We start from the raw sequence: 57,671 nt of genomic DNA, 5'->3' as shown, positions 1-57,671 counted from the left end.
GGCAGCAAGCGAAAGGCCCGGCGCAGCCAGAAGTTGCGGGTCTGCTGCCAGTATTCCTGGCGTGTGCTGCAACCGTGCAGCGCCGGAATCAAACTGCGCGCAATGACAAAACCGGAGATCGCGAAAAACAGATCGACGCCCCACCACGGTTGCGCCCAGGCGTGAATTTTCTCCAGCGTCGGCACGCTGTCGGTGAACAAACTGCCTTGCAGGTGATGGAACAACACGCCCAACACAGCGATGCCGCGCAGCAATTCGATGTCCATGATCCGCTTGCCGCTCATGCCCCGGCCCTCGGTACGGCCGCGGATGCTGGCGCAGCCTCCAGCGGTTTGCGCGCGATGATCACCTGACTTTTCGGCATGAATTGATCGAGCATCTGTTTGATCGCCAAGCCGTTGGGCTGCGCCAGCAAGTCTTGCCAGGTTTTCGCCCAACTCTCCATCAGCGGCGGATACGGCGCCTGAATCCGGTCGCGCACCGCGCCGCTCAAGTCACGCCCGGCCGCGCGTTCGCTGGCCCAGAAGAAGATCATGCCCATGACCCAGAAAAACCCGCTGGCCTGGCGATGCTCGATCACCAGCCCGGCGTCTTCGACCAGCGCGGCAAAGCGTTGCGCGCTGAAAATCTGTACGTGATTGGGCGACTGAAAATAGCTGGCCGGGGCGATGCCCTGCTGCAACTGTTCGCCCAGCGGCGCCGGCACGCTCAGCAGGTACAGCGCCCCCGGGCGGCCCATGCGCACCAGTTCGGCCATGAACGGCTCGGGTTCAGCGATGTGCTCGAGCACTTCCATGCACACCACTTTGCTCGCGCAGCCGTCGGCCAGCGGCAGTGGCAGGCTGTTGCTGACCAAACCGAGATTCTGTCGGGTCGATTGCGCATCGACTTGCCGCGCCAGTTCGCGAACCTTGTTGTGTTCGCTGTCGGTAAAAATCACCGAAGCGCCTTGTCGCACCGCAAACAACGTCGCCACGCCTTCGCCGCAACCGACATCCAGCAACGTGTCGTCAGCGCTGATCGCGAAACCCTTGAGCAACTCGCCGGTATCGTTGAGAAACCAGCCATCAAGAATCGCATCATGCAAACCGACATCGCGCGGCGAAACGCTGGCCACTGGCATGGGCGTTGGCATAGGCGTTGGCATAGGCGCAGGCAGTGGCGGCGCGGGCCACAGGCGTGCGAGCAGGCGCCGGATCATGCGTTCGAGGCTTCCAGGCGTTGCTCGAAAAACGCTCGCAGGCGCTGTTCGGTGCTGGCCTGACTGCAAAAGCGCTGCAGGCTGCTGACCGCGTGCGCCGACATTCGCGCATAACGCTCGACATCACTTTTCGCCACGTCATAACTGGCGCGATAGGCGCTGCACAGCGAATCCCAATCCGTCACATAACGCAGCGTGCGAAACGCCGCGCGCGGGTCGTGCGGCCACGCCGTGAGTTCATCAGTGGAATTGACGATAAACGCGTTGTCGCTGTCAACGTAATCGGCCATCGCAGTGTTCAGTGGCGCAATCGCCGGTTTGCCGCAGGACATGAACTCCATCAGCGGCAGGCACTGCCCTTCGCCGTAAGAACTGTTGACCACGTAGCTGGTGGCCTGCACCAGCGCTTCGTAATCGAGGTCGGCGAGGTAACCGTGGATCAACACGATCCGGCACTGATATGTCTGGTTTTTGTAGACGTGATGGAGCATGTCGTTGAGCGCGTTGGCGATGTCATGGTGAGTGAGTTTGAGCACCAGCGTCGCGTCGGGAGTGTCGCGGAACGTGGTGCAAAACGCGCTGATCATGTCCTGCCAGTTTTTGCGCCCGTCGTATGGGTTGAACACCGAGGTGTAGACCACGCCTTGCAACTGCAACTGGCAATCCTGCGGCGGGCCGTCGAACGTCAGCGGCGTGCCTTCGCGCAAGGCGGGCGGGCCATAAGGGCGCAGGTCGGTGGTGCGGCTGTCGATCAACAAGCCGCGCAAATTGAGGCTGACCGGCGCCACCACCGGTTGCTTGCTCAACAGTTCGCCGCGCGCGGCAAACCGATCCCAGACCGGCGCTGGAATCGCACAGATCGGGTACTCGGCGCCCATCACTTCGCGCACTGCGTTGACCGTGAACGTCGAATGCGTAATCGCCCGGCCGCACGCTTGCAGGACCACGCGCCAATCGTGACGCGGCTCGCCCTGCCAGCTCTCGGTAGGAATGGTGCTGAACTCCCAGGCGAACACCGGAATGGTCGGGCAGGCGTAATGAATCGGCGTGCGATGCGGCGGCGAGAACGAGAGGAAAATGCACGGCTCGCCACGGCTCAAACAGTCGAAATACAAGCGATCGACCAGTTCGTCCGGGTCGCTGACTTCCAGCACTTGGCCGATGCGCTCGAGCACCGGGCGAAATTCCTTGAGCACGAAGTAATAGCTGTATTCCGGGCGCCCGAGGTTTTGCTGGATGTTGCTCTTGTTGGTTTCCGAATGAATGATGATCAGCATGCGGTCGTCCCCACAGCGGCGGCCAGCGGCGTGCTTTGATCGCCCGGCGGCAGCGCCAGAAATTGCGCGAGGCGCTGCTGCACCGGGGCAAAACTGCAGTAATCGCGCATGCGTTGGTTGGCGGCGCTGGCCATGGCTTGATAGTCCTCTGGACGTTTTTTCGCCATGGCGTAGCTCTGCTCATACGCGGTTTTCAGCGAGCCCCAGTCCGGGCGATGGCGCAAGGTGCGATAGAGAATGCGCGCGTCCTCCGGCCAGATTGTCGGCTCGTGGCTGGACTTGACGATGAACCCGACGCGCTCGTCGATGTAATCCGCCATCGCCGTATGGTTCGGCGCGATCACCGGGCGCGCGCACGACATGAATTCCATCAGCGGCAAACACAGACCTTCGCAGCGCGAGGCGTTGACGTAGAAACTCGCCGCGCCGTACAGCCGGGCGAACTCGTCGTCCTGCAAGTAACCGTGGAGGATCACCACGCGGCAACTGAACGGCGACAGCTGCGAGAGCAAGGTGATCAGCTCGACGTAATAGGTCGAGAGATCGTTCTGCGTCATCTTCAGCACCAGCGTCGCGTCTGCGGCGTCGCGCAGGCCCCAGCAGAACGCGGTGATCAGGTGATGCCAGTTCTTGCGCCCGTCATCGGGGTTGAACACGCTGACATAGACCACGCCGCTGACGTCGATTTCGACGTGTTGGCTGGTGTCGGGCAGGTTGGCTTGCGGGTGTTCGGCGAGTTCGAGGGTTTCGCTTAGCGTGGTGGGCACTTGCAGGGGTTCGGGCGCAGGCGCTGGTGCGGGCGGCGCGGATCGTAACCGCGCCAGATGGGGGCGGACGGCCTCGGGCACCAGGTCGCGAGCCGCTTCGCGGTACCACAGCAGCGCGTTGTGCTTGAGCGCGCGATAGATTTCGCGCAGGTAATGTTTGCTGATGAATGCACGGCGGCGCAGGGTCAGTGGCGGTGGCGGTGGCGGCGCTTCGGGTTCTGGCGCGGGCGCTTCGAGATTGAGGCCACGGATTTCCAGTTCCTGCTCATTGAAGATCGGCGCGATCAAGCCATCGGCGGACAAGCCCATCGGCCGGCTGTCGAGGATGCAGCCCTTGATCTGCAACGTGGTGCCGGGGTTGATCGGCGTGCTCGGATACTGCTCACGCACCTCGGCGAAGCGTTCCCACAGCGGCGTCGGCAGCACCAGCACCGGGAAGTCCTGGCCCAGCGTGCGGCGGATCGCCTGCGCGGTGTGGCTGGACAAAGTGATCACCCGGCCATGCCGCGCCAACGTCTGGCTCCAGTCATGGCGCGGGTCGTTGTCCCAGTGTTCGGCGGGGATCGAGTCAAACTCCCAGGCAACCACGCAGACCATCGGGCATTGCAGATTATTCGGGGTTTTGTGCGGCGGCGTGAAGCACAGGAACAAGCTGTCTTCGCCGGCAGCGAGGTGTTGCTGGTAAAGCGCATCAACCTCGGCAACGGCGGACACCACGTGCACCCGCCCAAGGCTTTCGAGCACCGGGCGATAGGCCTTGAGCACGAAGTAATAACTGTATTCGGGACGCCCGAGACTCTGGCTGATGGAGCTGTCGTTGACGTCCGAGTAAAGAATGAAGTTCATGGCATCCCACGATGAAACCACCGTCCCGGCAGCCCCACTCTATGACGGCGAAGCGGCGGATCGAGGCGGCGTTTGCCGCGGCTCGTCGATCGTCTTCTTGCCCGTCTACGTTCTTGTTTTAATGGTCAGTTTCGCGGGGTCGAAAAAGCCCCCGGCCGAACCCTGGGTAATCGTGACGAGGGGCATTCTAAACACATCCGTTGCGGATTCGTGAACCGCCCAGCGAGAATAAATCAGGCTACGCTGACGAGAACTGACCAGTCACGGTTGGACCTGTTGAAATTGCCGAGCAATTGGCACAGATTGGCTACCAAACAACTACAACAAAACATTTCGCCTGTCTTTCGACCCATGAATCAACGCGGTCCTTAGGACATCCCCATAAAGCCTGTGGGAAATGGACGAAATGTATGACCAAGGGGCTGCTGTTTGAAAAAGCGTCTGTTCGTTACGGGTCTGACGGGATTCGTAGGACAACACCTCCAATCGCGATTGAGCGCTGAAGGCTCGCCGTGGCACTTGTTGCCCGTGCCGTCCCGCTACGACCTCGGCCAACCGGACAGCCTCGAAGGCCTGTGGCCGCAAATGCCCGACGCGGTCATTCACCTCGCTGGCCAGACCTTCGTCCCCGAAGCGTTTCGCGACCCGGCGCGCACCTTCAATATCAACCTGCTCGGCACTTTGAATTTGCTCCAGGCGCTGAAGACGCGTGGCTTCAAAGGCACGTTCCTGTACGTCAGCTCCGGCGACGTCTACGGCCAGGTCAGCGAAGCGCAGTTGCCGATCACCGAACACCAGCCGCCCTGCCCGCGCAATCCTTACGCCGTGAGCAAACTCTCGGCCGAATTCCTCAGCCTGCAATGGGGCTTGAGCGAAGGTTGGCCGGTGCTGGTCGCGCGCCCGTTCAACCACATCGGCACCGGGCAGAAGGACAGCTTCGTCATCGCCAGCGCCGCGCGGCAAATCAGTCGAATCAAACAAGGCCTGCAAGCGCCACAACTGGAGGTCGGCGACATTGATGTCAGCCGCGACTTCCTTGATGTCGGCGATGTGGTCTCGGCCTACCTCGCGTTGCTGGAAAAAGGCACGCCGGGCCAGGTGTACAACATTTGCTCGGGGCGCGAGCAAACGATCCGCAGTTTGATTGAACAGTTGGGGGACCTCGCTCAGGTCGACATGCAATTGATTCAGGATCCGGCGCGCCTTCGCCGCGCGGATCAGCGTCGCGTTTGCGGCAGCCATGCCAGGCTGGCCGAAACCACAGGATGGACGCCTGAAATCACCACACAACAATCCCTGCGGGCGATCCTGTCCGACTGGGAGAAGCGAGTGAAAGAACAATGACAAAAAGTGCACTGATCACAGGTATCACCGGCCAGGACGGCGCTTATCTGGCCAAACTGTTGCTCGACAAGGGCTACAAGGTCCACGGCCTAGTGGCCCGGCGCAGCAGCGATTCGCGCTGGCGCCTGCGCGAGATGGGGGTCGAGGGCGACATCGTCTACCTGGACGGCGACATGGCCGATGCCTGCTCGGTGCAGCGCGCGGTGATCAAGTCGGCGCCGGACGAGGTCTACAACCTGGCGGCGCAAAGCTTCGTCGCCGCCTCGTGGGATCAACCGGTGATCACCGGCATCGTCGATGGCCTCGGCGTCACGCACGTGCTCGAAGCGATCCGCCAGTTCAGCCCGCACACGCGTTTTTATCAGGCCTCGACCAGCGAAATGTTCGGTTTGATCCAGGCTGAGCAGCAGGACGAAAACACCCCGTTCTACCCGCGCAGCCCTTATGGCGTGGCCAAGCTCTACGGGCATTGGATCACCGTCAACTACCGCGAAAGCTTCAACCTGCACGCCAGCAGCGGCATCCTGTTCAACCACGAATCACCGCTGCGCGGCATCGAATTCGTCACCCGCAAAGTCACCGACGCCGCCGCGCGGATCAAGCACGGCAAACAGGACGAACTGCGCCTGGGCAACATCGACACCAAACGCGATTGGGGGTTTGCCGGCGACTACGTCGAAGCCATGTGGCTAATGCTGCAACAGGACAAGGCTGACGACTACGTGGTCGCCACCGGCGTGACCACCACCGTGCGCGAAATGTGCCGGATCGCCTTCGATCACATCGGCCTGAACTACCGCGACTACGTGAAAATCGACCCGGCGTTCTTCCGCCCGGCCGAGGTCGACGTGCTGCTCGGCAACCCGGCCAAGGCCCAGCGTGTACTGGGCTGGAAGCCGAAAACAGACTTGGATACCTTGATCCGCACGATGATGGATGCGGACATGAAACGCGTCGCCAAGGAGTAGGCCATGCTGATTCCTGTGATCCTCTCCGGCGGTGCCGGGACCCGTTTGTGGCCGGTGTCCCGCGAAGGGCATCCGAAGCCGTTCATGACCCTGCCCGACGGCCAGTCGCTGCTGGGCAAAACCTATCGGCGCGCGGCGGGGCTGCTCGACGGTTGGGGCGATATCGTCACGGTGACCAATCGCGAGTATTACTTCCAGAGCAAGGATCACTACCACGACGCGCAAATGGCCCGGCATCGCGGGCATTTCCTGCTTGAGCCGACGGGCCGCAACACCGCCCCGGCCATCGCCGCAGCGGCGCTGTCGCTGCAAGCGTTGCATGGCGACGAAGCGATCATGGTGGTGATGCCGGCCGATCATTTGATCGTCAATGTCGAAGCGCTGCAAAGCGCCGTCGAGCACGCGGTGACGCTGGCCCGCGCCGGTTATCTGGTGACGTTCGGGGTCAAACCGACCGCGCCGGAAACCGGCTTCGGCTACATCCAGACCGGTGCGCCGCTGGATGATCGCGGCGCTGCCAAGGTTCAGCGGTTTGTCGAAAAACCGGACCTGCAAACCGCCACGCATTACCTGGAAAGCGGCCACTTCCTGTGGAATTCGGGGATGTTCTGTTTCTCGGTGGCAACCCTGCTCGCCGAGTTGCAAGTGCACGCGCCCGAACTGCTGGAACAGACCCGCGCCTGCATGGCAGACAGTGCGCCGGTAGAAACCGGTGGCTGCCTGCAACAGGAGTTGTCGCCGACGCTGTTTGCCGAAATCACTGACATTTCCATCGACTACGCGTTGATGGAACGCTCGGACAAAGTAGTCGTCGTGCCGGCCGGTTTCGACTGGAGCGATATCGGTTCGTGGAGCGCGCTGGCCGCACTGATCGCGCCGGATGCGCAGAACAATCGCGCCAGCGGCGACGCGGTGTTCGTCGACAGCCACAACAACTTCGTCCAGAGCGAAGGCCGGCTGGTCGCCGCCGTCGGCGTGGAAAACCTGATCATCGTCGACACCGCCGACGCCGTGCTGGTGGCCCACGCCGACCGCGCGCAGGATGTGCGTCGCGTGGCCAAACAACTCAAGGCTGACAAACACGAAGCCTACCGTTTGCACCGCACCGTCAGCCGACCGTGGGGCACTTACACCGTGCTCGAAGAAGGCCCGCGTTTCAAAATCAAACGCATCGTGGTCAAGCCGGGCGGCAAGTTGTCGCTGCAAATGCACCACCACCGCAACGAACACTGGGTGGTCGTCGAAGGCATGGCCAAGGTCACCAACAACGGCACCGGCACGCACCTGGTGGCGAAGAATGAATCGACGTTCATCGCCGCCGGGCACAAGCATCGACTGGAAAACCCCGGCGTCATCGACCTGGTGATCATCGAAGTGCAAAGCGGCGAATACCTGGGAGAGGACGACATCGTCCGCTTCGAAGACCAATACGGCAGGACGGTTTGAATGCTGCTTAATCTGTACCGCTCGCTGCGCAATTACCGTGGATTCGTCTTCGGCAGCGTCAAGCGAGAGTTTCAGGCGCGTTATCGCAATTCGCTGTTCGGGGCCTTGTGGACCGTGCTCAACCCGCTGTCGATGATCGTCGTGTACACGGTGATTTTTTCCCAGATCATGCGCGCGCGCCTGCCCGGCGTGGACGATGGCCTGGCCTACAGCGTGTACTTGTGCGCCGGCCTGCTGACCTGGGGCCTGTTCGCGGAAATCACCACGCGCAGCCAGAGCATGTTTCTCGAAAACGCCAACCTGCTGAAGAAAATCAGCTTCCCGCGCATCTGTTTGCCGGTGATCGCGCTGCTGAATGCGGGCATCAATTTCGCGATCATTCTCGGGCTGTTCTTCGGTTTCCTGCTGATCAGCGGACGGTTGCCGGGCATGGCGTTGCTGGCACTGATCCCGTTGCTGCTGCTGCAAATAATCTTTGCCGCCGGGCTGGGGATGATCCTCGGCATCCTCAATGTGTTCTTTCGCGACGTCGGGCAATTGTTCGGCATCTGCCTGCAATTCTGGTTCTGGCTGACGCCGATCGTTTACCCGATCTCGATCCTGCCACCGGGCATCCAGCAGGTGATCAGCCTCAACCCGATGACCGCGCTGATGACCAGTTATCAGAACGTCTTCCTCTACAACCAATGGCCGGACTGGCGGTCGTTGATCCCGTTGCTGGTGATCGGCGTGCTGTTCTGCGTCATGGCGCTGCGGCTGTTCCGCCAGCGCGTCGGTGAAATGGTGGACGAACTCTGATGGGACATATTCGCGTCAGTGGCCTGGGCAAGGCCTACAAACAATACCCGAACCGCTGGAGCCGCCTGCTCGAATGGCTGGTGCCGTTTTCCGGCACTCATCACCATTTGCACTGGGTGCTGCAAGGCGTCGATTTCGAGATTCAGCCCGGTGAAGCCGTGGGCATTGTCGGGGTCAACGGTGCCGGCAAAAGCACGCTGCTGAAGATGATCACCGGCACCACGCAACCGACTTGCGGGCAGATTCAACTGCAGGGTCGAGTAGCGGCGTTGCTCGAATTGGGCATGGGTTTTCACCCGGATTTCACCGGGCGGCAAAACGTGTTCATGGCCGGCCAATTGCTCGGCATGCAGGTCGAAGAAATCGAAGAACTGATGGCGGAAATCGAGAGCTTTGCGGAAATCGGCGATGCCATCGATCAGCCGGTGCGCACCTATTCCAGCGGCATGCAAATGCGCCTGGCGTTCAGCGTCGCCACCGCGCGCCGTCCGGACATTCTGATCGTCGACGAAGCGCTGTCGGTCGGCGATGCGTATTTCCAGCACAAAAGCTTCGACCGCATCCGCAACTTCCGCAAGGCCGGCACCACGCTGCTGATCGTCTCGCATGATCGCTCGGCGATTCAGTCGATCTGCGACACCGCGATCCTGCTCGAAGGCGGGCGCATGGCGATGCGCGGCAAACCCGAAGAAGTCATGGATTACTACAACGCGATGCTCGCCCAGCGCGAAGGCCAGACCGTGCGCCAGGAGATGCTCGCCAACGGTCAGGTGCAAACCATTTCCGGCACCGGTGAAGCGGGGATTCTCAGCGTGCGCTTGCTCGACGCGCAGGGCCGCTCGGTCGAAGTCGCCGAAGTCGGCCAGCCAATGGTCCTGGAAGTGCAAGCCGAGGTTCGTGAAGACATCGAACGGCTGATCCTCGGGTTCATGATCAAGGACCGTTTGGGCCAGGCGATTTACGGCATCAACACGCATCGCCTCGACAAAGCCATCACCGACCTGACTGCTGGCGAGCGCGTGACCTTCCGGTTTGCTTTCGACATGCGCCTGGGCAAAGGCAATTATTCGATTGCCCTGAGCCTGTCGCGTCTCGACTCGCATCTGGATCGCAACTTCGAATGGCGCGACTACGGCCTGGTGTTTCACGTGATCAATAATCGCCAGGAAGACTTCGTCGGTTGCTCGTGGCTGGAGGCGCAAACCACCATTACCCGCTCCACTGAAAATGCGCTGCTGACAGCTGACCCGGAGGTGACGCGATGACTCGATTGTTGGTGGAATGCACTTACGTTTTCGAACACCCGAATGCCAACTCGGGGATTCAGCGAGTGGTGCGTAATGTCATCCAGCAGCTGCCGGCGAAGGACGCCCAACGCGAATGCATTCCGGTGGTGATGATCGATGGCGCGCTGTTCGAGGTGAAAAGCCTGGCGCCGTTGAAGACGCCGAAAATCAACCTGACCAGTCTGCGGGTCAAGCTCGAACAGTGGGCCAATCTGTTCTGGTTGCGCCACCGCACGCTGGAACGGCGGCGCCCGTTCCGCGAGTCGAAGTTCGCCCGCCGCGTGCTCTACGTGATGTGCCGACTCGCGGCGTTTGCCTGTCTGAGCCTGCCGATACGTGTGCTCGATCGGCTGCTCAAGGGCAAACCGGTGCCCGAGCGCTGCGTGCCGTTGCAGCATCGCGCCGGCGATCAACTGGTGCTGCTCGACTCGTCGTGGCACGCCAACTTCTTCCCGTTGGCCGAGCAGTTGAAGCGCGACGGCGTCGGCATTGTCTCGGTGATTTACGATTTGATCCCGCTGACCCATCCGCAGTTTTGCGACGCCGGGCTGGTCAAGGTGTTCAACGAGTGGTTCGACTGGATCGCCCGTACCGCCGACGGTTATGTGGCGATTTCGACGACGATTCGCGATCAGGTCCGCGATGAAATGCTGCGCCGCGTCGGCCCGCAACAGGTGCAGCAGCGCTGGTTCGACTACTTTCACCTGGGCTCCGAACTGGACTTGAGCGATGCGCGCGCGGAAGTCGATCGCGGCTTGTTGCAGATGTTCAAGACACCGGAGCCGGTGTTCCTGATGGTCAGCACCATCGAGCCACGGAAAAACCACGCTTACCTGCTCGACGCCTTCGAACGCGCGTGGGCCGCCGGCTCGACGGCGCGCTTGTGCATCGCCGGGAAGATTGGCTGGAAGTGCGACGCGCTGGTCGAGCGCATCCGCGAGCATCCCGAGCTGAACCGCCGCTTGTTCATGTTCAACACACTGTCCGACCGCAGCCTGGAGCACGCTTACTCGCACGCCACGGCGCTGGTGTTTCCGTCCTACGTCGAGGGCTTCGGTTTGCCGCTGGTGGAAGCCATGCAGCGCGGTTTGCCGGCAATGGGCAGCGACATTCCGGTGTTCCGCGAAATCGGCGGCGACTACATGGCGTATTTCGATCTGGCCGAGCCGCAGAGCCTGACCGATCTGGTCACCGACATGGAGCGCAGCGGCGTGTTCCCGGCGGCGCTGGGCCTGGCGCAATGGCGTTGGCTGAGCTGGCGTGAAGCGAGCGCGCAATTGGTCGAGCGCATCGAGCGCAACCTCAACAGGCCGCTGTCCGAGTCCGAGTCCGAGTCCCAGCCCGAACCCGAGCCCGAGTTCGAAACTGAACAGCAGCGTCAGCAACCCGAGAGCCAGCATGCGAATTGCCCTTAACGCGCGGATCCTGCAAGCGCCGCGCACTGGCATCGGCCATTACGTCGCCGAGCTGGTGGGCGCCCTCGCCGCCGAGCCGGACGTCGAACTTTCGTTGTTCCACGGCTGGGGCTGGAGCACGTCATTGCCCGAGGCAGCGCTGCCCGGTTATTCGCGGCTGACGCCGTTGCTGCGGCAGATTCCCGGGGCCTATCAGGCGCGGCGCTGGTTGACGCAGAAACGCTTCGATCAGGGCCGCTCGCAGTCGATCGACCTCTATCACGAACCGAGTCTGTGGCCGCTGTCGTTCGACGGCCCGACCGTTATCACCCTGCACGACCTCACGCATCTGCATTACCCGCAAACGCAACCGGCGGCGCGCTTGCGTGAAATCGAGCGGCGGCTGGCTGATGGCGTCGAGCAAGCGCGGCTGATTCTGACCGACTCGCAGTTTATTGCCGACGAAGCGCGCGAGTATTTCGCCCTGCCGGCCGAGCGTTTCATCGTCGCGCCGCTGGGCGTGGCGGCGCGTTTCCATCCGCGCGAGGCCGCCGAGATCGATCCGGTGCTCAAGGCACACGGCGTCGAGGCGCGCGAGTATTTCCTTTGCGTCGGCACGCTGGAGCCGCGCAAAAACCTTAATTTGGCCCTGCGCGCCCACGCCTTGCTGCCGGAAGCACAGCGCCAGCGTTTCCCTTTATTGATCGTCGGCATGGCGGGCTGGCAACGCGAGCACTTCAGCGAAGAACTGCGCCAGGCGTTGGCCGCCGGCCATGTGTGTTTGCTCGGCTACTTGCCGGACGAGCAGGTCGCGCAATTGCTGGCCGGCGCGCGTGCGCTGGTTTTTCCGTCGATTTACGAAGGCTTCGGCCTGCCGGTGCTGGAAGCCATGGCCAGCGGCACGCCGGTGGTGCTGGTGGGCCATTCGGCGATGCCGGAGGTCGCCGGCGAGGCCGGCAATTACATTGATGCGGATGATCCGCACGGCTTGCGCGAGGCGATGAGCCGGTTGATCGACGATAAAACGCACTGGCAGGCCTGCCGTGAAGCAGGGTTGCAGCAAGCGAAAGCATTTTCCTGGGAGCGTTGCGCGCAGATCACCGCCCGCGCTTACCGCCAGGCTTTGGGAGGTTAGATGCGCGTTCTGCATTTTTACAAAACGTCGATGCCCGATACGGTTGGCGGGATCGAACAGGTGATTTTTCAACTGTGCGAAAGCTGCGCTCAGCAAGGCATCGAAGGTCAGGTGTTGTCCCTGAGCAGCGACCCGACACCGCCCGTGGTGCAAGTCGGCCACCATGAAGTGCATCGGGCCAAACTCGATCTGCAATTCGCTTCCACTGGTTTCTCGCTGAGCGTTTTCAAGAAATTTCGCGAATTGGCCGCCGAGGCTGACGTAGTCAACTATCACTTCCCCTGGCCGTTCATGGACGTGGTGCACTTCGCCAGCGGCACGCGCAAACCCAGCGTGGTGACGTATCACTCGGACATCATTCGCCAGAAAACCTTGCTCAAACTTTATCGGCCGCTGATGAACCGTTTTCTCGCCAGCGCCGACCGCATCGTCGCTGCTTCACCCAACTATCTGCACACCAGCGACGTGCTGCAAAAGTTCCAGGACAAGACCCGGGTCATCACCTATGGCCTCGACAAGTCAGGTTATCCACAGCCCGACACCGCACGCATGGCAGATTGGCGGCAGAAGCTTGGGGATAAGTTTTTTCTGTTCGTTGGGGTGATGCGCTACTACAAAGGCCTGCACATTTTGCTCGACGCCTTGAAAGAGGTGGATTACCCGGTGGTGATCGTCGGCGCCGGCCCGCTGGAAATCGAACTGCACGCCCAGGCCCAGGCGCTGGGTCTGCGCAATATTCACTTCCTCGGACGGCTCGGCGATGAGGACAAAGTGGCGCTGCTGCAATTGAGCTACGCCATCGTTTTCCCCTCACACCTGCGCTCGGAAGCGTTCGGTATTTCGCTGCTCGAAGGCGCGATGTATGGCAAACCGATGATCTCCAGCGAGATCGGCACCGGCACCAGTTACATCAACATCAATAACGAAACCGGGCTGGTGGTGCCGCCGAGCAACCCGCAGGCGTTCCGCGAAGCGATGCGCACGCTGTGGGAAAACCCGCTGCTCGCCGCGCAAATGGGCGCGAAAGCCGAAGCGCGGTATCGGCAATTGTTCACCGCCGAAGAAATGGGCCGCAAATGGTCGGCGCTGTATCAGGAACTGCTGGAAGAGAAATCGCTGTCGTACGCCTGATTCGCTGGCGTACCTACGGCCTCCCCCGCCCCTGTAGGAGCCGAGCTTGCTCGCGAAGGCGGCCTGACATTCAACAATGATGTCGACTGATCCAACGCTATCGCGAGCAAGCTCAGCTCCTACAGGGTTTTGTGTGGTTGCGGGATTTTGCGTTGATCAAAGATCCAGCACCAACGGTTCCGAGCTTTTCGCCGGGATGGCGCAGCAGATCAGCACGTGCCCCGCTTCCGGCACTTCGGCCGGTGGCTGTGGATAATTCACCTCGCCGCTGATCAGCCGAGTTTTGCAGGTGCCGCACGAGCCGCCGCGGCAGCTGAATTCCGGGTTCAAGCCACGGCTCTCTGCCAGCTCGAGCAAACTGCCGCCGTCCGGTTGCCAGCGCGCTTCTTTGGCTGAGCGCTCGAACACTACCGACACCGACGTAGTCGCGGCAGGCGGTTGCTCGATGACAATCGCGTCCGGGTCCGGGCGACGGCGCAATGTCGAAGGGCCGAACGTTTCGGCATGAATGTTCGAATCGCGGATGTCCAACTCGCGCAGGCTGTCGTACAAACCCTGGGTAAAACTGCCCGGTCCGCAGAGGACAAAGTCCACCTGGTCGTAGTCCTCACCCTCAAGCATCGTAAGCAGCAGCGCCGTGTCGATGCGCCCGGTCAGGTCAAAGTCTTCGCCCTCGCGCGCGTCCGCTTCCGGTTGGCTGAGCAAACGCAGGACCCGAACCTTGTCCCCGGCCCCTTCAAGCAAGCGGTCCAACTCTGCGCGGAAGGGCTGATCCGCCAGGCTGCGAGAACTCTGGAAAAACCACGTCGGCCGAATATGCCGCGTGCGCCAGCCCTGATAAACCACCTCGCGCAGCATCGACAGCAACGGCGTGATGCCGACGCCCGCCGCCAACAGCACCAACGGCCGCCGCTCATGTGGCGCCACGGTGAAATGCCCCTGCGGCGCGCGGGCCTCCAGCACATCGCCGACCTTGATCAGCTCATGCAGGTGCGACGACACCAGCCCGTCACGTTTTACGCTGATACGAAAAAAGTCATCCGACGGCGCGCTCGACAAACTGTAAGTGCGGATAGGCGTCTGGTCGCCAATCTTGAAGCGCAGCGGCAAATGCTGCCCGGCCTGGAACACCGGCAACCCGGCGCCATCGGCAGGTTCAAAGTAAATCGAGCGGATATTCTGGCTCTCGGCTTCGATCCGCGTCACCCGCAGCGGCCGCCAGGCATCGCCCAAGGCCTGAGCCTGCAAGCGCGCGGCGGCCTGCTCCCAGGTCCCGGTCATCAGACTGTTCGGCGACATGCCGTCGAAACGCCAGCGCAGGGCCAACGCCGCTGGCCGGCGCACCAGCCGTTCAACGTCAAATGTCCACAAACGCTCGGCGCCCTGGAACGCCTCGATTTGCGGACCGTCGAGGATGATTTCGGTGCGGCCACCGAGTTGCAGCACATCGCCGCTATTGAAGTCGATAAACAGCAAACCCGCGCGCGGATTGACCAGCAGATTGCCCAGCGTGTTGAAAAACAGGTTGCCGGAAAAGTCCGGAATGGTCAGGCGATTGCCTTCAATGCGCACAAAACCGGGCTGGCCGCCGCGATGGGAAACATCCACCGAACGCACGCCGTCGACCTCGACATAACTGGCGACAAACAAGGTATCGGACTGGGCGATCATCGCTCTCGCGGCGTCATCCAGTTGGTCGAGGCGTTCGGCGATACGCGTCGAAGGATCGGCCAGCGGCACCGAGCGGAACTGGCGCAATTGAATGTATTGCGGGCAATTGCCATACGACTGCTCCACCGCGACCTCGAAGCCATTCGCAGACATCGCGCCGACCCGGCCATTCATGCGGTTGCGCCGACGGGTGTGCAACTCGATGCCGAGCAGGCCGATGGCCGCGCCAGCGCTCAATTGCGCGGGATCATCCGCCGCCGGCAGGCTGGCGAACTGCAAACGGGCGGCATCTGGCGACTGGACAAAACCCGGCGCACCCTCCATGACGCTGGCCCACGGATGGCCATCAGCATCCACCGCGCCGTACAGCATGAACGGCAATTGCTGATAGAACTGACGGTGCTGGTCCGGCATCTCGCTGCGAATCACCCGACGGCCGAGGGTTTCCATTCGCTCGGCAACACCGACCTGTTCCTGCAATTGGCGTTCGCCAGCGTGCCACGGTGAATGTTCCATTACGGCGTCTCCCTTGCGCGCTTGGCGCAACGTGAACAGCTGGCAATCAGGCAGTTTGTTGCAGGCCGGCGACGGTGCGCGGCATGCCGACAAAACCCGGCAAGGCTTCGATCCGCGCCAGCCAGGCACGCACGTTGGCGTAGTCGTCGAGCGAGACATTGCCTTCCGGCGCGTGGGCGATGTAGCTGTAGGCGGCGACGTCGGCGATGGTGGGCTGATTGCCTACCAGGAAGTCGCTGTTGGCCAATTCCTGATCAACCACTTTGAGCAAGTCATGCGAACGGCTGATCGCTTCGTCAGCGTTGTACGGCGCGCCAAACACGGTGATCAACCGGGCGCGGGCGGGGCCGAAAGCGATTTGCCCGGCCGCTACCGACAACCAGCGCTGGACCTTGGCCGCACCTTCGGGGTCAGTCGGCAGCCACTGGCCGTTGCCATATTTTTGCGCCAGATACACCAGGATCGCGGTGGAATCCGCCAGCACCACGCCTTGATCATCGAGCACCGGCACTTGGCCAAACGGGTTGATCGCGAGGAACTCGGGTTGTTTGTGCGCGCCTTTGGCGAGGTCAACGAGGATCAATTCGGTCGGCAGTTGCAGCAGCGACAGCATCAACTCGGCGCGGTGCGCGTGGCCGGAGCGGGGAAAGTTGTAAAGCTTGATGGCGTTCATGAGCGACTCCGCTGGGTGATGGCGCCGTTCAAGAAATGAGCAGCACCGATGGCGGCCATCATCTGCCTATGGGCAAAACAACAGAATCACCAGCATCCGCAATCGATTATTTCAGTGCGCGCAATAACGCTTTTGCGCAGGAGCGAGGCTTGCCTGCGAAGGCGTTCTCACAGCCAACCCATGGGGTGAATCCGAAACCGTTTTCGCGGGCAAGCCTCGCTCCTACAGAGGGGCTTTCGGTGGTCAGGACAATGCAGAGTTTGCACGCAGTGTTTTCACGGCGAAATCGACAAAACTGCGCACCCGCGCCGATGCCTTGCGCCCGCCCTGGTACACCACGTGAATGGGTTGCGGCGGCAATTCGAAGTCCGCCAGGACAATCTCCAGTTCACCGCTGGCGACTTTACCCGCCGCTTGATACGACAACATTCGCGTTGGCCCCAACCCGAGGCACGCCGCCGTCACTGCGGCTTGATTGGACGTCACCACCAAGCGCGGTTCCGGGCGCACGCTGAGCGGCTGGCCCTGGTCGAGAAACGGCCACGCGCGCAACTGGCCGATCGCCGACGTGGCGACGACCGGGGCGCCGCTCAGGTCTTGCGGATGTTGCGGTCGGCCATGGGTTTGCAGATAGCCCGGTGAAGCGCAGATCACCCGGCGCACTTCGCCGACGCGGATCGCGTGCTGGTTGCTGTCGGGCAATTCGCCGATGCGCACCGCGACATCGATGCCCTCCTCGACCATGCTCACCACCCGATCGACCAGCAGGGCATTGACCGTCACTTCCGGGAATTGATTCAGATAGCCGACCATCATCGGCGTCACGAACAAATCGCCGAACAACACTGGCGCGGTCACGGTCAGTTGCCCACGCGGTTGCGCGTGGCTGCCTGCGGCGGAATCCTCGGCTTCCTGCACCTCGGCGAGAATTCTCCGACAATCTTCCAGGTATCGCTGGCCCGACTCGCTCAAATGCACGCTGCGCGTGGTGCGCGTCAGCAGCGAAGTGCCGAGGCGTTGCTCCAGCGCCGCCACCGCGCGCGTCACACTGGCCGCCGACATGCCCAAACGCCGCGCCGCTGCGGAAAAGCCCTGATCCTGAGCGACCGCGGCGAACACCTGCATTTCCTGGAAACGGTCCATCGATCAACTCCTGAACACTAAAAGGCCCGAGCCCGAGATTGCCCGACCGCGCGGTTTTACGCTGGAAGAAAATGCCCCATGCGGTTTTACTGGCAATCTGATAATTGTGACGTATAACCCTGAACGCTCACGCTTTCAATTGCCCGAGAACCCTCTGCCAATGCCCTCCATTTACCAACTCAAACCGGCGTTCCAGAATCTGCTGCGACCGCTGGTGCAACGTTTGTTCGATAACGGCACCACCGCCAACCAGATCACCGTGCTCGCCGGGGTCATTTCGGTAGTGGTCGGCATCGCGGTCGCCGGTTTTGCCGAGCATGCGTGGGTGTTTGCGCTGATCCCGGTGTGGATGATCCTGCGCATGGCGCTGAATGCCATCGACGGCATGCTCGCCCGCGAATTCGGCCAGCAGTCGCGTCTCGGCGCCTACCTCAATGAGCTGTGCGATATCGTCGCCGATTGCGCGCTGATCCTGCCGTTCGCGTTGATCGCCGACGTCAGCCTGTTGATTGTGCTGGCGGTCACGCTGCTGGCGTTGTTGAGCGAGTACAGTGGCGTACTCGGGCCGATGGTGGGCGCGTCGCGACGCTATGACGGGCCGATGGGCAAAAGTGATCGGGCGTTTGTGCTCGGCGTGCTGGCCACCGGCATCGCACTTGGCTGGATCAGCGCGTTGTGGATAAATGTCGTGTTTGGGGTGGTCGCCGTCCTGCTGGCTTACACCTTGGTCAACCGGGTCCGCCAAGGCCTGAAAGAAGTGCAGGTAAACGTACCCTCGGCGTAAGCCCTCATTCGGATCTTTAGCATAAGGAACATGCAATGCGCGAAACCCAGCAGCAGACCTTCATCACCCACGACGGCGTTGAGTTGTTCTACCGGCATTGGCCAGCCACATCCGCCAATCCCGATGAGCCGCGCAAAGCTGTGCTGCTGTTCCATCGCGGCCACGAGCATTCCGGGCGCATAGCCCACTTGGTCGATGAACTCGACCTGCCCGGTTTCGACTTTTTTGCCTGGGATGCGCGCGGCCACGGCCAATCGCCCGGCGCGCGCGGCGACAGCCCGAGTTTCGCCACCAGCGTGCGTGACGTGCAGACCTTCTGCGATCACCTGAGCGCGACTCACCAGATTGCCGAAGAGAACATGGCGGTGATCGCGCAGAGCGTCGGCGCGGTGATTGTTTCGACCTGGGTTCACGATTACGCGCCGCGCATCCGCTCGCTGGTGCTCGCTTCGCCCGCGTTCAAGGTCAAGCTCTACGTGCCGTTTGCGCGTTCGGGCCTGGGGCTGATGCGCAAGTTTCGCGGCAACTTTTTCGTCAACAGCTACGTGAAAGCCAAATTCCTCAGCCACGACCCGGAACGCGTCGCCTCCTACGACAGCGATCCGCTGATCACCAAGGCGATTTCGGTGAACGTGTTGCTCGGCTTGTACGAAGCCGCCGACCGTGTGGTGGCCGATGCCCAGGCGATTCAAGTGCCGACGCAACTGCTGATCTCCGGCTCGGACTTCGTCGTCCACCGCAAACCGCAGGAACAGTTTTTCGAACGCCTCGGCAGCCTGAAAAAAGAGAAACACATCCTGCCGGGCTTCTTCCACGACACCCTCGGCGAACGTGATCGCGCCGTGGCGGTGGCCAGCGCCAAGCGCTTCATCCTGCAAAACTTCGACTACCCGCTGGACCGCGCATCCTTGCTCGACGCCGACAAGATCGGCCTGACCTGCGCCGAATCCGAATCCCTCGCCGCGCCGCTGCCGCACAACTCGTTGCGCGACCTGTACTGGCGCATGACCCGCGCCAGCATGCGCCTGGGCAGCAAATTGTCGGAAGGCGTGAAACTCGGTTTCGACACCGGTTTCGACTCCGGCAGCACGCTGGATTACGTCTATCGCAACCAGCCGACCGGCAAGGGCGGGCTCGGGCGGATGATCGATCAGAACTACCTGAACTCGATCGGCTGGCGCGGCATTCGCCAACGCAAAATCAACGTCGAAGAACTGCTGCGCCTGACCATGGGCAAACTGCGCGACGAAGGTCGCCCGGTGCGCATCGTCGACATCGCCGCGGGTCACGGGCGCTACATTCTTGAAGCGCTGCAGGGCGTCAGCCCGCTGCCGGAATCGATCCTGTTGCGCGATTACAGCGACATCAACGTGCGCGACGGCGGTGCGCTGATCCGCGATAAAGGCCTTGGCGACATCGCGCAGTTTGTGAAGGGCGACGCCTTTGACCGCGCTGATCTGGCAGCGCTGGAGCCAAAACCGACGTTGGCAGTGGTTTCCGGTTTGTATGAATTGTTCGCCGACAACGCGATGGTCGGCGGTTCGCTGGCAGGTCTTGCCGAAGCCGTGGAGCCCGGCGGTTATCTGGTTTACACCGGGCAGCCGTGGCACCCGCAATTGGAGCTGATTGCCCGCGCGCTCACCAGCCACCGTCAGGGCCAGGCGTGGGTGATGCGTCGGCGCAGCCAAGCGGAAATGGACCAATTGGTCGAAGCGGCGGGTTTCCGCAAGATCACGCAACGGGTGGATGAATGGGGGATCTTCACCGTGTCCCTCGCGCAACGGGTGCAATGATGCTCGACGCCCCAAGAGAGCCAGGCTTACTGAAACCGGCGGTGCTCTGGCTGCTGGTGCTGGCGCCGCTGTTTTTCGCCAGTTACGGTTTTGCCACGTGGTACACCACCCAGCGCAGCGACGTCGGCACGTACGTGTTCGAGTGGGAAACGGCCATGCCTTTCTGGGCGTGGACCATCGTGCCCTACTGGACGATTGACCTGCTCTACGGATTTTCGCTGCTGTTGCCCAACACCCGCCACGAACTCAAACGCCACGCGTTGCGGCTGCTCAGCGCGCAGGTGATCGCGGTCAGTTGCTTCCTGATCTGGCCGCTGCGTTTCACTTTCGAGCGGCCGGAACTCGACGGCGTGTTTGGTTGGCTGTTCGCGGTGCTGGCCGGTTTCGACAAACCGTTCAATCAGGCGCCGTCGCTGCACATCGCGCTGCTGGTGATTCTGTGGGTCATCTATCAACGCCATTTCCAGGGCGTATGGCGCTGGTTGGTGCACGGCTGGTTCGCGCTGATCGGCATTTCGGTGCTGACCACTTATCAACATCACTTTATCGACTTACCCACAGGCGCCCTCGCCGGTTGGCTGTGCGTGTGGTTGTGGCCGCTGGAACACTCAAGCCCGCTGCGCAGTGTGCGTCTGGCCAAAGACCCGAAGCGCTGGCGGCTGGCGCTGCGTTATTTGTTCGGCGCTGCGATTTTCGCAATCCCGGCGTTTGGTTTGGGCGGCGGTTGGTTGTGGCTGATCTGGCCGGCGGTGGCGCTGTTCTTGGTGGCGCTGAATTACGCGGTGCTCGACGCCGACGGTTTTCAGAAACGCGCCGATGGGCGTTTGAGCCCTGCCGCGCGCTGGTTGTTTGCGCCCTATACGGCGGCGGCGTGGATCAACTCGCGGCTGTGGACGTACAAACATCCACAGCCCAACGAGGTTGTGGATAACGTTTGGCTCGGCCGTTTGCCCGATGGCGATCAATTGCAGCCCTTTAAAGCGATAGTTGATCTGTGCGCCGAGCTGCCGCTGAATCCACAGGGTCGCGCCTATAAAAGCCTCCCGGTCCTCGACCTGACTGCGCCCAGCGCCGAGCAATGCCTGGCCGCCGCGCAAGCTATCGAACAATTGCGTCAACAAGGCCCGTTGCTGGTGTGCTGCGCTTTGGGTTATTCGCGCAGCGCCACGGCGGTTGCCGCGTGGTTGTTGCACAGCGGCCGCGCGACCTCGGTCGATGCCGCAGTGGCGATGATCCGGGCCGCCCGCCCGCGCGTGGTGTTGCACACGGCGCATCGCCAGGCACTGGAGAACGCGTATGCCAGTTGAGGTCGAATTGCACGTGGTCGCCAGCCTGCTGCGTCGCGGCCGTTCGCTGGATCAGTTATCCACAGGGCTGACAGTGCTCGGTGTGTTGTTCGGTCTGCTGCAATGGCTGCTGGTTACGCCATTGGCGCTGGGGTTGATCCTCAGTGTCTGGCTGATCGTTACCGGACTGTGGCAAAAATATTGGGCGTTTCGGGTCGCCTTCGACGCTGATCTTTTTGCGTTGATGGCGCGTGATGGCGGTGCCGATGCCGATGCAGATGCTCAGGCGTTGGCGTTGGCGCAGCGCACGTCAGCGCTCGATCAAGCTTTGCAAAACCTGGGTCTGCAACCGGCGGATCGCGCCGGTCGACCTTGGCCGGAACGTCAACGCGGGGCGCTGAAACTGCTGCGCAATCAAGCTGTCCTACTCGCCGCGCAGGTGCTGCCCACCGTGGCGGTAATCCTTGCCAGCCCTTGGCTGTCTTTCGCCGGATAAGGAAATCGTTATGTTCGAACCCGTGGTCGCCACCCTCATCACCTCCATGGCCCGCACCGTCACCGGCGCTCGCAGCCTGTGGATGGGCTGCGCGCCAGAACCGGTGCAGCGGATTTATTTCGCCAACCACAGCAGTCACGGCGACTTCGTGCTGCTGTGGGCCTCGCTGCCACCCGCCCTGCGCAAACTCACGCGCCCGGTGGCCGGCAGCGATTACTGGAACAAAAGTGCGCTGCGCCGCTACATCATCAGCCGCGTGTTCAACGGCGTGCTGATCGACCGCGAGCGCAAAGACCCTGTAGATAACCCGTTGCAGCCAATGCTTGATGCGCTGGAGCAAGGTCACTCGCTGATCATCTTCCCCGAAGGCACACGCAATCTGGAGGACGGTTTGCTGCCGTTCAAAAGCGGCGTGTATCACTTGGCGAAAAGTTACCCACAGGCGCAACTGATCCCGGTGTGGATCGCCAACCTCAATCGCGTCATGCCAAAGGGCCGCGTGCTGCCACTGCCGCTGCTGTGCACCACCAGTTTCGGCGCGCCGCTGCAATTGGACGCGGACGAGAGCAAAGAGCAATTCCTCACCCGCAGCCGCGAAGCGCTGCTGGCCCTCGCCCCGGAGCATTCCTGACATGGATAGACAAACCCTGATGCTGTTCGGCGGGATCGGCCTGATTCTGGTGCTGGCCTCGGTGATCGGCCTGATCCTCAAACTGCGCACTCGCGGCACGCCGAACGCCGTGGTGGAAAACCTCAATGCGCGCATCAACGCCTGGTGGGTGATGGTGGTCGTGATCGGCATCGCCTTCTGGCTCGGCACCGGCGCGGTAATCTTGCTGTTCTACGCCGTGTCGTTTTACGCGTTGCGCGAATTCCTCACGCTCACGCCGACGCGCCGCAGCGATTACCCGGCGCTCGTTGCCGCGTTTTACCTGGCGTTGCCGCTGCAATATTTGCTGATCTATTTCGACTGGTACGGACTGTTTTCGATCTTCATTCCGGTCTACGTATTCCTGCTGCTGCCAATCCTCGCCTCGCTCGGCGGCGACAGCACGCACTTCCTCGAACGCGCGTCGAAAGTGCAGTGGGGTCTGATGATCGCGGTTTTCTGCGTGTCGTTCGTGCCGGCACTGCTGACCCTCGACATCGCCGGTTACGAAGGACGCAACCTGCTGCTGATCGCCTACTTGGTGATCGTCGTGCAACTGTCCGACGTGTTGCAGTACGTGTGCGGCAAGTTGTTCGGCAAACACAAAATCGCCCCCAACCTCTCGCCCTCGAAAACCGTCGAAGGCTTCGTCGGCGGCGTGCTCCTGTCCTCATTGATCGGCGCAGCGCTGTGGTGGACCACCCCGTTCAACCCGTGGCAGTCGTTCCTGATTGCACTGCTGATCAACTTGCTCGGCTTTGCCGGCGGGATCGTCATGTCGGCGATCAAACGCGATCGGGGCGTGAAGGATTGGGGGCACATGATCGAAGGTCACGGCGGGATGCTGGATCGGCTGGACTCGGTGTGTTTCGCGGCACCGATCTTCTTTCATCTGGTTCGGTATTGGTGGACTTGAGGTAGCTCACACCTGGATTTCACAGCAAAAAAAAACCGCAGCCAACGCTGCGGTTTTTTTTGTTTCGGCATCAGCTGTGAATAACTTATTCCACAGTCACCGACTTGGCCAAGTTACGCGGCTGATCGACATCTGTACCTTTCAACACCGCCACGTAGTACGACAACAACTGCAACGGGATGGTGTAGAGGATCGGCGACAGGATGTCGTGGATGTGCGGCATCTGCACCACGTGGGTGCCTTCGCCGTTGCTCATGCCAGCCTTTTCGTCAGCGAAGACGATCAGCTCGCCGCCACGCGCGCGGACTTCCTGGAGGTTGGATTTGAGCTTCTCCAGCAGTTCGTTGTTCGGCGCCACGGTGACCACCGGCATGTCGTTGTCGACCAGCGCCAACGGGCCGTGTTTCAGTTCGCCAGCCGGGTAGGCTTCGGCGTGGATGTAGGAGATTTCCTTGAGCTTCAGGGCACCTTCCATCGCCACCGGGTATTGCGCGCCACGGCCGAGGAACAGGGTGTGGTTCTTGTCGGCGAACAGTTCGGCGATTTTTTCCACGGTGCTGTCCATCGCCAGGGCTTCGCCGAGACGGGTCGGCAGGCGACGCAGTTCTTCCACCAGGGTTGCTTCCATGCCCGCCGCCAGGGTGCCGCGCACTTGGCCGAGGGACAGGGTCAGCAACAGCAGGCCGACGAGCTGGGTGGTGAAGGCTTTGGTCGAAGCCACGCCGATTTCGCGGCCAGCCTGGGTCAGCAGGGTCAGGTCGGATTCACGCACCAGCGAGCTGATGCCGACGTTGCAGATGGCCAGGCTGGCGAGGAAACCCAGTTCCTTGGCGTTGCGCAGGGCGGCCAGGGTGTCGGCGGTTTCGCCGGACTGCGAAATGGTCACGAACAGCGAGTCGGGCTGCACCACTACTTTGCGGTAGCGGAATTCACTGGCGACTTCAACCTGGCACGGGATGCCGGCCAGTTCTTCGAGCCAGTAACGCGCGACCATACCGGCGTGGTAGCTGGTGCCGCAGGCAACGATCTGCACATTGCGCACTTTGGCGAACAACTCCGGCGCTTCCGGGCCGAACGCTTCTACCAAAACTTGTTGCTGGCTCAGGCGACCTTCCAGCGTGCGTTGCACGACCGAAGGCTGCTCGTGGATTTCCTTGAGCATGTAGTGACGGAACTCGCCTTTTTCGGCGGATTCAGCGTTGTCGCCGTACTGCACGGTTTCGCGCTCGACGAGTTGACCGTCAAGGTCCCAGATCTGCACGCTGTCGCGGCGAATCTCGGCGATATCGCCCTCTTCCAGGTACATGAAGCGGTCAGTCACCTGACGCAGCGCCAATTGGTCGGAAGCGAGGAAGTTTTCGCCCATGCCCAAACCAATTACCAGCGGGCTGCCGCTGCGTGCTGCGACCAGACGGTCTGGCTGATCAGCGCTGATCACTGCCAAACCGTAAGCGCCGTGCAGTTCTTTGACGGTAGCTTTGAGTGCGGTGGCCAGATCCGGCAGATCCTTGAGCTTGTGCGCCAGCAGGTGCGAGATGACTTCGGTGTCGGTGTCCGAGGAGAACACGTAACCCTGAGCCTTCAATTGTTCGCGCAGGGCTTCGTGGTTCTCGATGATGCCGTTGTGCACCACTGCCAGGTTCTGCCCGGAGAAATGCGGGTGCGCGTTGCGTTCGCACGGCGCGCCGTGGGTGGCCCAACGGGTGTGGGCGATGCCCAGACGACCGACCAAAGGCGCCGCTTCCAGCGCCATATCGAGCTCGCTGACCTTGCCCGGACGACGCACGCGATCAAGGATCCCGTCGTTGGTGAAGACCGCCACACCGGCGCTGTCATAACCACGGTATTCGAGGCGCTTGAGGCCTTCGACGAGGATGGCGGTGATGTTACGTTCTGCGACTGCGCCGACAATGCCACACATGTTATTTCTCCTGACTGACAGCCGCGAGGATCAAATTGATTCCGCGAGCCTGTATCTGATCCCGTGCCTCTTGCGGCAGGCGATCATCGGTAATAAGGGTATGGACGCTGCTCCAGGGCAGCTCCAGGTTGGGAATCTTGCGGCCGATCTTGTCGGCCTCGACCATCACCACCACTTCGCGGGCGACTTCAGCCATGACGCGGCTCAAACCCAGCAGTTCGTTGAAGGTCGTGGTGCCGCGGACCAGATCGATGCCATCGGCACCGATGAACAACTGGTCGAAATCGTAAGAGCGTAGTACCTGCTCCGCCACCTGCCCCTGAAAGGACTCGGAATGCGGGTCCCAAGTGCCGCCGGTCATCAACAGCACCGGCTCGTGCTCCAGATCGCTCAAAGCGCTGGCCACGTTGAGGGAGTTGGTCATCACCACCAGACCGGGTTGTTGCCCCAGTTCCGGGATCATCGCGGCGGTGGTGCTGCCGCTGTCGATGATGATTCGCGCATGCTCGCGAATCCGCGTGACAGCGGCGCGAGCGATGGCTTGTTTGTATTTGGAAATCGGTTGACCGAGATCCGCCACCAATTCCTGTGGCATCGTCACCGCGCCACCGTAACGGCGCAGCAGCAGCCCATGGCTTTCAAGGGCGGCGAGGTCTTTGCGAACCGTCACTTCCGAGGTTTCGAAACGCTTGGCCAACTCGTCGACACTGACTTCGCCCTGCTCATTGAGCAAGGCGAGGATGTTGTGGCGACGTTGAGGTGTGTTGCGCTTGGACATTGGCTACTAAGTTTCGATTCGAAAGATAACGGAAGCAATCAAAACCTATTGGCGAAACTTCGTCAAGCGCCGTTTAAGATTGGCAGACCTGCGGCTATGGGTTGTACTGCACGTTATTGGCTCCCGCTCGCGACCGCGTGCTGCTGGCCCGGATTTCAGCGTTTGAGGTGGATTGAAGCCATGGAAGAGTCCCTGATACTGGTGGATCAGAACGATCAGCAAATCGGTACTGGCCACAAAATGGCAATTCACCGTGAAGGGCTGATGCATCGCGCGTTTTCGCTGTTCATCTTCGACCGCCACGGGCGTTTGCTTCTGCAACAACGCGCGCAGAGCAAATATCACTCGGCCGGGCTGTGGACCAATTCATGCTGCGGCCATCCGCGCCCGGGCGAAACCACCGCGCAAGCGGCGCATCGCCGGCTCGGCGAGGAGATGGGGTTTGATTGTGTGCTGGAGGAAGTCACGACCCTGATCTACAAGGCTGAAGTGCCGGGCGATCTGATCGAGCACGAGTTCGATCACATTTACATTGGCCGCTTTGACGGTGAACTGCAGCTCAATCCCGAAGAAGCGGCGCAGGCGCGCTGGATCGAAACCGCGGAATTACTGCGCTGGATCGACGCCGAGCCGCAAGTGTTTACCGTGTGGTTCAAGACCATCCTGCTGGCCCCGGCGTGCGCGCTCGAACACTGGAAATCCCGCGCACAGGCCGGTTTGCAGATTGATCCGGTGGTTTACCAGGATCAAATCCTCACGCAAGTGTCGCGCACCTTTGCCCTGACCATCCCGCAACTGCCCGCCGAGCTCTACCCCGCCGTCGCCAATGCGTATTTGCTGTGCCGGATCGCCGACACCATCGAAGACGAGCCTGGGCTCAGCGTTCGGCAGAAACACCATTACGAAGACGGGTTCCTCAATGCGTTAGCCGGTGGCGCGGATCCGCGGCGTTTCAGCGAAGACTTGAGCGAGCAACTGACAGAACAGACGCCGCTGGCTGAACGCGATCTGGTCCGGCACCTGCCTGAGGTGTTGAGCGTATTCCACAGCCTGAAGGCTTCGCATCGCACGGCGATTTTTGATTGCGTGAAGGTGATGACCGAAGGCATGAGCGAGTTTCAGGAGAATGCCGGGGTTCAGGGCTTGGCGACTCACCAGCATCTCGACCGTTATTGTTATTGCGTGGCCGGCGTTGTCGGAACGCTGCTGACCGATCTGTTCATCGATTACGACCCGACGCTATTGCCGCACAAAGCCAAGCTGCATCACTTGGCCCTGTCGTTCGGCATGGGTTTGCAATTGGCCAATATCCTCAAGGATCAGGCGGACGACCGTAAACGCGGGATCAGTTGGTTGCCGCAGGACTTGCTGGCCAGGCACGGCGTCGAGTTGTCGCAAGTGCAATCCGCGCCCAATGAATTGCTCTACGCGCAGGCGGTTGACGAGCTCATTGGCACCGCCCACTCGCATTTGCAACGGGCACTGGACTACGCGCTGCTCATCCCTGGCAGGCATGCGGGCATTCGGCGTTTCATGTTGTGGAACATCGGATTGGCGATATTGACGTTGCACAACGTCCATAAAAATCCGACCAAACCGGTCAAGGTATCGCACGCCGGGGTGGCTTGGATTATCGGTTCGACGCGGCTGTTGCAGCGATCGAATGGCGGCCTGCGCGTGCTGTATAAAATCGCTGCACGCGGGTTACCGGTGACACCGCTGGCAGCCGAGTGGCATGTGCCACTCGACTGTTAGCCAGCTGTTTCTTCGGGGAAATTTTGGCGGGGGATAAAACCTGAGCTGTGGATAACTCAGCTCTTTTTGATTTTCTCCGGACGCTTCCAGCCATCGATGTTGCGCTGACGTGCACGACCGACCGCCAATTGAGCGTTATCCACATTTTGCGTGATGGTCGAACCGGCCGCCGTGGTTGCGCCGCTGGAGATATCCACAGGCGCGACCAGCGAATTGTTGGAGCCGATGAACACATCTTCACCCAACACGGTTTTCCACTTGTTCGCGCCATCGTAGTTGCAAGTGATGGTGCCCGCGCCGATGTTGGTGCGCGCGCCGACTTCGGCGTCGCCCAGGTAAGTCAGGTGGCCAGCCTTGGCGCCTTCGCCCAGATGGGCGTTTTTCAGTTCGACGAAGTTACCCACATGCGCGCGCGCTTCCAACACGGTGCCCGGACGCAGACGCGCGAACGGACCAGCATCGCTGCCCTCGCCGAGCATCGCGCCTTCAATGTGACTGTTGGCCTTGATCACCACGCCTTTGCGCAGGGTGCTGTCCTTGATCACGCAGTTCGGACCGATGATCACGTCATCTTCGATGACGACTTTGCCTTCGAGGATCACGTTAATGTCGATCAGTACGTCGCGACCGACGCTGACTTCACCGCGTACGTCGAAGCGTGCCGGGTCGCGCAGCGTGACGCCTTGCGCCATCAAACGACGGCCAGCGCGCAGCTGGTAGTGACGCTCGAGCTCGGAAAGCTGCTTGCGATCGTTGGCGCCCTGCACTTCCATGGCGTCGTGCGGCTGTTCGGTGGCCACCACCAGACCATCGCTGACTGCCATCGCAATCACGTCAGTCAGGTAATACTCGCCTTGCGCGTTGTTGTTGGAGAGACGGCTCATCCAGTCGCCCAAACGCTCGAACGGCACGGCCAGAATGCCGGTGTTGCCTTCGGTGATTGCACGCTGGGCGTCGTTGGCGTCTTTCTGCTCGACGATGGCGGTAACCTTGCCGTCGGCGTCACGCACGATGCGCCCGTAACCAGTCGGGTCGTCCAGTTCAACGGTGAGCAGGCCCAGTTGCTGCGGCTCGACTTTTTTCAGCAGGCGTTGCAGGGTTTCCACTTCGATCAGCGGCACGTCACCGTAAAGGATCAGCACGGTATCGGACTTGATGAAAGGAACGGCCTGCGCCACGGCATGCCCGGTGCCCAGTTGCTTGTCTTGCAGGACGAAATTCAGGTCATCCGCCGCCAGGCGATCGCGCACAGCGTCGGCGCCGTGGCCGATCACTACGTGAATGCGCTGTGGGTCGAGCTGCCGGGCGCTGTGGATAACATGGCCAAGCATCGAGTTGCCGGCAATCGGGTGCAGAACCTTGGGCAACGCCGAACGCATGCGAGTGCCTTGGCCGGCAGCGAGGATAACGATTTCTAGAGACATGACTGGCTACCATTCCTGGGTGGTCAGCAACTGCGACCAGGTGATGAAAATCGGAAAAGAAAAAAGGGTAGCCGAGGCTACCCTTTTTAATCAATCGCGCAACAAGTGATGGCCTGTTAGTGGCCGAACTTCTTGCGGATCTGCTGAACGGTGCGCAGCTGAGCTGTCGCCTCGGCCAGACGTGCAGCAGCAGAACCGTAATCGAACTCGGCGCCACGTTCATGCAAGGCTTTCTCGGCAGCCTTGACGGCTTGCTGAGCAGAAGCTTCATCCAGATCAGCAGCACGTTGCACGGTATCGGCAAGTACTTCGACCTTGTTCGGCTGAACCTCGAGGAAACCGCCGGAGATGTAGAACACCTCCTCTTCCCCGCCCTGCTTGATCAGGCGAATAGGACCTGGTTTGAGATTGGTGAGCAACGGCGCGTGACCCATGGCGATACCAAGATCACCGAGTGCACCGTGCGCAATCACCATCTCGACCAGACCGGAGAAGATTTCCCCTTCCGCGCTGACGATATCGCAATGGACTGTCATAGCCATCTGATTGCCTCAACCTAATGTGCGCCCGTTGCCGGGCGCCAGGGTTACAGTTTTTTGGCTTTCTCGATCGCTTCTTCGATGCCGCCGACCATGTAGAACGCTTGTTCTGGCAGGTGGTCGTAGTCACCGTTGAGGATGCCTTTGAAGCCTGCAATGGTGTCTTTCAGGGAAACGTATTTACCCGATGCACCGGTGAAGACTTCAGCCACGAAGAACGGCTGCGACAAGAAACGCTGGATCTTACGAGCACGGTTTACCAACTGCTTGTCGGCTTCCGACAGCTCGTCCATACCCAGGATCGCAATGATGTCCTTCAGTTCTTTGTAACGCTGCAGAACGTACTGGACGCCGCGAGCGGTGTCGTAGTGGTCCTGGCCGATCACGTTCGGATCCAGCTGGCGCGAAGTCGAGTCGAGTGGATCGACCGCTGGGTAGATACCCAGGGAAGCGATGTCACGGGACAGAACGACGGTGGCGTCCAAGTGGGCGAAAGTGGTCGCTGGCGACGGGTCAGTCAAGTCATCCGCAGGTACGTATACCGCTTGGATCGAGGTGATCGAACCGTTTTTGGTCGAAGTGATGCGCTCTTGCAGAGTACCCATCTCTTCGGCCAGGGTCGGCTGGTAACCTACTGCGGAAGGCATACGGCCCAGCAGTGCGGATACTTCAGTACCGGCCAGGGTGTAACGATAGATGTTGTCGACGAACAGCAGAACGTCATTACCTTCGTCACGGAACTTCTCGGCCATGGTCAGGCCGGTCAGTGCTACGCGCAGACGGTTACCCGGCGGCTCGTTCATCTGACCGTAAACCAGTGCCACTTTGTCCAGAACGTTGGAATCCTTCATCTCGTGGTAGAAGTCGTTACCCTCACGAGTACGCTCACCCACACCGGCGAACACGGAATAACCGCTGTGCTCGATGGCGATGTTACGGATCAGTTCCATCATGTTTACGGTTTTGCCTACACCGGCACCACCGAACAGACCAACTTTACCGCCCTTGGCGAACGGGCAAACCAGGTCGATTACCTTGATCCCGGTTTCCAGCAGGTCGTTGCCGCCTGCTTGTTCAGCGAAGGATGGCGCAGGACGGTGAATGCCCCAGCGCTCTTCGGTGTCGATCGGGCCAGCTTCGTCGATCGGGTTACCCAGAACGTCCATGATCCGGCCCAGGGTCGCTTTACCGACCGGTACGGAGATGGCTGCGCCAGAGTCGGTAACTTCCAGACCGCGCTTCAAGCCCTCGGTGGAACCCATCGCAATGGTACGAACCACGCCGTCGCCCAGCTGCTGCTGAACTTCCAGGGTGGTTTCAGCCGCGCTTACAACTTTCAGCGCGTTGTAGATGCTCGGTACGCTGTCGCGTGGAAATTCCACGTCGATAACGGCGCCGATGATTTGAACGATACGTCCGCTACTCATAGCTGGATCCTCTGAATATTTGAACCGTTAAACCGCGGCAGCGCCGCCGACGATTTCCGAGATCTCTTGGGTGATCGCAGCCTGACGCGCCTTGTTGTAGATCAGCTGCAAATCGCTGATCAAATCACCGGCGTTGTCGGTAGCGTTCTTCATCGCGATCATCCGCGCAGCTTGTTCAGCCGCGTTGTTCTCGACCACCGCCTGGTAGACCTGCGACTCCACGTAACGGACCATCAAGCCGTCAAGCAGCTCTTTGGCGTCCGGTTCGTACAGATAATCCCAGTGGTGCTTGAGGTTTTGATCCGGGGTTGCCACCAATGGAATCAACTGCTCCACGGTAGGCTGTTGCGTCATGGTGTTGATGAACTTGTTGGACACAACGCTCAGACGGTCGATACGACCATCGAGGTAGGCATCCAGCATCACCTTGACGCTGCCGATCAGGTCATTGATCGACGGTTCTTCACCCAGGTGGCTGATAGCTGCTACGACGTTACCGCCGAAGTTACGGAAGAAAGCCGCACCCTTGCTACCAACAACACACAGATCGATCTCGACGCCGTTTTCACGGTTTACCGCCATGTCCTTGACCAGGGCCTTGAACAGGTTGGTGTTCAAGCCACCACACAAACCACGGTCACTGCTCACCACGACATAACCAACGCGCTTGATGGCGCGGTCGATCATGAACGGGTGGCGATATTCCGGGTTGGCGTTGGCCAAATGACCAATAACCTGGCGGATGCGCTCCGCGTAAGGACGGCTAGCAGCCATGCGCATTTGTGCCTTGCGCATTTTACTGACCGCCACTTTTTCCATGGCGCTGGTAATCTTTTGCGTGCTTTTGATGCTCGCAATCTTACTGCGAATCTCTTTTGCGCCTGCCATGTAACACCTATCAGGTTAGCAAGCGGGAGCCTTGCGGCTCCCGCTGCGGCTTACCAGGTTTGGGTGGCCTTGAACTTCTCGATACCGGCTTTCATGCCAGCGTCGATTTCGTCATTGAAGTCACCCTTAACGTTGATCTTGGCCATCAAATCGGCGTGATCGCGGTTGAAGAAAGCAATCAGCGCTTGTTCGAAGCTGCCGATCTTGGCGATTTCAATGTCAGTCAGGAACCCACGCTCAGCGGCATACAGCGACAGCGCCATGTCAGCGATCGACATTGGTGCGTATTGCTTCTGCTTCATCAGCTCGGTAACGCGCTGACCATGCTCAAGTTGCTTACGGGTCGCTTCGTCCAGGTCAGAAGCGAACTGGGCGAATGCCGCCAGTTCACGGTACTGAGCCAGAGCGGTACGAATACCACCGGAGAGCTTCTTGATGATCTTGGTCTGAGCGGCACCACCCACACGGGATACCGAAACACCGGCGTTCACTGCAGGACGGATCCCGGAGTTGAACATGGCCGATTCCAGGAAGATCTGACCGTCGGTGATGGAAATCACGTTGGTCGGAACGAACGCGGAAACGTCGCCAGCCTGGGTTTCGATGATCGGCAGTGCGGTCAGGGAACCGGTTTTGCCGGTCACTGCGCCGTTGGTGAACTTCTCTACGTATTCTTCCGAAACGCGGGATGCGCGCTCCAGCAGACGGGAGTGGAGATAGAACACGTCGCCTGGGTAAGCTTCACGGCCTGGTGGACGGCGCAGCAGCAGGGAAATCTGGCGGTAAGCCACTGCTTGCTTGGACAGATCGTCATAAACGATCAGCGCGTCTTCACCGCGGTCGCGGAAGAATTCACCCATGGTGCAACCGGAGTACGGTGCCAGGAATTGCAGTGCTGCAGATTCCGAAGCGCTCGCAGCGACGACGATGGTGTTAGCCAGCGCGCCGTTTTCTTCCAGCTTGCGAACCACGTTGGCGATGGTCGATTGCTTCTGACCGATCGCTACGTAGACGCAGAAAATACCGCTGTTTTTCTGGTTGATGATCGCGTCGATCGCCAGAGCGGTTTTACCGATCTGACGGTCACCGATGATCAGCTCACGCTGGCCACGGCCGACAGGGATCATGGCATCGACAGCCTTGTAGCCAGTCTGTACAGGCTGGTCTACCGACTTACGCCAGATCACGCCTGGAGCAACTTTCTCGACCGCGTCGGTCTCGGTGTTGCCCAGTGGACCTTTGCCGTCAACAGGGTTACCCAGTGCGTCGACCACGCGACCCAGCAGTTCCTTACCAACCGGAACTTCGAGGATGCGGCCAGTGCACTTGGCGCTCATGCCTTCAGCCAGAGACTGGTAGGAGCCCAAAACTACGGCACCTACAGAGTCTTGCTCGAGGTTGAGAGCCATACCGAAGACGCCGCCCGGAAACTCGATCATCTCGCCGTACATTACGTCGGCCAGACCGTGAATCCGCACGATGCCGTCAGATACGCTGACGACTGTGCCTTCGTTACGGGCTTGGGAGGTCACATCGAGCTTGTCGATGCGGCCCTTGATAATTTCACTTATTTCGGAAGGATTGAGTTGCTGCATTGCTCTGCTGCCCCTTCAAACTCAAGATTTCAATGCTTCGGCAAGGTTTGCGAGTTTTCCGCGAACCGAGCCATCGATAACCAGGTCGCCGGCGCGGATGACAATGCCCCCGATAAGGGATTTGTCTTCCTCGACTTGCAGGCGCACTTCCCGGTTGAGTCGTGCACTGAGAACCTTGGCGAGTTTGTCTTGCTGTTCTTGGTTCAATGCAAAAGCACTGGTCACTTCAACGTCTACCGATTTCTCTTGTTCGGCCTTGTACAGGTCGAACAGAGCGGATATCTCCGGCAAAAGCGGGAGACGGTCGTTTTCGGCAACGACGTTGATGAAGTTCTGTGCCTTGGCATCAAACTTGTCGCCGCACACGTCAATAAACGTGGCGGCCTTGTCTGCGCTCGTCAGTCGCGGGGCCTTGAGCACGCGCTGCATAGTGTCGTCTTGCGACACTGCTGCAGCCAGGCCGAGCATGGCTGACCAAGAGGCCAGTTGCTGGTGGGCCTGGGCGTGCTCGAAGGCTGCCTTAGCGTAAGGTCGGGCCAACGTGGTCAATTCTGCCATGATCGCCCTCGCTTAAATTTCAGCAGCCAGTTTGTTTACCAGCTCCGCGTGCGCGTTTTGATCGATTGTGGCACCCAGGATCTTCTCTGCGCCGCCGACCGCCAGTGCACCCAATTGGGCACGCAGCGCGTCTTTGACACTGTTCAGTTCCTGTTCGATCTCGGCCTGAGCCTGAACCTTCACACGGTCAGCGTCGATACGGGCTTTTTCAACAGCCTCTTCAACAATCTGGTTACCGCGTTTCTTGGCTTGCTCAATGATTTCGGCTGCCTGAGCTTTCGCTTCGCGCAGTTGCTGACCCGCTTTATCTTGGGCCAGCTCCAGGTCGCGAGCTGCTCGGGCGGCAGCGTCCAGTCCATCCGCGATCTTCTTCTGACGTTCGTGCAAAGCCGCGATGACCGGAGGCCACACGAACTTCATGCAAAACAGTACAAAAATGAAGAACGCAACGGACTGGCCAATCAGGGTTGCATTAATGTTCACGCCAACACCTCGCTCGTTCGTTGCACATCAAACCAATCACTCGAAGGTTCGAGTGATTAGCCAGCGAGTTGACCAACGAATGGGTTCGCGAAGGTGAAGAACAGAGCGATACCAACACCGATCATGGTTACGGCGTCGAGCAGACCGGCAACGATGAACATTTTGACTTGCAGCATTGGAACCATTTCTGGCTGACGCGCTGCGCCTTCCAGGAACTTGCCGCCCAACAGGCCGAAACCAATTGCGGTACCCAGTGCACCCAGGCCGATCAACAGTGCAACAGCGATAGCGGTTAGACCAACTACAGTTTCCATCTTTCCTCCCGACTTTTACGTCGTATGGTTTAGGTTTTTTAGATTTTAAAGCGGTAAAACAAATCGTTTCATAAGCCCTGTTCGGGCACCCACCCGTTTGACCGGGTGGGACATCAGACTAGTCGAGACTGGTCTTAATGGTTCTCTTCGTGCGCCATCGACAGGTAGACGATGGTCAGCATCATGAAGATAAACGCCTGCAGGGTGATGATCAGGATGTGGAACACAGCCCACGCCCACTGCAGAACTACGCCCAGGCCGCTAAGCCAGAGCAGACCGCTGCCGAACATCACAGCAATCAGAATGAAGACCAGTTCGCCGGCGTACATGTTGCCGAACAGACGCAGTGCCAACGAAATCGGCTTGGCGATCAGTGTCACGAACTCCAGCAGGAAGTTCACCGGGATCAGCAGGGCTTGAACGAAGATGTTCTTGCTGCCGAAAGGGTGCAGGGTCAGTTCGCCGATGAAGCCGCCGATGCCCTTGACCTTGATGCTGTAGAAAATGATCAACGCGAACACCGACAGGGCCATGCCCAGGGTAGCGTTCGGGTCAGTGGTCGATACGGCACGGAATGGAATGTGCGCATCACCGGTGATCAGGATGGCCAGCTGAGGAATCCAGTCGACCGGTACCAGGTCGACGGCGTTCATCAGGAACACCCAGACGAAGATAGTCAGTGCCAGCGGTGCAATCACCGGGCTACGACCATGGAAGCTGTCTTTCACGCTGCCATCGACGAATTCGACCAATACTTCAACGAAGTTCTGCAAAGCACCCGGTTGACCCGACGTCGCCTTCTTTGCCGCCATGCGGAAAATCAGAACGAAGATCAGACCCAATGCGACCGACCAGCCGAGCGTATCGACGTGGAAAGCCCAGAAGCCCATTTCCTTGGCTTCTGCTGCGGTGTGGGCAAAGCCCCAGCCGCCGGTAGGATGCTGACCGAAGGTCAGGTTCTGCAAGTGGTGCTGGATATAGCCCGAAGCGGTTGTCTCTGCCATGGTTGCCTCAAACGCCCTAAGGTCTCGAAAGTCTTGTTCTCATCAGCAGGGGCGCGAACCAGCTGACCAGTTGGGTCAACACGAAGACGCCGAATACAGCTAACGGCGCCAATGGCTTCACACCTGCAAACGTCAATGCAAAGAGCACTGCCGTCAGAATTAATTTGCCCGCCTCGCCAGCATAAAAAGACCGGACGATGGCTTGAGCTGCTCGGGCGCCGGAAAACCGAAATGCCCTGTGAGCGAAATAAACATTGGGTAACAAGGCTATCAGGCCTCCGCAAAGACCTGAGTACCCGGCAACGACTCCATACCATTGCCAGAGCGCCAAAGCGGCAATGAGCACAACGATAAATTGAGCCATTAACACCGGAAAAACTGCCAGGCGATGGAACGGCAAGCGGTTTGGCGTGCGGGTTTCCATCACTTTTACTCCCCAATGGTCGGCTGCCAGAATTCAGTAACTTGGCATAATTTGTGCCGACAAAATGCGCGCAGAGTATAGGGGCGGTTCAGCCCCTATTCAACTGTCAGGTAGTGATTTCCGACTGCGCGCTACATGAGGAAATGTTTCAGCGGATGTGTGCAAGCACGCCTTGAAGCTCGTCGAGAGAGTTATAGCCAATCACCAACTGCCCTTTACCCTTCTTTCCATGACGGATCTGCACCGCAGAGCCTAGGCGCTCGGCCAGGCGCTGTTCGAGTCGAGCGATATCCGGATCAGGTTTTGCCGCTTCCACCGGCTCCGGTTTGCCGCTCAACCACTGGCGAACCAGTGCCTCGGTTTGGCGCACGGTCAGCCCGCGTGCGACAACGTGTCGCGCCCCTTCAACCTGTTGATTTTCCGGCAAACCGAGCAAAGCACGTGCATGACCCATTTCCAGGTCACCGTGCGAGAGCATGGTTTTGATGACTTCCGGCAATGCGATCAAGCGTAGCAGGTTCGCCACGGTGACCCGGGATTTCCCCACGGCCTCGGCAACTTGCTGCTGAGTCAGCTGGAATTCCTGCTGCAAACGCTGCAGGGCCACGGCTTCTTCGATCGGATTGAGGTCTTCGCGCTGAATGTTTTCGATCAGCGCCATGGCAATCGCGGTTTCATCCGGCACATCGCGCACCATCGCCGGGATGGTTTCCTGGCCAGCCTGCTGGCTCGCGCGCCAGCGACGTTCACCGGCAATGATTTCGAAACGACCGCTGCCGATCGGACGCACCACAATGGGCTGCATCACGCCTTGGGCCTTGATCGACTGCGCCAGCTCTTCGAGTGCCTGCGGGTCCATGTCGCGACGCGGCTGATACTTGCCACGCTGGATCAGGTCCAGCGGCAGATGCTGCAGCTCACGCTGATCGGCCTGCACCGCTTGCTCTTCGAGCGAGCTGACAGTCGGACCACTCAGCAGTGCATCCAGTCCACGTCCGAGACCTCGTTTCTTGACGGCCATGGGGATTCCTTAAGTTGCCTGAGCGGCGGCGGTGCGTGAGTTTTTGCGTTGACGGCGCACCAGCTCGCCGGCCAAAGCCAGGTAAGCGATGGCGCCACGCGATGATTTGTCGTACGCCAGCGCCGGCATGCCATAACTCGGCGCTTCGGCCAGGCGGATGTTGCGCGGAATCACCGTGTCGTAGAGCTGCTCGCCAAAGTGTTCCTTGAGCTGCGCCGAAACGTCGTTCATCAGGCTCAGGCGCGGGTCATACATGGTCCGCAACAGGCCTTCGACTTTCAGGTTCGGGTTCAGCAGTTCGGCGATGCGCTTGATGTTATCCACAAGGTCGCTCAACCCTTCGAGCGCGAAATACTCGCACTGCATCGGGATGATCACCCCATCGGCCGCAACCAGCGCGTTCAATGTCAGCATCGACAGGGACGGTGGGCAGTCGATCAGAATGTAATCGTAGTTTTCGCGGATCGGCGCCAGCGCGCTGCGCAGACGACTTTCCTTCATCTGCATTTCCAGCAGCACCACTTCGGCCGCAGTCAGATCGCGGTTGGCCGGCAACAATTGGTAACCACCGTGCTCGGAGTAATGCATGGCCTGAGCCAGATCGCATTCGCCGATCAACAGGTCGTAGACCGAGTTTTCCAAGCCATGTTTATCCACACCGCTACCCATGGTGGCGTTGCCTTGTGGATCAAGATCGATCAACAGCACCCGGCGCTTGGTAGCGACCAGGGAAGCTGCGAGGTTGATGCAGGTGGTGGTCTTGCCCACACCACCCTTCTGGTTCGCTATCGCGAATACCTTAGCCATTCTTGCTTGTGTTCCCAATCATGCCGTGCGGCGCAGTATCAGCAGATGGCGTTGGCCTTGGCAACCGGGTACGGCCAGGGCGTGTTCGCTATCGAGGTGGAAGTCTGCCGGCAATGCTACCAGCTCATCGGCGGGATGAACGCCCTTCATTGCCAGCCACCGCGTATCGCGGTCGCCGAGATGACGCGTCCAGTTGCTGAAGTTTTCCATGCTGCTGAACGCCCGGGAAATGATCCCGTTGAAAGGCTGTTCTGGCTGGAAAGCTTCAACGCGACTGTGGATAACTTGCAGGTTATCCAGTTTGAGTTCGAGTTTGACCTGGGTCAGGAAGCGGGTTTTCTTGCCATTGCTGTCCAGGCACGTGACCTGCGACTCGGGAAACAGGATAGCCAACGGGATCCCGGGCATGCCGCCACCGCTACCAACGTCCAGCCACCGACCGTTTTCCACAAACGCCATCACGCTCAAGCTGTCGAGCAAATGCCGCGAAACCATTTCGTCCGGATCGCGCACGGCGGTCAGGTTGTAGGCCTTGTTCCATTTGATCAACAGGGCCAGATAACCCAGCAGTAACGCGTGCTGGGCTTCGGTCAGCGTGACACCGAGTTGGCGAGCACCTGTGGATAACTCTTCTGCGTGTTGCGAGGTGACCAACGAACTCAAGCGCTTTGCTCCAACTGACGGCCCGCGCCGCGTTTTTTCAAATGAATCATCAACAGCGAAATGGCTGCCGGGGTGACGCCCGGGATACGCGAGGCCTGGCCCAGAGTTTCTGGTCGGGTCGCGCCGAGCTTGCTCTGGATCTCTTTGGAGAGACCGGAGATGTTCGTGTAATCGATATCCACAGGCAGTTTGGTGTTTTCACTGGCACGCAGACGGACGATTTCGTCCTGCTGGCGATCAATGTAACCGGCATATTTGGTCTTGATTTCGACCTGCTCGGCGACCTGTGGATCTTCTGCGCCACCGCCAGTCACGGCGATCAGACCAGCGTAGTCGATTTCCGGACGGCTCAAGAGGTTGAGCAAGTTGTATTCATGGGTCAGTGGCGTACCGAATTTTTCCGAAATCGCATCACCCTGCTCGGTATTCGGGCGAACCCAGGTACTTTTCAGGCGCTGCTCTTCGAGATCAATGCTTTCGCGCTTCTTGCAGAACGCCGCCCAACGCGCGTCATCGACCAGACCCAACTCGCGACCTTTTTCGGTCAAGCGCAGGTCGGCGTTGTCTTCGCGCAGGATCAAACGGTATTCGGCCCGGGACGTGAACATCCGGTACGGTTCCTGGGTTCCCAGGGTAATCAGGTCATCGACCAACACGCCGATGTACGCCTCATCGCGACGCGGGCACCAGGCATCTTTGCCCTGAGCACGCAGCGCGGCATTGGCTCCGGCCAGCAAACCTTGGGCGCCGGCTTCTTCGTAACCGGTGGTGCCGTTGATTTGCCCGGCGAAAAACAGACCGCCGATGACTTTGGTTTCGAGGCTGTACTTCAGGTCACGCGGGTCGAAGTAGTCGTACTCGATGGCGTAACCCGGGCGAACAATGTGCGCGTTTTCCATGCCACGGATCGATTGCACGATCTGCAATTGCACGTCGAACGGCAGGGAAGTGGAAATCCCGTTCGGGTACAGCTCGTGGGTGGTCAAACCTTCCGGTTCGATGAAGACCTGATGACTTTCCTTGTCGGCAAAGCGATGGATCTTGTCTTCGATCGACGGGCAATAACGCGGGCCAATGCCTTCGATCAGACCGGCATCGGAATACATCGGCGAACGGTCGAGGTTGGCCGCAATGATTTCGTGAGTTCGGGCGTTGGTGTGGGTAATCCAGCAGCTCACCTGTTTCGGGTGCTGCTCTTTGGAACCCATGAACGACATGACCGGGATCGGCGTGTCGCCCGCTTGCTCGGTCATCACCGAGAAATCCACCGAACGGCCGTCGATACGCGGCGGTGTGCCGGTTTTCAAACGACCGACGCGCAGTGGCAATTCACGCAGACGATGGGCCAGGGCAATCGACGGCGGATCACCGGCACGACCGCCGGAATAATTCTGCATGCCGATGTGGATAAGTCCACCGAGGAAGGTGCCAGTGGTCAACACCACGGAATCGGCGAAGAAGCGCAGACCCATTTGCGTGACAACACCGCGCACTTGTTCCTGTTCAACGATCAGGTCATCAGCGGCTTGTTGAAATATCCACAGGTTCGGCTGGTTTTCCAGGGCTTCGCGGACAGCCGCCTTGTACAAAACCCGGTCGGCTTGAGCACGAGTGGCGCGTACGGCCGGGCCTTTGCGGCTGTTCAACACGCGAAACTGGATACCACCCTTGTCGGTGGCCATGGCCATCGCGCCGCCGAGGGCATCGATTTCCTTGACCAGGTGGCTTTTGCCGATCCCGCCAATGGCCGGGTTGCAACTCATGGCACCGAGGGTTTCCACGTTGTGCGTCAGCAACAGGGTTTTTGCCCCCATACGTGCTGACGCCAGTGCTGCCTCGGTACCGGCATGACCGCCGCCGATGACGATCACTTCAAAACGGGAAGGGAAATCCACCACGCACCTCGTGCCTGCTTAAGTAGGTAATTCAGGAATAGTTTGAGCCCGGGTTTCTGGACCAGGTCGGCAAGTATAGGGACTTCGCCCTTCCTAAAGAACCCTTTGCACAAAATTTAACCAGCTGTGGAGAAGTCGGGTTAATAGAAATTAAAAAGAGAGAAATTTATTAAATCTTTGTTTTTATGTTTATTTCTACTGAGCACCTTTTCTGTGGATAGATCGCTACAGGCCTTTATATTCAATATGTACAGAGATTCAAAACCCTGTGTTCATGTGCCAATGAGTCCCTTGGATAACCGGTGTAAGCCTGTGGATGAAACGGGTGGTTATCCACAGAGGGGTTTATCTTCAGTTTTCACGCCCTGTTATCAACTGCCCTTAGAGGCACTTATTCACAGGGCTTAATCCACAGAAAAGTCGCTTTTACTCGAATTCCGCACAGCAAAATTCCAGCCGATGTCTCTGGCAGACCCTCATCAGTTGGAAAAAACAGCGAGAAAACAGCCGATACGCGGTGGACGGTGGCTATTGTTAGTAGACGTAACAGAAGCTAATAATAGGCATTATCATTAACAAGCCCTGTTCTCTATGCCCTTAACCTCCCACACGGCAGCCGTTCAACAGATCTATGAGCAGCACCATTCCTGGTTGTACGGGTGGCTCAAGGGCAAGTTGCATGACACCTGCGATGCGGCCGATGTCGCGCATGACACCTTTCTGCGCATTCTCGGCTCGCGCAATGCCTTGCAGATTCGGGAACCTCGCGACTATCTGGCCACCATCGCCCGGGGTCTGGTGATTGATCGCTACCGTCGACGGGCGATCGAGATCGCCTTCCTGGAAACCCTGGCCGCCCGCCCCGAGGCCACGGCAATCAGCGAAGAAGACAAGGCGTTGATCATCGAAACCCTGGTCGCTGTGGATAAAGCCTTGGCGGGATTAGGCGCGCGGGCGCAGCGGATATTCATGCTGTCGCAGATTGAAGGCCTGACTTATCAACAGATCGCCTGTGAACTGAAGGTGTCGCTGACCACGGTGAAGAAGCACATGATCCGCGCGCTCACCGAATGCTCTTTGATCATGGCGTCTCTTTAATGACCGCCGCGCCTGATCGCAAAGTCTTCGAAGCGGCGGCCAGTTGGTACGTGCAGTTTCAGAGCGAACCGCCCTCGCCCGCGCAACGCCAGGCCTGGCAGCAGTGGGTCGAGAGCAATCCGGCGCACCTCGCAGCGTGGAATCAGATGGAGCAACTGCAACGGCACTTGGGCGCAATGCCCCGTGACCTGACGCGCCGCGCCTTGTCCTCGACGCAACAACGCCGGCAGGTGCTGAAGCTGCTGCTGATCCTCGCTGGCAGCGGATACGTCGGTTGGAATGTGCAAAAACACACGGCGTTGGGCAATGTCTGGGCCGACTATTCCACCAAGGTCGGCCAGCGACGCAGCATCGAATTGGCCGACGGCAGCCAGATTCATCTCAACACCAACACCGCCATCGATGTGCTGTTCGATGGCCAGCAACGCCTGATTCGTTTGCGTTCGGGGGAAATCCTCGTCCGCACGGGCAAGCTCGGCGACCCGCGAGCGTTTTTCGTCGAGACCGAGGAAGGACGGATTCAAGCGTTGGGCACGCGGTTTTCGGTGCATCAGCTATCCGCCAAAACGCGGGTCGGGGTGCTGGAAGATCGCGTGAGCATTCAGCCCAATGACCAGCAAAGCAGCCCGCGCGTATTGAACGCCGGCGAAGGCGTGGACTTTCAAAGCGACCGCGTCGGTGCGATTCATCCCTACAAATTGGCGGAAGCTGCGTGGATCAACGGCCAATTGATTGTTCTGGACACGCCGCTGGGCGAGGTCATCCGCGAGCTTGGGCGCTATCGTTCCGGGGTTCTGCAGTGTGACGAACGTGCCGCGCGGTTGCGGGTTTCCGGGACTTTTCGCCTCGATTCCACCGATGCAGTGCTGGCCAATCTGCAAGCTTCGCTGCCGATCAACGTGCGCTATTTCACGCGTTATTGGGTGTCGATCAGCCAGGCCGTTTGATCCTCGGGAAAATAAATCTGGCGCGGGGTTATCTTTTTCAGCCCTGACACGGCCCTACAGGTAATCGCGATCTACGCGGCTCTTTGCCACCTTCAGGGCTTACCCATCCATGCGACTTCCTACGTTCCGACTGCGCTTTTCCCACCACTGCATTGCCTACAGCTTGTTGATAACCAGCGCTGCCAGTTGCCTGGTGACGACCAGCCCTGCGCTCGCGGCCAGCGTCACGCAACGCTATGCCATCGCGGCCGGTCCGCTGGACAACGCGTTGAGCCAGTTCGCGTCGACAGCCAATGTGATCCTCTCATTCTCGCCGCAGCAAACCGCGCAGCTGCGCAGTCAGGGCTTGGCCGGCAGCTATTCGGTCGAACAGGGTTTCGCCATGTTGCTGCAGGGCTCCGGTTTGCAGGCCGTTTCGCAGGCGCCGGGCAGCTATATTCTGCAAGCCGTGCCGGTGTCGGGGCCGTTGGTGCTCGGGGAGACCAATATCAACGGCGTGCAGCAGAATGAGATGAACCTGGATTACGCCGCCGACGTTGGCTACAAGGCTTCGAACAGTCGGGTCGGTACGAAAACCAGTACGCCGCTGTCGGAAACGCCGCGTTCGGTGTCAGTCGTTACCGCGCAACGAATGAAGGATCAGAAGTCGCAGACGCTGACAGATGTTTTGGGTTATGTGCCGGGGATCTTCGCGCCACCCTTTGCCGCTGGCGACAGTCTGGCCGGTGATCTGTTTTTCATCCGCGGTTTCAACGCCACCGATTACGGCTACGGCTTGTTGCGCGATGGCCTACGCGTGCAGGGCAATCGGTATGACACCAGCACCGAACCTTACGGCCTCGAGCGCGTGGAAATCTTCCGCGGCCCGTCCTCGCTGCTGTACGGCGAGAACGCGCCGGGCGGGCTGGTCAACCTGGTGAGCAAGCGCCCTACCGCAGCGCCTCAGGGTGAAGTGCAACTGAGTTACGGCTCCAACAACCGCCGCCAATTGGGCGTCGATGTCTCCGGGCCGCTGGACGATGACGGCAACATCCTCGGCCGCATCGTCATGCTTGGCCGCAACGCCGAGACTCAAACCGACCATGTGCCGGACGATCGCATTTACATCGCGCCGTCGCTGACCCTGAATTTCGACGACTACAACACCCTGACACTGTTGGCCAACTACCAGAAAGACCACACCAATATGGAACTTGGCCTACCTGCCGCCGGCACTTTGCTGACGAACCCCAACGGCAAGTTATCCAAAGACACCATGCTCGGCGATCCTGACTGGAACACCTTCGAGCGTGAAACCTGGAGCACGGGTTATGAATTTACCCACAGCTTCAACGACGATTGGCAGTTCCGGCAGAACTCGCGCTACATGCAGTCGCGCATCACCCGCCACGAAACCTGGCCGGGCAACCTGAACAACGGCGGATTCGGCACCCGACTGAACATGACCGCCTACGATCGCTTCAACAAATCGATGGTCTACTCGCTGGATAACCAGTTGGAAGGCAAATTCGACGTCGGCGGTTTGCAAAACACCGTTTTATTCGGCGGCAGTTTTGACCGGACTTCGTTTAATCAGGATTGGAACGCCGGGCTGGTCGGGCCGATTGATGTCTACAACCCGGTGTACCTGCGCGACCCGACGACGCCAATCGCGGTGCAAAACACTTTGCTTGAGCAACAGATGAAAGGTGTTTATGCACAGGTGCAGAGCAAGTACGACCATTGGTTGTTCCTGCTCGGTGGCCGTCAGGATTGGGTCGACAGCGATTTCCGCGACAAAGTGGCGCGCGGCAGCAACATCAGTTCCGAGGACAAGAAATTCACCTATCAGGGCGGGGTGATGTACCAGTTCGACAACGGTATGACGCCGTATGTGAGCTACTCGACCGCGTTTGTCCCGGTGCAGCAGATCTCCAATTCCGGCGCGCCGCTGGAGCCAATCACAAGCAGCCAATATGAAATCGGCCTGAAGTACGAACCCACCGGTTGGGACACGGCGTTCACTGCCTCGGTCTACGACCTGCGCAAAAAGGACGACACCTACTTCGACGCCACCACCGCGAGCTATCGCCAAGTCGGCGAGAGCCGCGCCAAAGGTGTGGAGCTGGAGCTCAACAGCAACCTGACGCCAAACCTCAACGTGACGGCGGCCTACACTTATACCGACGCGCGGATCACCAAGGATTCGGCGACTTCCCTGGTCAAGGATCACCAAATGACCGGCGTGCCGCGCAATCAGGCCTCGATCTGGGCCAAGTACCGATTCCTCGAAAGCAGTTTGAAGGGACTGTATGTCGGTGGCGGCGTGCGGTACTTCGACAGCGCGTTTGCCTACACCGCGCCAACTCTCTACGGCAAGCTCGATGCCGGCGACGTGACGTTGGTGGACGCGGCGATCGGTTACCAGATCGATCGAAACTGGACCGTCGACCTGAATGCGAAAAACCTGTTCGACAAGGAATACGTGTCTGGCTGTAACGACGCCGGACGCTGCTACTGGGGCGAAAGCCGAACTTTGTTAGGTTCTGTGTCGTACAACTGGTAAAAGCAAAAAGGGCTGTGGATAAGTTACCCACAGCCCGCTGCGTTTATTTACCGATACAGAAACTGGAAAAGATCCGACCGAGCAAATCATCGGAGCTGAACGCCCCAGTGATTTCCCCCAACGAATGCTGCGCCTGGCGCAAATCCTCCGCCAACAACTCACCAGCACCCGCGAGGGTCAGCTGCGCTCTGCCGTGCTCAAGCGATGCGCTGGCATGGCGCAACGCTTCCAAGTGACGTCGGCGGGCGCTGAAGCTGCTTTCCGAGGTCTGCTCGTAGCCCATGCAAGTCTTCAGGTGCTCGCGCAGCAGCTCAAGGCCTTCGCCCGCCGATTTGGCGCTGAGGCTGATGGTGACATGGCCATCGTCGCTGACTTCCAGGGCAATCGCTTCGCCGGTCAGATCAGCCTTGTTGCGGATCAGCGTGACTTTGGCCGGGTCCGGGCGGGTTTCGAGGAATTCCGGCCACAACGCAAACGGGTCCAGCGCTTCCGGCGCGGTGGCGTCGACCACCAGCAGCACTCGATCTGCTTCGCCGATGGCTTTCAGCGCACGCTCGACGCCGATTTTTTCAACCTGATCATCGGTATCGCGCAGACCAGCGGTGTCGACCACGTGCAGCGGCATGCCATCGATGTGGATATGTTCGCGAAGAATGTCGCGAGTCGTGCCGGCAATCTCGGTAACGATCGCTGCTTCTCGACCGGCCAACGCGTTGAGCAAACTGGATTTGCCGGCATTCGGCCGCCCGGCGATCACCACGTTCATGCCGTCGCGCAGCAAAGCGCCCTGCCCGGCTTCGCGCAGCACTGTGGATAACTCGTCGCGCACTTTGTCGAGCATGCTCAATACGTGGCCATCGGCGAGGAAGTCGATTTCCTCTTCCGGGAAGTCGATGGCAGCTTCGACGTAGATGCGCAGGCCGATCAATTGCTCGGTGAGGTTATGCACACGCTGGGAAAATGCCCCTTGCAAGGAACGCAGGGCATTGCGCGCAGCCTGTGCAGAACTCGCCTCGATCAAATCGGCAATCGCCTCGGCCTGGGCGAGGTCGAGTTTGTCGTTGAGGAACGCGCGCTCGCTGAATTCGCCCGGACAGGCCAACCGGCAACCCAATTCCAGGCAACGCTTGAGCAGCATGTCGAGGACGATCGGGCCGCCGTGGCCCTGAAGTTCCAGCACGTCTTCGCCGGTAAACGAGTTCGGCCCGGGAAAATACAGGGCGATGCCTTCGTCCAACACTTCGGCGTCTTCACTGAGGAACGGGCCGTAGTGCGCGTATCGCGGTTTCAGTTCGCGGCCGCTGATGGCTTTGGCCGCCACACTCGCCAGCGGCCCGGAAATACGGACGATGCCTACTCCGCCGCGACCTTGAGCGGTGGCGACGGCAGCGATGGTTTCACGAGGAACGCTCATAAACCGGTATCCAGACAAAAATGACAGATAGCAAAACGCCCCACTAGGGGGCGTTTTGAGTGGTTATCCACAGAGTAAGTTACGCAGCAGCATTCTTGGTAGCGGCTTCGATCTTACGTGTGATGTACCACTGTTGGCTGATGGACAGCACGTTGTTGACCACCCAGTACAGCACCAGACCAGCTGGGAACCACAGGAAGAAGAAGGTGAAGATGATTGGCATCATTTTCATCACTTTCGCCTGCATCGGATCCGGCGGAGTCGGGTTCAAGCGCTGCTGGATAAACATGGTTGCGCCCATGATGATCGGCAGGATGAAGAACGGATCCTTGATCGACAGGTCAGTTATCCACAGCATGAATGGCGCTTGGCGCATTTCTACGCTTTCGAGCAGAACCCAGTACAGCGAAAGGAAAACCGGCATCTGCACGAGGATTGGCAAGCAGCCGCCCAGTGGATTGATCTTCTCTTTCTTGTACAGCTCCATCATGGCTTGCGACATTTTCTGCCGGTCGTCGCCATGTTGCTCTTTCAGCGCAGCCAGTTTCGGTGCCACTGCACGCATGCGCGCCATGGATTTGTAGCTGGCAGCCGACAACGGGAAGAAAAGCCCTTTGATCAGCATGGTCAGGAAGATGATCGACCAGCCCCAGTTACCAACAATCGCGTGGATGTGTTGCAGCAACCAGAAGATTGGTTGGGCAATGAACCACAGGATGCCGTAGTCGACGGTCAATTCCAGACCTGGGGACAATTCTTTCAGCACTGCCTGGCTTTTCGGACCGGCGTACAGCAAGGCGCTGACTTCACCTTTGGCACCCGGCGCGATGCTTACAGCTGGCGCGGTGTAACCAATGATGTAGTTGCCTTTGCTGTCTTTACGGGTCTGGACGACATTGTTTTCGCCCTTCGCCGGAATCCATGCAGTCACAAAGTAGTGTTGCAACCAGGCAACCCAGCCACCGTTAACGGTTTCTTTCAGCTGAGCCTTGTCCATGTCCTTCATCGACACTTTTTTGTACGGCTCGTTACTTGTCCACAGGGCGGCGCCCAGGTAAGTCGCGGTGCCAGTAGCAGTGCTGGAGGATGGATCGGAGCTGGCGTCACGCTTCAGTTGGGCAAACATTGCACCCGACCAAGGCTTTTCGCTGGTGTTGTCGATCAAGTAGGAAACGGTTACGTCGTACAAGCCGCGTTTCACGGTGAAGCGCTTGATGTAGTTGACGCCGTCCTTGCTGAACTTCAGGTCCACGACCAATTGGTCTTGGCCATCAGCCAGTTGGTAAAGCTTCTTCTCCGAGGCGTAAACCGGACGACCGGTAGGACTTGCGTCCGGACCATCAGTGCCGATCAAACCGCTTTGAGCCAGATAAGTCCGCTCGTTGCCGTTATCGAACAGCTGGAATGGAATTTCCGGATGATCCTGGCGACGTGGATACAGCGGCAGTGTCAACTGAGCAACATCACCACCTTGTGGATCGATTGCCAGGTTGAGCACATCCGTTTTGATCTGGATGAGGTCTTTACTGACAGCTACCGGAGTTTCGGCAGGTGCAGTGCTGGTATCGCTTGCAGCGCGTGGAATGTCGTCACTGACAGAAGCATTATTGCCAGTCGCCGTGTCCGGTAGACCCGGTGCGGTAGTACTGGAAGCAACATTCTGAGTCGGCAGGGCAGCCTGGCCATAGTCCTGGTTCCATTTAAGAACCATAACGTAGGACACGATTGCCAGGGCGACGATCAGGATCGTGCGTTTGATATCCATGATTACTCGGCCATCGAAGAAGAACGGGAGGTAGGGATAGGTGGAACCGGGTCGTAACCACCGGGATTCCACGGATGACAGCGACCTAAACGACGAAAGGCCAGCCAGCCACCGCGCAGAAGGCCATGATTTTCTATGGCTTCATACGCGTAGCAGGAACAACTGGGGTAGAAACGACAGTGACTGGCCATCAAGGGACTAATGGCATAGCGATAAAACTGGATCGGAACGAGTGCCAGTTTACGCATCGGGACTGTCTACCCCTACAGTTTCGGTTTTGACTGCTGGTACTGGCGTGCTGCGTGCCAGACGCTTCCAGAGTTTGCCGAAATGCTGAATCAATTCGGGGTTTTCTACGTCCCCCAAACCTTTGCGCGCGACGATAACAATGTCCCAACCGACCAGTGATTCCTGGTTCAGACGGAACGATTCGCGCATCAGACGTTTGAGGCGATTGCGCTCGACGGAGAGCTTTACGCTCTTTTTCCCGATAACCAGCCCGAGACGGGGGTGATCAAGATCGTTGTTGCGCGCAAGGAGCAGGAGATTTTTCCCCGGAACCTTGCCGGTAGGGGAGTCAAAGACTGCCTTGAAATGCCGGGGGGTAAGCAAACGCTTCTCCCGACTGAAGTCCTGACTCACCTCCAGTGCCGGATTATCAAACTGCCAGACGCGCACGACCTTTGGCGCGACGACGCGACAGGACGGCGCGACCGTTTTTGGTTGCCATGCGAGCACGGAAGCCGTGGGTACGAGCGCGTTTGATAGTGCTTGGTTGGAAAGTACGTTTCATTGTCGTGTTACCTGGTTCGTCCACAACGGGCCGGAATGGCCCCCGTTTTAAGAGACCGGGGATTCTAGAGAAAGCAAGCCTCTAGGTCAATTTCCAACCAACGTTTCCTTATAAATAGATCTGCAGGGGTTTGTCCGCTCGACACCCTTCGCTAGATATAGAAATAAAGAAGGGAATTATTTAAAGCTTTTCTGTAAAGCTTATAAAAGCTAGGGACGCCATCTTCTGTGGATAACTGCATCCAGCCCTTCTAACTCGCGATGTACAGAGAATGACAAGTACAGTGGAAAACGGTGGTAAGCCTGTGCTGCGCTGTCGGATAAGCTGTGTGTGGAATGGCCAGTTATCCACAGGCCGGTTATCCACCGAGTTTACCCCCCACTTGTCCAGTGCCCTCAGAGGCGGTTATCCACAGAGCTTATGCACATACCGCTGGTCGCCTTTTCAGCGGTTAACGCATTGATAATTCATGGCCTGTGCGCAACCTGCATGTGGATAAGTGGACGGCTGGCCGCTACAATGGCCGCTTGTTTTTGCCTCACCGGCTTTCAACTTAGGGGATATCCGTGTCAGTGGAACTTTGGCAGCAGTGCGTGGAGCTTTTGCGCGATGAGCTGCCTGCCCAACAATTCAACACTTGGATCCGTCCACTACAGGTCGAAGCCGAAGGCGACGAGTTGCGTGTCTACGCACCGAACCGCTTTGTTCTCGACTGGGTCAACGAAAAGTACCTGGGCCGCGTCCTTGAACTGCTCGATGAGCACGGCAATGGCCTCGCGCCTGCGCTGTCCTTATTAATAGGCAGCAAACGCAGCTCGGCACCTCGCGCGGCACCTAATGCTCCGCTGGCGGCCGCTGCTTCGCAGGCACAGTCCACGCAAGCGCCGGTCAATGCGCCAGCGCCGGCTCCGATCGCGAACACCCAGACCAAACGTCCCACGCAAAAAATCGCCGACGTCAGCGAAGAGCCGTCCCGCGACAGCTTCGACCCAATGGCCGGCGCCAGTTCGCAACAGGCGCCGATTCGCGCCGAACAGCGCACCGTGCAGGTCGAAGGCGCGCTCAAGCACACCAGCTATCTGAACCGCACGTTCACCTTCGAGAACTTCGTCGAAGGCAAGTCCAACCAGTTGGCCCGTGCGGCAGCCTGGCAAGTGGCCGATAACCCCAAGCACGGTTACAACCCGCTCTTCCTTTATGGCGGCGTTGGTTTGGGTAAAACCCACTTGATGCACGCGGTGGGTAACCACCTATTAAAGAAGAACCCGAATGCCAAGGTCGTGTACCTGCATTCCGAGCGTTTCGTGGCCGACATGGTCAAGGCGCTGCAACTGAACGCGATCAACGAATTCAAACGCTTCTACCGCTCGGTGGATGCACTGCTGATCGATGACATTCAGTTCTTCGCCCGCAAGGAACGTTCGCAGGAAGAGTTTTTCCACACCTTCAACGCCCTGCTCGAAGGTGGCCAGCAGGTCATTCTCACCAGTGACCGCTACCCGAAAGAAATCGAAGGCCTTGAAGAGCGCCTGAAATCCCGTTTCGGCTGGGGCCTGACGGTTGCCGTCGAGCCGCCGGAGCTGGAAACCCGCGTGGCGATCCTGATGAAAAAGGCCGATCAGGCCAAAGTCGATCTGCCCCACGATGCGGCGTTCTTTATTGCCCAGCGCATTCGCTCCAACGTCCGTGAGCTGGAAGGCGCGCTGAAACGCGTGATTGCCCACTCGCACTTCATGGGCCGCGACATCACCATCGAGTTGATTCGCGAATCCCTGAAAGACCTGTTGGCGCTGCAAGACAAACTGGTCTCTGTGGATAACATTCAGCGCACCGTCGCCGAGTACTACAAGATCAAGATCTCCGACTTGCTGTCCAAGCGTCGTTCACGCTCGGTCGCCCGTCCGCGTCAGGTTGCAATGGCCCTCTCCAAAGAGTTGACTAACCACAGCCTGCCGGAAATCGGCGATGTGTTTGGCGGCCGCGACCACACGACTGTTTTGCACGCCTGCCGCAAGATCAACGAACTCAAGGAATCCGACGCGGACATCCGCGAGGACTACAAGAACCTGCTGCGTACACTGACCACTTGATGAACACCAGCGCAGCTTATTAAGGCAAGGGACTAGACCATGCATTTCACCATTCAACGCGAAGCCCTGTTGAAACCCCTGCAACTGGTCGCCGGCGTCGTCGAGCGCCGACAGACCTTGCCGGTGCTTTCCAACGTGCTGCTGGTTGTCGAAGGCCAGCAACTGTCGCTGACCGGTACCGACCTGGAAGTCGAGCTGGTCGGTCGTGTGCAACTCGAAGAGCCGGCGGATCCGGGTTCCATCACCGTGCCTGCGCGCAAGCTGATGGACATCTGCAAAAGCCTGCCGAACGACGCGCTGATCGACATCAAGGTTGATGAGCAGAAGCTCGTGGTGAAAGCAGGCCGTAGCCGCTTCACCCTGTCGACCTTGCCGGCCAATGATTTCCCTACTGTCGAAGAAGGCCCGGGCTCGCTGACCTGCAGCCTGGAGCAAAGCAAACTGCGCCGTCTGATCGAGCGCACCAGCTTCGCCATGGCCCAGCAGGACGTACGTTACTATCTCAACGGCATGTTGCTGGAAGTCTCCGAAGGCATCATTCGCGCCGTGGCCACCGACGGTCACCGTCTGGCCATGTGCTCGATGAAAGCCGATATCGGTCAGCCGGATCGTCACCAAGTGATCGTGCCGCGCAAGGGTATCCTTGAACTCGCGCGCTTGCTGACCGAGCCGGATGGCCAGGTCAGCATCGTTCTGGGTCAGCATCACATCCGCGCCACCACTGGTGAATTCACCTTCACTTCGAAACTGGTCGACGGCAAATTCCCGGATTACGAGCGTGTTCTGCCGAAGGGTGGCGACAAGCTGGTGCTGGGTGATCGTCAGTCTCTGCGTGAAGCGTTCAGCCGTACCGCGATTCTGTCCAACGAGAAGTACCGTGGTATCCGTCTGCAACTGGCCAACGGTCAGTTGAAAATCCAGGCGAACAACCCGGAGCAGGAGGAAGCGGAAGAAGAAGTCGGCGTTGAGTACAACGGCGGCAATCTGGAAATCGGCTTCAACGTGAGCTACTTGCTCGACGTGCTGGGCGTGATGACCACTGAGCAGGTTCGCCTGATCCTGTCCGACTCCAACAGCAGTGCGCTGGTGCAAGAGTCCGACAACGACGACTCGGCTTACGTTGTCATGCCGATGCGCCTGTAATCATGTTCAGCAGAAGCTAGATGTCCTTAAGTCGCGTCTCGGTCACCGCGGTGCGCAATCTGCACCCGGTGACCTTCTCCCCCTCTCCCCGAATCAACATTCTTTACGGCGCCAACGGCAGCGGCAAAACCAGTGTTCTGGAAGCCATACACCTGCTGGGGCTTGCCCGTTCGTTTCGCAGCAGCCGTCTGTTACCGGTCATTCAATATGAGCAACTGGCGTGCACCGTGTTTGGTCAGGTTGAATTGGCTGAGGGCGGGCACAGCGCGTTGGGGATTTCCCGGGACCGCCAAGGTGAGTTCCAGATACGCATCGACGGCCAGAATGCGCGCAGCGCTGCGCAACTGGCGGAAATCCTGCCACTGCAGTTGATCAACCCCGACAGCTTCCGGCTGTTGGAGGGTGCGCCGAAGATTCGTCGGCAGTTTCTCGATTGGGGTGTGTTCCACGTGGAACCACGTTTCATGTCCACTTGGCAGCGCTTGCAGAAGGCCCTGCGCCAGAGAAACTCTTGGCTGCGGCATGGTACACTTGACGCCGTTTCGCAAGCGGTTTGGGACAGGGAACTGTGCCAAGCCAGCGCAGAAATTGATGAATACCGCCGCGCCTATATCAAAGCCTTGAAACCTGTCTTTGAACAGACCTTGAGCGAACTGGTTGAGCTTGAGGGTTTGACGCTCAGCTATTACCGGGGTTGGGACAAGGACCGCGAACTGAGTGCAGTGCTCGCCGGGTCCCTGCAACGGGATCAGCAAATGGGCCACACCCAGGCCGGACCACAACGCGCTGACTTGCGTCTTAGATTGGGCGCACACAACGCCGCGGACATCTTGTCCCGGGGTCAGCAAAAGTTGGTGGTTTGCGCATTGCGGATTGCCCAAGGGCACCTGGTTAGCCAGGCCCGACGCGGCCAGTGTATTTATCTGGTGGATGACTTGCCGTCCGAACTCGACGAGCACCACCGCCGCGCGCTTTGCCGCTTGCTGGAAGACTTACGCTGCCAAGTGTTTATCACTTGTGTAGATCACGAATTATTGAGGGAAGGCTGGCAGACGGAAACGCCAGTCGCTCTGTTCCACGTGGAACAGGGCCGTATCACCCAGACCCACGACCATCGGGAGTGAAGGCATTGAGCGAAGAAAATACGTACGACTCAACGAGCATTAAAGTGCTGAAAGGCCTGGATGCCGTACGCAAACGTCCCGGTATGTACATTGGTGACACCGACGATGGCAGCGGTCTGCACCACATGGTGTTCGAAGTGGTCGATAACTCGATCGACGAAGCTCTCGCCGGCCACTGCGACGACATCAGCATCATCATCCACCCGGATGAATCCATCACCGTTCGCGACAACGGTCGTGGCATCCCGGTAGACGTGCACAAAGAAGAAGGCGTCTCGGCGGCCGAGGTCATCATGACCGTGCTGCACGCCGGCGGTAAATTCGATGACAACTCCTACAAAGTTTCTGGCGGCCTGCACGGCGTAGGCGTTTCGGTTGTGAACGCGCTGTCCGAAGAGCTGATCCTGACCGTTCGCCGCAGCGGCAAGATCTGGGAACAGACCTACGTCCACGGTGTTCCGCAAGAACCGATGAAAATCGTCGGCGAAAGCGAAACCACCGGTACCCAGATTCACTTCAAGCCATCCGACCTGACCTTCAAGAATATCCACTTCAGCTGGGACATCCTGGCCAAGCGCATTCGTGAACTGTCCTTCCTCAACTCCGGTGTCGGCATCGTCCTCAAGGATGAGCGCAGCGGCAAGGAAGAACTGTTCAAGTACGAAGGTGGTCTGCGTGCGTTCGTTGAATACCTGAACACCAACAAGACTCCGGTCAACCAGGTGTTTCACTTCAACATCCAGCGTGAAGACGGCATCGGCGTGGAAATCGCCCTGCAGTGGAACGACAGCTTCAACGAGAACCTGTTGTGTTTCACCAACAACATTCCTCAGCGCGATGGCGGTACTCACCTGGTGGGTTTCCGTTCCGCACTGACGCGTAACCTCAACACCTACATCGAAGCGGAAGGTCTGGCGAAGAAGCACAAAGTCGCCACCACCGGTGACGATGCCCGTGAAGGCCTGACCGCAATTATCTCGGTGAAAGTGCCGGATCCGAAGTTCAGCTCCCAGACCAAAGACAAGCTGGTTTCTTCCGAAGTGAAGACCGCGGTCGAACAGGAAATGGGCAAGTACTTCTCTGACTTCCTGCTGGAAAACCCGAACGAAGCCAAACTGGTCGTCGGCAAGATGATCGACGCCGCGCGTGCTCGTGAAGCGGCGCGCAAGGCCCGTGAGATGACCCGTCGCAAAGGCGCGCTGGATATCGCCGGCCTGCCGGGCAAACTGGCTGACTGCCAGGAAAAAGACCCTGCCCTTTCCGAACTGTACCTCGTGGAAGGTGACTCTGCTGGCGGCTCCGCCAAGCAGGGACGCAACCGTCGCACCCAGGCGATCCTGCCGCTCAAAGGCAAGATCCTCAACGTCGAGAAAGCACGTTTCGACAAGATGATCTCTTCGCAGGAAGTGGGCACCTTGATCACCGCGCTGGGCTGTGGCATTGGCCGCGACGAGTACAACATCGACAAGCTGCGTTATCACAACATCATCATCATGACCGATGCTGACGTCGACGGTTCGCACATCCGCACCCTGCTGCTGACCTTCTTCTTCCGTCAGTTGCCGGAGCTGATCGAGCGCGGCTACATCTACATCGCCCAGCCGCCGCTGTACAAGGTCAAGAAAGGCAAGCAAGAGCAATACATCAAAGACGACGACGCCATGGAAGAGTACATGACGCAGTCGGCCCTGGAAGATGCGAGCCTGCACTTGAACGAAGACGCCCCGGGCATCTCCGGCGAAGCGCTTGAGCGCCTGGTGAACGACTTCCGTCTGGTGATGAAGACCCTCAAGCGTCTGTCGCGCCTGTACCCACAGGAACTGACCGAGCACTTCATCTACCTGCCAGCGGTCAGCATGGAGCAACTGTCTGATCACGCCGCCATGCAAGACTGGATGGCCCGCTTTGAGACTCGCCTGCGTACCGGCGAGAAGTCTGGCCTGGTTTACAAAGCCAGCCTGCGTGAAGACCGTGAACGTAACGTCTGGCTGCCAGAGGTCGAACTGATCTCCCACGGCCTGTCGAACTACATCACCTTCAACCGCGACTTCTTCGGCAGCAACGATTACAAAACCGTGGTTTCGCTGGGCGCTCAACTGAGCACCCTGCTCGACGACGGCGCGTACATCCAGCGCGGCGAACGCAAGAAGCCAGTCACCGAGTTCAAAGAAGCGCTCGAATGGCTGATGGCTGAAAGCACCAAGCGTCACACCATTCAGCGCTACAAAGGTCTGGGCGAAATGAACCCGGATCAGCTCTGGGAAACCACCATGGACCCAGCCCAGCGCCGCATGCTCAAAGTGACCATCGAAGACGCCATTGGCGCGGACCAGATCTTCAACACCCTGATGGGTGATGCGGTCGAACCTCGTCGTGACTTCATCGAAAGCAATGCGTTGGCGGTTTCCAACCTGGATTTCTGATTCGGGCAGCCCATCGCAAACCAAAAGGCCAACGCATCAGCGTTGGCCTTTTTATTTGGCTTGAGAAAATAACCCAGTCGCTGCTCCCCTCACCCGCCAACCACCCCCACACTCTCCAACCGATACCCATACCCATAAATCGTCAACAGCTGCCAACCGCGATCCGCCGTCAAACCCAGCTTATTGCGCAGTCGATAAATGTGCGTGTCCAGTGGCCGCGAGGAGACCATTTCTTCATGGCTCCAAAACCGTCCATATAGATATTCCCGCGACAGCGGCCGACCCAGGTTGGTGAACAGACACCGCGCCAGTCGATATTCCCGCTCGGTCATGCCGATTGGCGTACCCGCGCGGGTGACGGTTTGTTCGGCGTCGTCGAATACCAGGTCGTTGAAGTTGAGCACTTCGCCGGTGCTGGCGCGTTGTTGGCTGTGTCGGCGCAGAACGGCGGCGACCCGGGCTTTCAGTTCGTTGGGGCGGAAGGGTTTGCTGACGTAATCGTCGGCGCCGGCATTCAGTGCCTGGACGATATCGCTTTCGGCGTCGCGGCTGGTGAGCATGATCGCGGGGGGCGGGGCGTCCATGTGTTCACGGGTCCAGCGCAGAAGCGCGAGGCCGCTGAGGTCGGGCAGTTGCCAGTCCAGGACCAGCAGGTCAAAAGTTTCCCGACGCAGTTGCCGCAGCAGGTCTTCGCCACGCTCGAAACTGTGCAGCGTCCAGGCGTGCTCGCCCGGCTCGGCCATTTGCCGCAGCGTCTGCTCCACCCGGCGCAATTCGGCGGGTTCATCGTCCAGTATCGCAACACGCATGTGCGGTAATTCCTTGATGGCCGGTTGGCGATAGACGATACCGCCTCGGCCGAATGAGCGAAAGTAAGCAACGCCCCGTTGGTCGTCGTCCGCTATGATTCTGCAAATCCAATCTGCCAATCAGACCAGTGACTTATGACGCTAATTCACCCTCCCCTGCACTATCAGTCATTTTTATGACCAATCAACGCCGCCACGAAAGTCGCGAGCCGACCCAGGTTCAGCGCCTGTTCCGGCAATTGGTTCGGGAATGGCTGTGGATCAGTCTGATTCTGCTGCCGCTGACGGCCTTGCTTTCATTGAGCGCGCAGTCCGGCAAACACGAAGCGTTGGGCGCGCTGTTGTCGGTCATTCTCGTGGCTTGCGTGCTTGGTTTGCTATTGCTGCGCCCGCGTCTGGCGCTGTGGATAACCTTGGGCGGTATGGGCTGCACATTGCTGGTCAGTGCTTTTCTGGCCGAGCAACGTTGGTGGTGGTCGCCCACCGCGAGTCTGTTCGGCATGC

General features: G+C 59.3%; 51 protein-coding genes and 1 pseudogene (2 of these 52 only partly in view). 23 read left to right on the top strand and 29 right to left on the bottom strand.

Annotated features, from left to right (window positions below; all coding sequences use genetic code 11):
- The 4 genes in view from BLU01_RS12985 to BLU01_RS12970 are tightly spaced (each overlapping or abutting the next) and all read right to left on the bottom strand, a layout consistent with a single transcriptional unit that may run on beyond the window.
- Positions 1-284, bottom strand: partial view of an acyltransferase family protein gene (locus BLU01_RS12985; protein ID WP_092275818.1) — the beginning only. The gene continues 871 nt to the left of window position 1, outside the view; only the first 284 of its 1,155 coding nucleotides appear in the window; the start codon lies at positions 282-284; the stop codon falls past the left edge of the window.
- Positions 281-1,201: a class I SAM-dependent methyltransferase gene (locus BLU01_RS12980; protein WP_092275815.1), complete on the bottom strand. Its 921-nt coding sequence runs from the start codon at positions 1,199-1,201 to the stop codon at positions 281-283. Before BLU01_RS12980 ends, BLU01_RS12985 begins: the two co-directional genes overlap by 4 nt.
- Entirely contained in the window at positions 1,198-2,478 is a 1,281-nt protein-coding gene (locus BLU01_RS12975) for a glycosyltransferase (protein WP_092275812.1), read from the bottom strand. Before BLU01_RS12975 ends, BLU01_RS12980 begins: the two co-directional genes overlap by 4 nt.
- Complete coding sequence (locus BLU01_RS12970) at positions 2,472-4,091, bottom strand: glycosyltransferase (protein WP_092275809.1); 1,620 nt, start codon at positions 4,089-4,091, stop codon at positions 2,472-2,474. Before BLU01_RS12970 ends, BLU01_RS12975 begins: the two co-directional genes overlap by 7 nt.
- Before the next feature lie 429 nt (positions 4,092-4,520).
- Between BLU01_RS12970 and BLU01_RS12960 the strand changes: the two genes are divergently transcribed.
- The 8 genes and pseudogenes from BLU01_RS12960 (at position 4,521) to BLU01_RS12925 (ending at position 13,593) form a co-directional block, all read left to right on the top strand.
- A complete protein-coding gene (locus BLU01_RS12960; RefSeq protein WP_092275803.1) occupies positions 4,521-5,435 on the top strand; it encodes a GDP-mannose 4,6-dehydratase in 915 nt (304 codons plus the stop codon).
- Positions 5,432-6,403, top strand: coding sequence for a GDP-mannose 4,6-dehydratase (gene gmd, locus BLU01_RS12955; protein WP_092275800.1), 972 nt, complete (start codon positions 5,432-5,434; stop codon positions 6,401-6,403). Before BLU01_RS12960 ends, gmd begins: the two co-directional genes overlap by 4 nt.
- Positions 6,404-6,406: 3 nt before the next feature.
- Positions 6,407-7,849 carry a mannose-1-phosphate guanylyltransferase/mannose-6-phosphate isomerase gene (locus BLU01_RS12950; protein ID WP_092275797.1) on the top strand — a complete coding sequence of 481 codons (1,443 nt, stop codon included), beginning with the start codon at positions 6,407-6,409 and terminating at the stop codon, positions 7,847-7,849.
- Positions 7,850-8,647, top strand: a complete 798-nt coding sequence (locus BLU01_RS12945) for an ABC transporter permease (protein ID WP_092275794.1) — start codon at positions 7,850-7,852, stop codon at positions 8,645-8,647. It begins immediately after the preceding gene.
- Positions 8,647-9,912, top strand: coding sequence for an ABC transporter ATP-binding protein (locus BLU01_RS12940; protein ID WP_092275791.1), 1,266 nt, complete (start codon positions 8,647-8,649; stop codon positions 9,910-9,912). The genes BLU01_RS12945 and BLU01_RS12940 overlap by 1 nt, the downstream gene beginning before the upstream one ends.
- Positions 9,909-11,267: pseudogene (locus BLU01_RS12935) on the top strand (glycosyltransferase family 4 protein); the annotation flags it as partial. The gene BLU01_RS12940 and the pseudogene BLU01_RS12935, both read left to right, overlap by 4 nt.
- A gap of 64 nt (positions 11,268-11,331) precedes the next feature.
- Positions 11,332-12,462 (top strand): glycosyltransferase family 4 protein, encoded by a 1,131-nt coding sequence (locus BLU01_RS12930; protein WP_092275785.1) that lies wholly within the window; start codon positions 11,332-11,334, stop codon positions 12,460-12,462.
- Complete coding sequence (locus BLU01_RS12925) at positions 12,463-13,593, top strand: glycosyltransferase family 4 protein (protein WP_092275782.1); 1,131 nt, start codon at positions 12,463-12,465, stop codon at positions 13,591-13,593.
- A gap of 156 nt (positions 13,594-13,749) precedes the next feature.
- On the opposite strand, the gene BLU01_RS12920 is transcribed toward BLU01_RS12925, so the two are convergent.
- The 3 genes from BLU01_RS12920 to BLU01_RS12910 form a co-directional block, all read right to left on the bottom strand.
- Positions 13,750-15,780 carry a pyridoxamine 5'-phosphate oxidase family protein gene (locus BLU01_RS12920; protein WP_092275779.1) on the bottom strand — a complete coding sequence of 677 codons (2,031 nt, stop codon included), beginning with the start codon at positions 15,778-15,780 and terminating at the stop codon, positions 13,750-13,752.
- A gap of 46 nt (positions 15,781-15,826) precedes the next feature.
- Positions 15,827-16,453 (bottom strand): glutathione S-transferase family protein, encoded by a 627-nt coding sequence (locus tag BLU01_RS12915; protein ID WP_092275776.1) that lies wholly within the window; start codon positions 16,451-16,453, stop codon positions 15,827-15,829.
- Between the two features lie 243 nt (positions 16,454-16,696).
- Complete coding sequence (locus BLU01_RS12910) at positions 16,697-17,596, bottom strand: LysR family transcriptional regulator (RefSeq protein WP_092275774.1); 900 nt, start codon at positions 17,594-17,596, stop codon at positions 16,697-16,699.
- Positions 17,597-17,756: 160 nt separating this feature from the next.
- On the opposite strand from BLU01_RS12910, the gene BLU01_RS12905 reads away from it, so the two are divergent.
- The 6 genes from BLU01_RS12905 to BLU01_RS12880 are packed head-to-tail and all read left to right on the top strand — an operon-like array spanning position 17,757 to position 23,520.
- Complete coding sequence (locus tag BLU01_RS12905; protein WP_092275771.1) at positions 17,757-18,380, top strand: CDP-alcohol phosphatidyltransferase family protein; 624 nt, start codon at positions 17,757-17,759, stop codon at positions 18,378-18,380.
- A gap of 35 nt (positions 18,381-18,415) precedes the next feature.
- Positions 18,416-20,173 carry a bifunctional alpha/beta hydrolase/class I SAM-dependent methyltransferase gene (locus BLU01_RS12900; RefSeq protein WP_092275768.1) on the top strand — a complete coding sequence of 586 codons (1,758 nt, stop codon included), beginning with the start codon at positions 18,416-18,418 and terminating at the stop codon, positions 20,171-20,173.
- Positions 20,170-21,480: a phosphatase PAP2/dual specificity phosphatase family protein gene (locus tag BLU01_RS12895; protein WP_092275764.1), complete on the top strand. Its 1,311-nt coding sequence runs from the start codon at positions 20,170-20,172 to the stop codon at positions 21,478-21,480. Before BLU01_RS12900 ends, BLU01_RS12895 begins: the two co-directional genes overlap by 4 nt.
- Entirely contained in the window at positions 21,470-21,955 is a 486-nt protein-coding gene (locus BLU01_RS12890; RefSeq protein ID WP_092275761.1) for a hypothetical protein, read from the top strand. The genes BLU01_RS12895 and BLU01_RS12890 overlap by 11 nt, the downstream gene beginning before the upstream one ends.
- 10 nt (positions 21,956-21,965) lie before the next feature.
- Positions 21,966-22,586: a lysophospholipid acyltransferase family protein gene (locus BLU01_RS12885; RefSeq protein WP_092275758.1), complete on the top strand. Its 621-nt coding sequence runs from the start codon at positions 21,966-21,968 to the stop codon at positions 22,584-22,586.
- A 1-nt stretch (position 22,587) separates the two neighbouring features.
- Positions 22,588-23,520, top strand: coding sequence for a phosphatidate cytidylyltransferase (locus tag BLU01_RS12880; protein ID WP_092275755.1), 933 nt, complete (start codon positions 22,588-22,590; stop codon positions 23,518-23,520).
- Positions 23,521-23,605: 85 nt separating this feature from the next.
- Here BLU01_RS12880 and glmS read toward each other — a convergent pair whose 3' ends face one another.
- Both glmS and BLU01_RS12870 read right to left on the bottom strand, forming a co-directional pair.
- Entirely contained in the window at positions 23,606-25,441 is a 1,836-nt protein-coding gene (glmS, locus tag BLU01_RS12875) for a glutamine--fructose-6-phosphate transaminase (isomerizing) (protein ID WP_092275751.1), read from the bottom strand.
- Position 25,442: 1 nt separating this feature from the next.
- Positions 25,443-26,219 carry a DeoR/GlpR family DNA-binding transcription regulator gene (locus tag BLU01_RS12870; protein ID WP_092275748.1) on the bottom strand — a complete coding sequence of 259 codons (777 nt, stop codon included), beginning with the start codon at positions 26,217-26,219 and terminating at the stop codon, positions 25,443-25,445.
- A 180-nt stretch (positions 26,220-26,399) separates the two neighbouring features.
- Between BLU01_RS12870 and idi the strand changes: the two genes are divergently transcribed.
- Positions 26,400-27,974: an isopentenyl-diphosphate Delta-isomerase gene (gene idi, locus BLU01_RS12865; protein ID WP_092275745.1), complete on the top strand. Its 1,575-nt coding sequence runs from the start codon at positions 26,400-26,402 to the stop codon at positions 27,972-27,974.
- Between the two features lie 56 nt (positions 27,975-28,030).
- Here the strand turns inward: idi and glmU are convergent, their stop codons facing one another.
- The 14 genes from glmU to mnmG all read right to left on the bottom strand — a co-directional run bounded on the left by glmU (position 28,031) and on the right by mnmG (position 41,016).
- The gene (gene glmU / locus BLU01_RS12860; protein ID WP_092275742.1) at positions 28,031-29,398 is read right to left on the bottom strand and encodes a bifunctional UDP-N-acetylglucosamine diphosphorylase/glucosamine-1-phosphate N-acetyltransferase GlmU; all 1,368 of its coding nucleotides are present in this window, start codon (positions 29,396-29,398) and stop codon (positions 28,031-28,033) included.
- Between the two features lie 116 nt (positions 29,399-29,514).
- Complete coding sequence (locus BLU01_RS12855; RefSeq protein ID WP_092275739.1) at positions 29,515-29,940, bottom strand: F0F1 ATP synthase subunit epsilon; 426 nt, start codon at positions 29,938-29,940, stop codon at positions 29,515-29,517.
- Between the two features lie 44 nt (positions 29,941-29,984).
- Positions 29,985-31,364, bottom strand: a complete 1,380-nt coding sequence (atpD, locus tag BLU01_RS12850) for a F0F1 ATP synthase subunit beta (RefSeq protein WP_092275736.1) — start codon at positions 31,362-31,364, stop codon at positions 29,985-29,987.
- 27 nt (positions 31,365-31,391) lie between these two features.
- Positions 31,392-32,252 carry a F0F1 ATP synthase subunit gamma gene (atpG, locus tag BLU01_RS12845; protein WP_092275733.1) on the bottom strand — a complete coding sequence of 287 codons (861 nt, stop codon included), beginning with the start codon at positions 32,250-32,252 and terminating at the stop codon, positions 31,392-31,394.
- Between the two features lie 50 nt (positions 32,253-32,302).
- The gene (gene atpA, locus BLU01_RS12840) at positions 32,303-33,847 is read right to left on the bottom strand and encodes a F0F1 ATP synthase subunit alpha (RefSeq protein WP_092275730.1); all 1,545 of its coding nucleotides are present in this window, start codon (positions 33,845-33,847) and stop codon (positions 32,303-32,305) included.
- A 21-nt stretch (positions 33,848-33,868) separates the two neighbouring features.
- Positions 33,869-34,405 (bottom strand): F0F1 ATP synthase subunit delta, encoded by a 537-nt coding sequence (locus BLU01_RS12835; protein WP_054594854.1) that lies wholly within the window; start codon positions 34,403-34,405, stop codon positions 33,869-33,871.
- Between the two features lie 12 nt (positions 34,406-34,417).
- On the bottom strand, positions 34,418-34,888 hold the full coding sequence (locus BLU01_RS12830) for a F0F1 ATP synthase subunit B (RefSeq protein ID WP_008027535.1): 471 nt from the start codon (positions 34,886-34,888) through the stop codon (positions 34,418-34,420).
- Positions 34,889-34,944: 56 nt separating this feature from the next.
- Positions 34,945-35,202: a F0F1 ATP synthase subunit C gene (gene atpE / locus BLU01_RS12825; protein ID WP_002555987.1), complete on the bottom strand. Its 258-nt coding sequence runs from the start codon at positions 35,200-35,202 to the stop codon at positions 34,945-34,947.
- 134 nt (positions 35,203-35,336) lie between these two features.
- A complete protein-coding gene (atpB, locus tag BLU01_RS12820) occupies positions 35,337-36,206 on the bottom strand; it encodes a F0F1 ATP synthase subunit A (RefSeq protein ID WP_092275727.1) in 870 nt (289 codons plus the stop codon).
- Positions 36,207-36,222: 16 nt separating this feature from the next.
- A complete protein-coding gene (locus BLU01_RS12815) occupies positions 36,223-36,630 on the bottom strand; it encodes a F0F1 ATP synthase subunit I (RefSeq protein WP_092275724.1) in 408 nt (135 codons plus the stop codon).
- 148 nt (positions 36,631-36,778) lie between these two features.
- Positions 36,779-37,651: a ParB/RepB/Spo0J family partition protein gene (locus tag BLU01_RS12810; RefSeq protein ID WP_092275722.1), complete on the bottom strand. Its 873-nt coding sequence runs from the start codon at positions 37,649-37,651 to the stop codon at positions 36,779-36,781.
- 9 nt (positions 37,652-37,660) lie between these two features.
- Positions 37,661-38,458 (bottom strand): ParA family protein, encoded by a 798-nt coding sequence (locus BLU01_RS12805; protein WP_092275719.1) that lies wholly within the window; start codon positions 38,456-38,458, stop codon positions 37,661-37,663.
- A gap of 18 nt (positions 38,459-38,476) precedes the next feature.
- Positions 38,477-39,121, bottom strand: a complete 645-nt coding sequence (gene rsmG, locus BLU01_RS12800) for a 16S rRNA (guanine(527)-N(7))-methyltransferase RsmG (RefSeq protein WP_092275716.1) — start codon at positions 39,119-39,121, stop codon at positions 38,477-38,479.
- Positions 39,118-41,016, bottom strand: a complete 1,899-nt coding sequence (gene mnmG / locus BLU01_RS12795) for a tRNA uridine-5-carboxymethylaminomethyl(34) synthesis enzyme MnmG (protein WP_092275713.1) — start codon at positions 41,014-41,016, stop codon at positions 39,118-39,120. The genes rsmG and mnmG overlap by 4 nt, the downstream gene beginning before the upstream one ends.
- Before the next feature lie 591 nt (positions 41,017-41,607).
- On the opposite strand from mnmG, the gene BLU01_RS12790 reads away from it, so the two are divergent.
- The 3 genes from BLU01_RS12790 (at position 41,608) to BLU01_RS12780 (ending at position 45,606) form a co-directional block, all read left to right on the top strand.
- Positions 41,608-42,114: a sigma-70 family RNA polymerase sigma factor gene (locus BLU01_RS12790; protein WP_092275710.1), complete on the top strand. Its 507-nt coding sequence runs from the start codon at positions 41,608-41,610 to the stop codon at positions 42,112-42,114.
- Entirely contained in the window at positions 42,114-43,061 is a 948-nt protein-coding gene (locus BLU01_RS12785) for a FecR domain-containing protein (RefSeq protein ID WP_092275707.1), read from the top strand. Before BLU01_RS12790 ends, BLU01_RS12785 begins: the two co-directional genes overlap by 1 nt.
- Before the next feature lie 109 nt (positions 43,062-43,170).
- The gene (locus BLU01_RS12780) at positions 43,171-45,606 is read left to right on the top strand and encodes a TonB-dependent siderophore receptor (protein WP_092275704.1); all 2,436 of its coding nucleotides are present in this window, start codon (positions 43,171-43,173) and stop codon (positions 45,604-45,606) included.
- A 43-nt stretch (positions 45,607-45,649) separates the two neighbouring features.
- Here BLU01_RS12780 and mnmE read toward each other — a convergent pair whose 3' ends face one another.
- From mnmE to rpmH, 5 genes are all read right to left on the bottom strand, one after another.
- Positions 45,650-47,020: a tRNA uridine-5-carboxymethylaminomethyl(34) synthesis GTPase MnmE gene (mnmE, locus tag BLU01_RS12775; protein WP_092275701.1), complete on the bottom strand. Its 1,371-nt coding sequence runs from the start codon at positions 47,018-47,020 to the stop codon at positions 45,650-45,652.
- A gap of 79 nt (positions 47,021-47,099) precedes the next feature.
- Positions 47,100-48,785 (bottom strand): membrane protein insertase YidC, encoded by a 1,686-nt coding sequence (yidC, locus tag BLU01_RS12770; protein ID WP_092275698.1) that lies wholly within the window; start codon positions 48,783-48,785, stop codon positions 47,100-47,102.
- A gap of 2 nt (positions 48,786-48,787) precedes the next feature.
- Entirely contained in the window at positions 48,788-49,033 is a 246-nt protein-coding gene (yidD, locus tag BLU01_RS12765; RefSeq protein ID WP_080761984.1) for a membrane protein insertion efficiency factor YidD, read from the bottom strand.
- Positions 49,026-49,427, bottom strand: coding sequence for a ribonuclease P protein component (gene rnpA, locus BLU01_RS12760; protein WP_197675593.1), 402 nt, complete (start codon positions 49,425-49,427; stop codon positions 49,026-49,028). Before rnpA ends, yidD begins: the two co-directional genes overlap by 8 nt.
- Before the next feature lie 16 nt (positions 49,428-49,443).
- The gene (gene rpmH / locus BLU01_RS27855; protein WP_003213577.1) at positions 49,444-49,578 is read right to left on the bottom strand and encodes a 50S ribosomal protein L34; all 135 of its coding nucleotides are present in this window, start codon (positions 49,576-49,578) and stop codon (positions 49,444-49,446) included.
- A 566-nt stretch (positions 49,579-50,144) separates the two neighbouring features.
- Between rpmH and dnaA the strand changes: the two genes are divergently transcribed.
- The 4 genes from dnaA to gyrB are packed head-to-tail and all read left to right on the top strand — an operon-like array spanning position 50,145 to position 56,358.
- Positions 50,145-51,668, top strand: a complete 1,524-nt coding sequence (gene dnaA / locus BLU01_RS12750; RefSeq protein ID WP_092275692.1) for a chromosomal replication initiator protein DnaA — start codon at positions 50,145-50,147, stop codon at positions 51,666-51,668.
- A gap of 39 nt (positions 51,669-51,707) precedes the next feature.
- A complete protein-coding gene (gene dnaN, locus BLU01_RS12745) occupies positions 51,708-52,811 on the top strand; it encodes a DNA polymerase III subunit beta (RefSeq protein WP_092275689.1) in 1,104 nt (367 codons plus the stop codon).
- A 20-nt stretch (positions 52,812-52,831) separates the two neighbouring features.
- Positions 52,832-53,935, top strand: coding sequence for a DNA replication/repair protein RecF (gene recF, locus BLU01_RS12740; RefSeq protein WP_008007898.1), 1,104 nt, complete (start codon positions 52,832-52,834; stop codon positions 53,933-53,935).
- Between the two features lie 5 nt (positions 53,936-53,940).
- Positions 53,941-56,358, top strand: coding sequence for a DNA topoisomerase (ATP-hydrolyzing) subunit B (gene gyrB / locus BLU01_RS12735; RefSeq protein WP_092275686.1), 2,418 nt, complete (start codon positions 53,941-53,943; stop codon positions 56,356-56,358).
- A gap of 89 nt (positions 56,359-56,447) precedes the next feature.
- Here gyrB and BLU01_RS12730 read toward each other — a convergent pair whose 3' ends face one another.
- Positions 56,448-57,167, bottom strand: a complete 720-nt coding sequence (locus BLU01_RS12730) for a response regulator transcription factor (RefSeq protein WP_092275683.1) — start codon at positions 57,165-57,167, stop codon at positions 56,448-56,450.
- 176 nt (positions 57,168-57,343) lie between these two features.
- Between BLU01_RS12730 and BLU01_RS12725 the strand changes: the two genes are divergently transcribed.
- Positions 57,344-57,671, top strand: the 5' end (the start) of a protein-coding gene (locus BLU01_RS12725) for a sensor histidine kinase (RefSeq protein ID WP_092275680.1). Its footprint extends 1,196 nt past the window's final position; 328 of the gene's 1,524 nt are visible here — the first part of the coding sequence; its start codon is at positions 57,344-57,346; its stop codon lies off the right edge, out of view.

The sequence above is a fragment of the Pseudomonas prosekii genome (assembly GCF_900105155.1).
GTDB lineage: Bacteria > Pseudomonadota > Gammaproteobacteria > Pseudomonadales > Pseudomonadaceae > Aquipseudomonas > Aquipseudomonas prosekii.
The sequence above is the reverse complement of the archived record's forward strand: the minus strand, read 5'-3'. Positions and strand labels throughout refer to the sequence as shown.

Coding starts and splice junctions, on each gene's coding strand:
- BLU01_RS12980 (WP_092275815.1), bottom strand. CDS start 1,201: ATGATCCGGCGCCTGCTCGCACGCCTGTGGCCCGCGCCGCCACTGCCT.
- BLU01_RS12975 (WP_092275812.1), bottom strand. CDS start 2,478: ATGCTGATCATCATTCATTCGGAAACCAACAAGAGCAACATCCAGCAA.
- BLU01_RS12970 (WP_092275809.1), bottom strand. CDS start 4,091: ATGAACTTCATTCTTTACTCGGACGTCAACGACAGCTCCATCAGCCAG.
- gmd (WP_092275800.1), top strand. CDS start 5,432: ATGACAAAAAGTGCACTGATCACAGGTATCACCGGCCAGGACGGCGCT.
- BLU01_RS12950 (WP_092275797.1), top strand. CDS start 6,407: ATGCTGATTCCTGTGATCCTCTCCGGCGGTGCCGGGACCCGTTTGTGG.
- BLU01_RS12945 (WP_092275794.1), top strand. CDS start 7,850: ATGCTGCTTAATCTGTACCGCTCGCTGCGCAATTACCGTGGATTCGTC.
- BLU01_RS12940 (WP_092275791.1), top strand. CDS start 8,647: ATGGGACATATTCGCGTCAGTGGCCTGGGCAAGGCCTACAAACAATAC.
- BLU01_RS12930 (WP_092275785.1), top strand. CDS start 11,332: ATGCGAATTGCCCTTAACGCGCGGATCCTGCAAGCGCCGCGCACTGGC.
- BLU01_RS12925 (WP_092275782.1), top strand. CDS start 12,463: ATGCGCGTTCTGCATTTTTACAAAACGTCGATGCCCGATACGGTTGGC.
- BLU01_RS12920 (WP_092275779.1), bottom strand. CDS start 15,780: ATGGAACATTCACCGTGGCACGCTGGCGAACGCCAATTGCAGGAACAG.
- BLU01_RS12915 (WP_092275776.1), bottom strand. CDS start 16,453: ATGAACGCCATCAAGCTTTACAACTTTCCCCGCTCCGGCCACGCGCAC.
- BLU01_RS12910 (WP_092275774.1), bottom strand. CDS start 17,596: ATGGACCGTTTCCAGGAAATGCAGGTGTTCGCCGCGGTCGCTCAGGAT.
- BLU01_RS12905 (WP_092275771.1), top strand. CDS start 17,757: ATGCCCTCCATTTACCAACTCAAACCGGCGTTCCAGAATCTGCTGCGA.
- BLU01_RS12900 (WP_092275768.1), top strand. CDS start 18,416: ATGCGCGAAACCCAGCAGCAGACCTTCATCACCCACGACGGCGTTGAG.
- BLU01_RS12895 (WP_092275764.1), top strand. CDS start 20,170: ATGATGCTCGACGCCCCAAGAGAGCCAGGCTTACTGAAACCGGCGGTG.
- BLU01_RS12890 (WP_092275761.1), top strand. CDS start 21,470: ATGCCAGTTGAGGTCGAATTGCACGTGGTCGCCAGCCTGCTGCGTCGC.
- BLU01_RS12885 (WP_092275758.1), top strand. CDS start 21,966: ATGTTCGAACCCGTGGTCGCCACCCTCATCACCTCCATGGCCCGCACC.
- BLU01_RS12880 (WP_092275755.1), top strand. CDS start 22,588: ATGGATAGACAAACCCTGATGCTGTTCGGCGGGATCGGCCTGATTCTG.
- glmS (WP_092275751.1), bottom strand. CDS start 25,441: ATGTGTGGCATTGTCGGCGCAGTCGCAGAACGTAACATCACCGCCATC.
- BLU01_RS12870 (WP_092275748.1), bottom strand. CDS start 26,219: ATGTCCAAGCGCAACACACCTCAACGTCGCCACAACATCCTCGCCTTG.
- idi (WP_092275745.1), top strand. CDS start 26,400: ATGGAAGAGTCCCTGATACTGGTGGATCAGAACGATCAGCAAATCGGT.
- glmU (WP_092275742.1), bottom strand. CDS start 29,398: ATGTCTCTAGAAATCGTTATCCTCGCTGCCGGCCAAGGCACTCGCATG.
- BLU01_RS12855 (WP_092275739.1), bottom strand. CDS start 29,940: ATGGCTATGACAGTCCATTGCGATATCGTCAGCGCGGAAGGGGAAATC.
- atpD (WP_092275736.1), bottom strand. CDS start 31,364: ATGAGTAGCGGACGTATCGTTCAAATCATCGGCGCCGTTATCGACGTG.
- atpG (WP_092275733.1), bottom strand. CDS start 32,252: ATGGCAGGCGCAAAAGAGATTCGCAGTAAGATTGCGAGCATCAAAAGC.
- atpA (WP_092275730.1), bottom strand. CDS start 33,847: ATGCAGCAACTCAATCCTTCCGAAATAAGTGAAATTATCAAGGGCCGC.
- BLU01_RS12835 (WP_054594854.1), bottom strand. CDS start 34,405: ATGGCAGAATTGACCACGTTGGCCCGACCTTACGCTAAGGCAGCCTTC.
- atpE (WP_002555987.1), bottom strand. CDS start 35,202: ATGGAAACTGTAGTTGGTCTAACCGCTATCGCTGTTGCACTGTTGATC.
- atpB (WP_092275727.1), bottom strand. CDS start 36,206: ATGGCAGAGACAACCGCTTCGGGCTATATCCAGCACCACTTGCAGAAC.
- BLU01_RS12815 (WP_092275724.1), bottom strand. CDS start 36,630: ATGGAAACCCGCACGCCAAACCGCTTGCCGTTCCATCGCCTGGCAGTT.
- BLU01_RS12810 (WP_092275722.1), bottom strand. CDS start 37,651: ATGGCCGTCAAGAAACGAGGTCTCGGACGTGGACTGGATGCACTGCTG.
- BLU01_RS12805 (WP_092275719.1), bottom strand. CDS start 38,458: ATGGCTAAGGTATTCGCGATAGCGAACCAGAAGGGTGGTGTGGGCAAG.
- BLU01_RS12790 (WP_092275710.1), top strand. CDS start 41,608: ATGCCCTTAACCTCCCACACGGCAGCCGTTCAACAGATCTATGAGCAG.
- BLU01_RS12785 (WP_092275707.1), top strand. CDS start 42,114: ATGACCGCCGCGCCTGATCGCAAAGTCTTCGAAGCGGCGGCCAGTTGG.
- BLU01_RS12780 (WP_092275704.1), top strand. CDS start 43,171: ATGCGACTTCCTACGTTCCGACTGCGCTTTTCCCACCACTGCATTGCC.
- mnmE (WP_092275701.1), bottom strand. CDS start 47,020: ATGAGCGTTCCTCGTGAAACCATCGCTGCCGTCGCCACCGCTCAAGGT.
- yidC (WP_092275698.1), bottom strand. CDS start 48,785: ATGGATATCAAACGCACGATCCTGATCGTCGCCCTGGCAATCGTGTCC.
- yidD (WP_080761984.1), bottom strand. CDS start 49,033: ATGCGTAAACTGGCACTCGTTCCGATCCAGTTTTATCGCTATGCCATT.
- rpmH (WP_003213577.1), bottom strand. CDS start 49,578: ATGAAACGTACTTTCCAACCAAGCACTATCAAACGCGCTCGTACCCAC.
- dnaN (WP_092275689.1), top strand. CDS start 51,708: ATGCATTTCACCATTCAACGCGAAGCCCTGTTGAAACCCCTGCAACTG.
- recF (WP_008007898.1), top strand. CDS start 52,832: ATGTCCTTAAGTCGCGTCTCGGTCACCGCGGTGCGCAATCTGCACCCG.
- BLU01_RS12730 (WP_092275683.1), bottom strand. CDS start 57,167: ATGCGTGTTGCGATACTGGACGATGAACCCGCCGAATTGCGCCGGGTG.